The 57,671-nt window shown below is 49.3% G+C and carries 52 protein-coding genes (1 of these 52 running past the window's edge); 41 read left to right on the top strand and 11 right to left on the bottom strand.

The features are described from left to right. From HPT30_RS05950 to uxaC, 4 genes are all read left to right on the top strand, one after another. Positions 1 to 767, top strand: partial view of a family 43 glycosylhydrolase gene (locus HPT30_RS05950; protein ID WP_175370517.1) — the 3' portion only. Its footprint begins 562 nt before the window's first position; only the last 767 of its 1,329 coding nucleotides appear in the window; its start codon lies off the left edge, out of view; its stop codon occupies positions 765 to 767. Between the two features lie 213 nt (positions 768 to 980). Next, on the top strand, positions 981 to 1,694 hold the full coding sequence (locus HPT30_RS05945; RefSeq protein WP_175370516.1) for a GntR family transcriptional regulator: 714 nt from the start codon (positions 981 to 983) through the stop codon (positions 1,692 to 1,694). A 97-nt stretch (positions 1,695 to 1,791) separates the two neighbouring features. Continuing rightward, the gene (locus tag HPT30_RS05940) at positions 1,792 to 2,844 is read left to right on the top strand and encodes a mannonate dehydratase (RefSeq protein WP_175370515.1); all 1,053 of its coding nucleotides are present in this window, start codon (positions 1,792 to 1,794) and stop codon (positions 2,842 to 2,844) included. Between the two features lie 14 nt (positions 2,845 to 2,858). Further along, a complete protein-coding gene (gene uxaC, locus HPT30_RS05935) occupies positions 2,859 to 4,280 on the top strand; it encodes a glucuronate isomerase (RefSeq protein WP_175370514.1) in 1,422 nt (473 codons plus the stop codon). Positions 4,281 to 4,506: 226 nt separating this feature from the next. Here the strand turns inward: uxaC and HPT30_RS05930 are convergent, their stop codons facing one another. Together HPT30_RS05930 and HPT30_RS05925 are read right to left on the bottom strand one after the other, a co-directional pair. Next, entirely contained in the window at positions 4,507 to 4,788 is a 282-nt protein-coding gene (locus tag HPT30_RS05930; RefSeq protein WP_175370513.1) for a hypothetical protein, read from the bottom strand. A gap of 646 nt (positions 4,789 to 5,434) precedes the next feature. Next, positions 5,435 to 6,154: a YebC/PmpR family DNA-binding transcriptional regulator gene (locus tag HPT30_RS05925; RefSeq protein WP_175370512.1), complete on the bottom strand. Its 720-nt coding sequence runs from the start codon at positions 6,152 to 6,154 to the stop codon at positions 5,435 to 5,437. Positions 6,155 to 6,358: 204 nt separating this feature from the next. Between HPT30_RS05925 and HPT30_RS05920 the strand changes: the two genes are divergently transcribed. Then, positions 6,359 to 6,760: an RrF2 family transcriptional regulator gene (locus HPT30_RS05920; protein WP_175370511.1), complete on the top strand. Its 402-nt coding sequence runs from the start codon at positions 6,359 to 6,361 to the stop codon at positions 6,758 to 6,760. 95 nt (positions 6,761 to 6,855) lie between these two features. Here the strand turns inward: HPT30_RS05920 and fabV are convergent, their stop codons facing one another. Next, positions 6,856 to 8,046: an enoyl-ACP reductase FabV gene (fabV, locus tag HPT30_RS05915; protein WP_175370510.1), complete on the bottom strand. Its 1,191-nt coding sequence runs from the start codon at positions 8,044 to 8,046 to the stop codon at positions 6,856 to 6,858. Between the two features lie 167 nt (positions 8,047 to 8,213). Here fabV and HPT30_RS30675 point away from each other — a divergent pair, with 167 nt between their 5' ends. From HPT30_RS30675 to yajC, 8 genes are all read left to right on the top strand, one after another. After that, positions 8,214 to 8,978: a BofC C-terminal domain-containing protein gene (locus tag HPT30_RS30675; protein WP_175370509.1), complete on the top strand. Its 765-nt coding sequence runs from the start codon at positions 8,214 to 8,216 to the stop codon at positions 8,976 to 8,978. Between the two features lie 281 nt (positions 8,979 to 9,259). Continuing rightward, entirely contained in the window at positions 9,260 to 9,763 is a 504-nt protein-coding gene (gene ruvC, locus HPT30_RS05905) for a crossover junction endodeoxyribonuclease RuvC (protein ID WP_175370531.1), read from the top strand. Next, positions 9,760 to 10,377: a Holliday junction branch migration protein RuvA gene (gene ruvA, locus HPT30_RS05900; RefSeq protein ID WP_175370508.1), complete on the top strand. Its 618-nt coding sequence runs from the start codon at positions 9,760 to 9,762 to the stop codon at positions 10,375 to 10,377. The genes ruvC and ruvA overlap by 4 nt, the downstream gene beginning before the upstream one ends. Positions 10,378 to 10,422: 45 nt before the next feature. Continuing rightward, entirely contained in the window at positions 10,423 to 11,430 is a 1,008-nt protein-coding gene (ruvB, locus tag HPT30_RS05895; protein ID WP_175370507.1) for a Holliday junction branch migration DNA helicase RuvB, read from the top strand. A gap of 33 nt (positions 11,431 to 11,463) precedes the next feature. Further along, complete coding sequence (locus HPT30_RS05890; RefSeq protein ID WP_175370506.1) at positions 11,464 to 13,569, top strand: SpoIID/LytB domain-containing protein; 2,106 nt, start codon at positions 11,464 to 11,466, stop codon at positions 13,567 to 13,569. A gap of 9 nt (positions 13,570 to 13,578) precedes the next feature. Further along, complete coding sequence (gene queA / locus HPT30_RS05885; protein ID WP_175370505.1) at positions 13,579 to 14,607, top strand: tRNA preQ1(34) S-adenosylmethionine ribosyltransferase-isomerase QueA; 1,029 nt, start codon at positions 13,579 to 13,581, stop codon at positions 14,605 to 14,607. A 16-nt stretch (positions 14,608 to 14,623) separates the two neighbouring features. After that, on the top strand, positions 14,624 to 15,763 hold the full coding sequence (gene tgt / locus HPT30_RS05880) for a tRNA guanosine(34) transglycosylase Tgt (protein ID WP_175370530.1): 1,140 nt from the start codon (positions 14,624 to 14,626) through the stop codon (positions 15,761 to 15,763). A gap of 45 nt (positions 15,764 to 15,808) precedes the next feature. Then, entirely contained in the window at positions 15,809 to 16,123 is a 315-nt protein-coding gene (yajC, locus tag HPT30_RS05875) for a preprotein translocase subunit YajC (RefSeq protein WP_175370504.1), read from the top strand. Between the two features lie 83 nt (positions 16,124 to 16,206). Here yajC and HPT30_RS05870 read toward each other — a convergent pair whose 3' ends face one another. Beyond that, on the bottom strand, positions 16,207 to 17,046 hold the full coding sequence (locus HPT30_RS05870) for a phosphatase PAP2 family protein (RefSeq protein ID WP_246316947.1): 840 nt from the start codon (positions 17,044 to 17,046) through the stop codon (positions 16,207 to 16,209). Positions 17,047 to 17,142: 96 nt separating this feature from the next. After that, positions 17,143 to 17,535, bottom strand: coding sequence for a TIGR04086 family membrane protein (locus HPT30_RS05865; RefSeq protein ID WP_175370503.1), 393 nt, complete (start codon positions 17,533 to 17,535; stop codon positions 17,143 to 17,145). A 220-nt stretch (positions 17,536 to 17,755) separates the two neighbouring features. Here HPT30_RS05865 and HPT30_RS05860 point away from each other — a divergent pair, with 220 nt between their 5' ends. Next, positions 17,756 to 18,523 carry a YetF domain-containing protein gene (locus HPT30_RS05860; protein WP_175370502.1) on the top strand — a complete coding sequence of 256 codons (768 nt, stop codon included), beginning with the start codon at positions 17,756 to 17,758 and terminating at the stop codon, positions 18,521 to 18,523. 6 nt (positions 18,524 to 18,529) lie between these two features. Here HPT30_RS05860 and spoVB read toward each other — a convergent pair whose 3' ends face one another. Continuing rightward, the gene (spoVB, locus tag HPT30_RS05855) at positions 18,530 to 20,143 is read right to left on the bottom strand and encodes a stage V sporulation protein B (protein WP_175370501.1); all 1,614 of its coding nucleotides are present in this window, start codon (positions 20,141 to 20,143) and stop codon (positions 18,530 to 18,532) included. Between the two features lie 214 nt (positions 20,144 to 20,357). Here spoVB and HPT30_RS05850 point away from each other — a divergent pair, with 214 nt between their 5' ends. From HPT30_RS05850 to HPT30_RS05825, 6 genes are all read left to right on the top strand, one after another. After that, positions 20,358 to 20,609, top strand: coding sequence for a post-transcriptional regulator (locus tag HPT30_RS05850; RefSeq protein ID WP_312876302.1), 252 nt, complete (start codon positions 20,358 to 20,360; stop codon positions 20,607 to 20,609). 223 nt (positions 20,610 to 20,832) lie between these two features. Continuing rightward, positions 20,833 to 22,083, top strand: a complete 1,251-nt coding sequence (secD, locus tag HPT30_RS05845; protein ID WP_175370500.1) for a protein translocase subunit SecD — start codon at positions 20,833 to 20,835, stop codon at positions 22,081 to 22,083. Beyond that, the gene (gene secF, locus HPT30_RS05840) at positions 22,073 to 22,969 is read left to right on the top strand and encodes a protein translocase subunit SecF (protein ID WP_175370499.1); all 897 of its coding nucleotides are present in this window, start codon (positions 22,073 to 22,075) and stop codon (positions 22,967 to 22,969) included. The genes secD and secF overlap by 11 nt, the downstream gene beginning before the upstream one ends. Before the next feature lie 124 nt (positions 22,970 to 23,093). After that, positions 23,094 to 24,062, top strand: a complete 969-nt coding sequence (locus tag HPT30_RS05835; RefSeq protein WP_175370498.1) for a cation diffusion facilitator family transporter — start codon at positions 23,094 to 23,096, stop codon at positions 24,060 to 24,062. A 31-nt stretch (positions 24,063 to 24,093) separates the two neighbouring features. Continuing rightward, the gene (recJ, locus tag HPT30_RS05830) at positions 24,094 to 26,496 is read left to right on the top strand and encodes a single-stranded-DNA-specific exonuclease RecJ (RefSeq protein ID WP_175370497.1); all 2,403 of its coding nucleotides are present in this window, start codon (positions 24,094 to 24,096) and stop codon (positions 26,494 to 26,496) included. 211 nt (positions 26,497 to 26,707) lie between these two features. After that, a complete protein-coding gene (locus tag HPT30_RS05825; protein ID WP_066364443.1) occupies positions 26,708 to 27,226 on the top strand; it encodes an adenine phosphoribosyltransferase in 519 nt (172 codons plus the stop codon). Between the two features lie 107 nt (positions 27,227 to 27,333). Here HPT30_RS05825 and uraA read toward each other — a convergent pair whose 3' ends face one another. Continuing rightward, on the bottom strand, positions 27,334 to 28,638 hold the full coding sequence (gene uraA, locus HPT30_RS05820) for a uracil permease (protein ID WP_175370496.1): 1,305 nt from the start codon (positions 28,636 to 28,638) through the stop codon (positions 27,334 to 27,336). A 361-nt stretch (positions 28,639 to 28,999) separates the two neighbouring features. Between uraA and HPT30_RS05815 the strand changes: the two genes are divergently transcribed. The 15 genes from HPT30_RS05815 (at position 29,000) to HPT30_RS05745 (ending at position 48,898) form a co-directional block, all read left to right on the top strand. After that, positions 29,000 to 31,180: a RelA/SpoT family protein gene (locus HPT30_RS05815; protein WP_175370495.1), complete on the top strand. Its 2,181-nt coding sequence runs from the start codon at positions 29,000 to 29,002 to the stop codon at positions 31,178 to 31,180. A gap of 21 nt (positions 31,181 to 31,201) precedes the next feature. Continuing rightward, entirely contained in the window at positions 31,202 to 31,645 is a 444-nt protein-coding gene (dtd, locus tag HPT30_RS05810; RefSeq protein ID WP_175370494.1) for a D-aminoacyl-tRNA deacylase, read from the top strand. A 172-nt stretch (positions 31,646 to 31,817) separates the two neighbouring features. Next, positions 31,818 to 31,973, top strand: coding sequence for a hypothetical protein (locus tag HPT30_RS05805; RefSeq protein WP_175370493.1), 156 nt, complete (start codon positions 31,818 to 31,820; stop codon positions 31,971 to 31,973). Between the two features lie 185 nt (positions 31,974 to 32,158). Beyond that, positions 32,159 to 32,665, top strand: coding sequence for a type 1 glutamine amidotransferase domain-containing protein (locus tag HPT30_RS05800; protein WP_175370492.1), 507 nt, complete (start codon positions 32,159 to 32,161; stop codon positions 32,663 to 32,665). A 42-nt stretch (positions 32,666 to 32,707) separates the two neighbouring features. Then, complete coding sequence (locus HPT30_RS05795) at positions 32,708 to 33,142, top strand: hypothetical protein (RefSeq protein WP_175370491.1); 435 nt, start codon at positions 32,708 to 32,710, stop codon at positions 33,140 to 33,142. An 843-nt stretch (positions 33,143 to 33,985) separates the two neighbouring features. After that, entirely contained in the window at positions 33,986 to 35,239 is a 1,254-nt protein-coding gene (hisS, locus tag HPT30_RS05790) for a histidine--tRNA ligase (RefSeq protein WP_175370490.1), read from the top strand. 59 nt (positions 35,240 to 35,298) lie between these two features. Next, positions 35,299 to 37,083, top strand: a complete 1,785-nt coding sequence (aspS, locus tag HPT30_RS05785; RefSeq protein ID WP_175370489.1) for an aspartate--tRNA ligase — start codon at positions 35,299 to 35,301, stop codon at positions 37,081 to 37,083. Between the two features lie 66 nt (positions 37,084 to 37,149). Then, entirely contained in the window at positions 37,150 to 37,905 is a 756-nt protein-coding gene (locus tag HPT30_RS05780) for a tRNA threonylcarbamoyladenosine dehydratase (RefSeq protein ID WP_175370488.1), read from the top strand. 199 nt (positions 37,906 to 38,104) lie between these two features. Continuing rightward, a complete protein-coding gene (locus tag HPT30_RS05775) occupies positions 38,105 to 39,403 on the top strand; it encodes an NCS2 family permease (protein ID WP_175370487.1) in 1,299 nt (432 codons plus the stop codon). Between the two features lie 133 nt (positions 39,404 to 39,536). After that, positions 39,537 to 41,930 (top strand): HelD family protein, encoded by a 2,394-nt coding sequence (locus tag HPT30_RS05770; protein ID WP_246316946.1) that lies wholly within the window; start codon positions 39,537 to 39,539, stop codon positions 41,928 to 41,930. A gap of 1,139 nt (positions 41,931 to 43,069) precedes the next feature. Continuing rightward, the gene (locus HPT30_RS05765; RefSeq protein WP_175370486.1) at positions 43,070 to 44,632 is read left to right on the top strand and encodes a tetratricopeptide repeat protein; all 1,563 of its coding nucleotides are present in this window, start codon (positions 43,070 to 43,072) and stop codon (positions 44,630 to 44,632) included. Between the two features lie 456 nt (positions 44,633 to 45,088). Then, positions 45,089 to 45,370, top strand: coding sequence for a CD3324 family protein (locus HPT30_RS05760; protein ID WP_066364419.1), 282 nt, complete (start codon positions 45,089 to 45,091; stop codon positions 45,368 to 45,370). Between the two features lie 140 nt (positions 45,371 to 45,510). Then, positions 45,511 to 46,728, top strand: a complete 1,218-nt coding sequence (locus tag HPT30_RS05755) for a chromate transporter (RefSeq protein WP_312876301.1) — start codon at positions 45,511 to 45,513, stop codon at positions 46,726 to 46,728. Positions 46,729 to 46,963: 235 nt separating this feature from the next. Continuing rightward, complete coding sequence (locus HPT30_RS05750) at positions 46,964 to 48,280, top strand: replication-associated recombination protein A (protein WP_175370484.1); 1,317 nt, start codon at positions 46,964 to 46,966, stop codon at positions 48,278 to 48,280. A 90-nt stretch (positions 48,281 to 48,370) separates the two neighbouring features. Continuing rightward, positions 48,371 to 48,898 carry a GNAT family N-acetyltransferase gene (locus tag HPT30_RS05745; protein ID WP_175370483.1) on the top strand — a complete coding sequence of 176 codons (528 nt, stop codon included), beginning with the start codon at positions 48,371 to 48,373 and terminating at the stop codon, positions 48,896 to 48,898. Between the two features lie 235 nt (positions 48,899 to 49,133). Here HPT30_RS05745 and HPT30_RS05740 read toward each other — a convergent pair whose 3' ends face one another. Further along, positions 49,134 to 49,730: a TetR/AcrR family transcriptional regulator gene (locus tag HPT30_RS05740; RefSeq protein ID WP_175370482.1), complete on the bottom strand. Its 597-nt coding sequence runs from the start codon at positions 49,728 to 49,730 to the stop codon at positions 49,134 to 49,136. Positions 49,731 to 49,949: 219 nt separating this feature from the next. Here HPT30_RS05740 and HPT30_RS05735 point away from each other — a divergent pair, with 219 nt between their 5' ends. The 3 genes from HPT30_RS05735 (at position 49,950) to HPT30_RS05725 (ending at position 52,788) form a co-directional block, all read left to right on the top strand. After that, a complete protein-coding gene (locus HPT30_RS05735) occupies positions 49,950 to 51,449 on the top strand; it encodes a DHA2 family efflux MFS transporter permease subunit (RefSeq protein WP_175370481.1) in 1,500 nt (499 codons plus the stop codon). A 282-nt stretch (positions 51,450 to 51,731) separates the two neighbouring features. Next, the gene (locus tag HPT30_RS05730; RefSeq protein WP_175370480.1) at positions 51,732 to 52,295 is read left to right on the top strand and encodes a sigma-70 family RNA polymerase sigma factor; all 564 of its coding nucleotides are present in this window, start codon (positions 51,732 to 51,734) and stop codon (positions 52,293 to 52,295) included. Continuing rightward, complete coding sequence (locus HPT30_RS05725; RefSeq protein ID WP_175370479.1) at positions 52,285 to 52,788, top strand: DUF3600 domain-containing protein; 504 nt, start codon at positions 52,285 to 52,287, stop codon at positions 52,786 to 52,788. Before HPT30_RS05730 ends, HPT30_RS05725 begins: the two co-directional genes overlap by 11 nt. Before the next feature lie 150 nt (positions 52,789 to 52,938). Here the strand turns inward: HPT30_RS05725 and HPT30_RS05720 are convergent, their stop codons facing one another. Next, on the bottom strand, positions 52,939 to 53,796 hold the full coding sequence (locus HPT30_RS05720; protein ID WP_217622267.1) for a patatin-like phospholipase family protein: 858 nt from the start codon (positions 53,794 to 53,796) through the stop codon (positions 52,939 to 52,941). Between the two features lie 117 nt (positions 53,797 to 53,913). On the opposite strand from HPT30_RS05720, the gene HPT30_RS05715 reads away from it, so the two are divergent. Both HPT30_RS05715 and HPT30_RS05710 read left to right on the top strand, forming a co-directional pair. Next, positions 53,914 to 54,282, top strand: a complete 369-nt coding sequence (locus tag HPT30_RS05715; protein ID WP_175370478.1) for a MerR family transcriptional regulator — start codon at positions 53,914 to 53,916, stop codon at positions 54,280 to 54,282. A 230-nt stretch (positions 54,283 to 54,512) separates the two neighbouring features. Further along, the gene (locus HPT30_RS05710) at positions 54,513 to 54,725 is read left to right on the top strand and encodes a class I SAM-dependent methyltransferase (protein ID WP_175370477.1); all 213 of its coding nucleotides are present in this window, start codon (positions 54,513 to 54,515) and stop codon (positions 54,723 to 54,725) included. A gap of 59 nt (positions 54,726 to 54,784) precedes the next feature. On the opposite strand, the gene HPT30_RS05705 is transcribed toward HPT30_RS05710, so the two are convergent. Continuing rightward, positions 54,785 to 55,765 (bottom strand): aldo/keto reductase, encoded by a 981-nt coding sequence (locus HPT30_RS05705; protein WP_175370476.1) that lies wholly within the window; start codon positions 55,763 to 55,765, stop codon positions 54,785 to 54,787. Positions 55,766 to 55,878: 113 nt separating this feature from the next. Next, complete coding sequence (locus HPT30_RS05700) at positions 55,879 to 56,250, bottom strand: MerR family transcriptional regulator (protein ID WP_066364404.1); 372 nt, start codon at positions 56,248 to 56,250, stop codon at positions 55,879 to 55,881. 80 nt (positions 56,251 to 56,330) lie between these two features. Here HPT30_RS05700 and HPT30_RS05695 point away from each other — a divergent pair, with 80 nt between their 5' ends. Next, entirely contained in the window at positions 56,331 to 57,491 is a 1,161-nt protein-coding gene (locus tag HPT30_RS05695) for an MFS transporter (RefSeq protein WP_175370475.1), read from the top strand. The last annotated feature ends 180 nt before the right edge of the window (positions 57,492 to 57,671 follow it).

The raw sequence follows: 57,671 nt of genomic DNA, 5'->3' as shown, positions 1-57,671 counted from the left end.
TGAAGGAAATGGAAGGGTTAGAGGATTTTCATGAAGCGGCCTGGGTGTTTAAAAGAAACGGCCTCTATTACCTGACCTACGCAGACAATTTAGAAGATAACAATCGCATGAGATATGCGACCAGCGAGAGCCCGCTTGGACCGTGGACGTACAGGGGCATTTTCCTGGAGCCGACAGGCTGCTCTACAACCCATGGTTCGGTGGTGGAATTCAAAGGACAATGGTATCTGTTCTATCATAATCAGGCGATTTCCGGGCAAGGCAATTTGCGTAGCGTATGTATCGATTATTTGGATTTCAACGAAGATGGTTCCATCAAGACCGTTGTGCAGACTCTGGAAGGGGTATCATCCGTTGGTCCGGCCCCGGCGCACAATCCTCAGCAGAAGTCGTATCCGGCAGCGGAGAGTATGGTGTTCGGCGGTGCGCAAATTCGTAAGCTGGAATCAGGTCAGAGCGTGGTGACCGATCTGGAGCGGGAAGGCTCTTACGTGCTGTTCGAAAATGTGGATGGAGGCGAGGGCGGCAGATCATCCATCGAGCTACATTATGCTACTGGTGAACGTCTGGCCAAATTACAGCTGACTGTTAACGACAAGGACTATTCCTTGCTGAATGCCCTGTCTACAGGTGGGCCGCATGAATTCGGCGGGGTTTCTGATATCACCGTTTATTTGCAGCCGGGAGAAGCCAATACAATCAAACTTTCGGGCGGATATGGCGAAATCAGCCTTGAGGCTATTACCGTCAGCCCGTTGAAAGATTAAAGTTTGACGATATCAATATTTGCAGCAATCCCCGCAGGAGGTTCCTCCTGCGGGGATTTTTTTGGATATAAGCATGAGTCCGCTATGAGAACTGTTGGCTAGAATCTGCGAAGATTTGCTATAATGATGTACTGAGTCTTTTAGCCAGATCGGCTTAAGAGGATAAGAATACTGATTTGTGCAGGTTGATGCAGATGAAGGAGTGTCGTGCTGATGATGAACATATCCCCAAGATTAGCCGGAGAGAACAATAAAGATTATTCTTATAGAGTTATCCGTGAAAATATGATGTCGCTCACCCTGGCCCCGGGACAGGTCATCAGCGAAATTGATCTTGCCGATGCGCTGCAGATTTCCCGTACACCGGTCAGGGAAGTGCTGGCGAAGCTGAAAGAGGAGCATCTAATTGATGTAGTTCCGCAGGTTGGCACCTATGTGTCCAAAATCAAGGGCCATCTGATTGAAGAGGCTGCTTTTATGCGTTTTACGCTGGAAAAAGAGGTCCTGCTCCGCTCCTGTCAGTCGTTCCCGGCAGAGGCACTGCTGGAGCTTAAGAAGAATGTCGGGCTGCAGGAACTGCTGGTCGACAAGAAAGCCAGGGAGCTTGATTTTCATCAACTGGATACGGAATTTCATCAGATCATCTATCGGGGCAATCATTTGGAGAATGTGTGGAAATCCATCACCCGTCTGAGCACTCACTACAATCGTATCCGACTGCTCTCGGAAAGGGAGCATAGTTTCGAAGAGGCAGTAACGCAGCATCGCCAGATGATCGGGCTTATCGAACAAGGCCAGACCGAGCAGATTGAGCATGCCGTCAAACAGCATATCCTCGCGCCGATGAACCAATGGGAGGAATTGTACCGGGATGACAGCCGTTTTGCACACTATTTTGACGTGAGTTCAGGGATCTCTGTATGTTGAACTATTTTTAGCTGAAGGGCATTTATTATATTGCTCCACCTCATCTTGTATGCTAGTATACAAGTATTCGAATCCGTGCATAAGGAGGCCAATAAAAATGGAAATGTCGTTCCGCTGGTATGGGGAAGAGGACCCCGTCAAGCTGGAGTATATTGCTCAGATTCCGGGGATGAAGGGCATTGTCACCGCAATCTATGATGTGCCGGTAGGTGAAGTGTGGCCGATGGAGAAAATTACGGCTTTGAAGGAGAGAGTCGAGTCTGTAGGTCTGAAGATTTCGGTTATTGAAAGCGTTCCCGTACATGAGGACATTAAGCTGGGGCTCTCTACACGTGACCGTTATATTGAGAATTATAAAGAGACAATCCGCAATCTGGGCCGGGCGGGTATTCCTGTGATCTGCTATAACTTCATGCCGGTGTTCGACTGGACACGTTCGGATCTGTCCTTCGAGCTGCCGGACGGCTCTACCACTCTGATCTATGAGGAAGAAATCATCCGGAGAATGGACCCGAAGCTGGGTGAGCTGGCGTTGCCGGGCTGGGATACCTCTTACGGAGAAGGAGGACTCGGGAAGGTTCTGGATCAGTATGAAGAGATGAATGAAGAGAAGCTATGGGAGCATCTCGGCTATTTTATTGAAGGAATTCTGCCCGTGGCCGTAGAAAGTCAGGTTAAAATGGCCATTCACCCGGATGATCCGCCATGGTCCATCTTCGGTCTGCCGCGCATCATCACGAATAAGGCTAATCTTGAACGGTTCCTGAACCTGTACGATTCCCCGTACCACGGGCTGACTTTATGCTCGGGCTCGTTGGGCTGTGATCCGAACAATGATTTTGTCGACATGGTTAAGTATTTCGGCGGGGTCAGGAACCGGGTGCATTTTGCTCATCTGCGGAATATCAAGATTACGGGTGAGAAGTCCTTCCACGAGTCCGGGCATCTGTCTGAATGGGGATCACTGGATTTCTATGAGATTGTTAAAGCTTATGTCGAGTATGGTTTTGACGGGCCGTTCCGGTCGGACCATGGGCGTATGATCTGGGGAGAGACGGGAAGAGCAGGGTACGGATTATATGACCGGGCGCTGGGCGCCGTCTATATCAACGGCTTGGCCGAAGCGGTCAAGAAGTCGTTACATTCCTGAAAGGAGAGCAGACGATGACAACTTTCATTCATGAGGATTTTCTGCTGCAATCGGAGACGGCCCGAAGACTATACCATGAGTATGCGAAGGAACTGCCCATCATCGATTACCACTGCCATCTGGACCCCAAGGCGATTGCGGAGAATGCGCGTTTTGACAGTATTACGGACATTTGGCTGGGCGGGGATCATTATAAATGGCGAGCCTTAAGAACCTATGGTATCGATGAAAAATATATCACCGGGGATGCTTCTCCTGAAGAGAAATTCGCCAAATGGAGCGAGGTGCTGCCCTTTACCATCGGAAACCCGTTGTTTCACTGGTCGGCCCTGGAGCTAAAAACCTACTTTGGCGTGGACGATTTGTTGACGGCGGACAATTGGGAGGAGATCTACAGGAAGTGCAATGAGGTCATCGCTCAGCCTGACTTCACCACCCAAGAGCTGATTACCCGTTCCAATGTAAAATGGATCTGCACCACCGATGATCCGGCGGATGATTTACGCTATCACCGGCAGATTGCGGAGCAGAAGGATTTCAAAACCGCCGTTACGCCTACATTCCGGCCAGATAAAGCACTGCAAATCGGTTCTCCCGGCTTCTTGGATTATATAGGGGTGCTGGAGCAGGCAGTAGGGTATCCTATTCAGTCCTATGCGTTAATTGAACAAGCCTTACTGGAACGTATAGAGTATTTCAACGGGTTCGGCTGTATGATCTCCGATCATGGCTTTACCCACTTGCCGTATGCAGAGGCTTCGGCTGAGGCGTTAGAGTCTATTTTCTCCAAACGTCTGGAAGGTGAGTCTCTGAGCAGCCTGGAGTGTGACCAATATGCTACGTCGCTGTTTCTGGCGATGGGCCGGAAGTATGCACAGTTCGGCTGGGCGATGCAGCTGCACATTGGCGCGATTCGTAATCCTAATACCCGGATGTTCCGGCAATTAGGGCCTGACACCGGGTTTGATACGATCGGTGACAACAACTATGCCGATAATCTCTACAGATTGCTGGATGGATTGGAACAGAGTAATGAATTGCCGAAAACAATTCTGTATAACCTAAACCCGGTCCATAATGATGTGCTGGCTGCGATGATCGGGTCGTTCCAGCAAAGCGGTATCCGAGGCAAAATTCAGTTCGGCTCCGGTTGGTGGTACAACGACCAGAAGGACGGGATGACCAAACAGCTGACGGCTTTGTCCAATTTGGGCCAGCTTAGCTGCTTTATTGGTATGTTGACCGACTCGCGCTCCTTCCTCTCGTATACCCGTCATGAATACTTCCGCCGTATCCTGTGCAACATTCTGGGAGGCTGGGTCGAGAACGGCGAAGTGCCGAATGACATCCCGTTCCTGGGCCGTATCGTGGAGGATATTTGCTACAACAATGCCAATACCTACTTTGGGCTGGAGGGTCATGCTTTAAAGAAATAGATGATCGCTATTATTTATTATTTACGACCATAAGTGTAAAAAACAGGCTAAGGAACCGCCGTTCAGCGGTTTCTTAGCCTGTTTTGATGTAATAGTTGGCTAGAATTTCTGTTTTAATAGAAGCCGTTGTATAAGCGCGGCTGCTTTTTAACCGGCAGGCTTCAGGAAAGCTTTATAGAATCAGCTTAAAGGCTAAGTTTCCCTATTAATAAACAGAAACGTTGTTTTATTTATGCCGGCTGGATAACGCTAAATAAATTGAATACATCAATAAAGATACAATCAATATCGTATAGATAACCCTCACGATATCTAATTCATATATCGGATAATAATTGTCAATTGTTTGATGTTTATCTGTCGCTTGCAATTCCCATAAAGCAACAAACCTTTGATGGTCTATCTGATTTTTTGGACCCCAATGCGCCGTGACAGGTACTCTTAAAATTCCAACAATAAATAGAATGGCTGAGTAAATAGCTAGCATTGTAGATCTTAGTCTTTTCATAATATCACACCTCTTTTTATTTTAATAATAACCTATACTGATTATTAGGTAAAATATTCCATTAATGGTTACGTACAGTGACCTTTGAAAGTAATACTCCTGTTGCTGCTGGGCAATCTTGCAAATTCCAACTCTATACGACTCACCATAGAGTAGATTACAGTGTGAACACTTCAACATCAAGTACGCCTGGAACAGCATATGATCCAAACGGAACGTACATCAAAAAGACATTTTATTAATTAGCCTTTTCATACGAAGAAGTAATGCCCATCGGAGACCTGTGAGCGCTTTTGGGCTATAATTCAGTAAAAAAGGAAGCCTGCAGCTCAGCAGAGGCTTGTCCTACATCTAACTAGATTAGTGTTCATGACTCGGTGGAACGCTGCCGCCGCTTGATATCGTGACTGTTCCAGTGTAACTGCTATCCGCGCTCACTACTGCAGCATCAAACTGAGGTACTCGTCTTGCTGTTCAGGTCCAGACTGTTCTGGAGTTTCTCGAATAGGGAGCTGTCTTGCGGAACCCCTTATCATCCTTAAGTAAAAAAACATAAAAGGGCAACTATAGCATCAGGAATGCCATAGTTGCCCTTTTATTGTAAAGTATTTTGCCCGTAAGTAAATATTTAATGTAGAGTCCGGTTCTATTCCTCGGAATCCACGTTATGATACACTTGCTGAACATCATCGAGATCTTCCAGCGCGTCGATCATTTTGTTGAACTGGGCTTCTGACTCTGCCGGAATCTCCACATAGTTTTGGGCCAGCATGGTGATCTCAGCCACCGTGAATTCAGTAATGCCTGCATCCTTCAGCGCGGTTTGCACGGCATGGAATTGATCAGGCGCAGCGTACACGATTACAGCGTCTTCTTCTTCCAGAATATCACGCGCATCCACATCAGCTTCCATTAGCAGTTCCAGAACTTCCTCGGCGGTCTTACCGGTCAGACCGATAACCGCTGTCTCATCGAACATATAGTTTACGGAACCGGCTACCCCAAGGTTGCCACCGTTCTTGCTGAACGCTGCTCGCACTTCGGAAGCGGTACGGTTCACGTTATTGGTCAGTGCATCGACAATGACCATGGAGCCGTTCGGGCCAAAGCCCTCATAGCGAAGCTCGTCATAGTTCTCATCGGAGCCGCCTTTGGCTTTTTCAATGGCACGGTCAATTATGGCTTTGGGAACATTATAGGTTTTGGCACGCTCAAGGACGAACTTCAGGGCCTGATTGGATTCAGGGTCCGGCTCGCCTTGTTTGGCTACTACATAAATTTCGCGGCCAAATCTAGCATATATACGACTTGTATTGGCATCCTTGGATGCTTTTTTCTCTTTAATATTATTCCACTTACGTCCCATAGTTTTCGCTCTCTTTCAACATTGAATGTGCATCACTATCTTTTATTATATCTCTTTCAGGGGGGCATGATCAAATATTCTGGGCAGGTTCGGGGCAAAAAAATTCATTGAATAAGGACCTGACCTGGCAAAGAGGGCCCTATGTTGACCCCTTGCTGGTTCAGCGTTATTATAGATGAACAAAGTCTGTAATTGAGGTGTTATATGAAATACTCAAAAGCTACCAATTACGCGCTGCATACGATGCTATTTATGATGGCGGCTGGCACTGATAAACCAGTGGGCGTCCAACAGCTTGCTGAAAGACAAGGCGTGTCCCCTACGTATCTGTCCAAAATCTTGACTAAGCTGGTTAAGGGCGGTCTCATCGAATCCGCTTCCGGAGCCAACGGAGGTTATCGTCTTAAGCGTAAGAAGGAAGATATCTCATTCCTTGACGTGATTCATGCTATTGAAGGCACGGCTTCCTTGTTCGAATGCAGTCTTGACCATTCCTCGGAATGCCTGATTCAACAGGTGATGGTGGAGGGAGAACAGAAGATGGAGCAGCATTTGCAGAGTCAGAAGCTGTCCACGTTGGCTGAGAAAATAACTGTCGTTCTATAAAAAGCAAGTGCTGACAACGGTACGTTGCTGTAGACTTCCTCATCAAAAAGAGTCCAGCCTGATTATCCAGGCTGGACTCTTTATTTTCTAGCGGATTAATATGAATTTGGCAGCTCTACAGCAGGATCTGACTCAGCGTCATAGTCTACGCCTTCAGTCTGGAAACCGAACAGGTTAAAGAAATCCTCGCGGTAGCCTTCAAGATCAGCAAGTTCAGACACATTAGCAGTCTCAAGCTTGTTCCAACGGTCCATAACTTCCTTCTGCACATCTTCACGCATTTCCCAGTCATCAATACGGATCAGCGTGCTGCCGTCGGCAGTTGCCGGGCCTTCACCATACAAGCGGTCGGAGAACAGGCGATAGATCTGCTCGATGCAGTTCTCGTGAATTCCTTTTTCCTTCATTACTTTGTACAGTGCGGAAATGTAAAGCGGAACAACAGGAATAGCCGAACTGGATTGAGTGACCAGCGCCTTATTGACGGATACGAAGGCACGACCGCCTTTAGCTCCGAGCTGTTCGTTCAGCTTGATAGCCGTTTGCTCCAGGTCATTTTTAGCTTTGCCGATCGTTCCTTCACGGTAAATAGCGTGAGTAACCTCTGGCCCAATGTAAGAGTAGGCCACCGTTGTAGCGCCATCTGCCAGCACACCGGCTTTTGACAGCTCATCAATCCACATGCTCCAGTCCTCGCCGCCCATAACGGCAATTGTCTGACGAACTTCTTCCTCTGTAGCCGGCTCGATAGTTGTATCGGATACTTCGCCGGTATGGAAGTTCATAGTTTTGTTGCTGTATGCTGTGCCGATTGGCTTAATTACTGAGGAGAAGGTCTCTCCGGTAACCGGATGCGTGCGACGCGGGGAAGCCACACTATAAATAACCAGGTCTACGTTCTTAAATTCGTTTTTGATCAGCTCAATGGTTTTTTCCTTGATTCCATTGGAGAAAGCATCGCCGACAATGCTGAAGGACTTCAGCCCGAGCTGGTTAGCCTGCTCTTCAAATGCTGCTGAATTGTACCATCCTGCGGAGGCTGTACGCGAGCCTTCAGCCGGTCTGTCGAAGAAAACTCCGATCGTGTTAGCGCCTGCACCAAAAGCTGCGGCAATCCGCGAGGCCAAGCCATAACCGGTCGAAGCGCCGATTACAAGCACGTTGGCTGGGCCGGAGATTTTCTTCTGGGACTGTACATATTTAATTTGCTTCTCTATTTGTTTGGCGCATCCTTCGGGATGGGCTGTTGTGCATATAAAACCGCGTGTTTTTGGTTGGATAATCATCAAGGAATTCCCCTTTGTAAATAAATTTAAGCCTGCAATCAATCAGTAAGAGTATAGCAAACAATATTTAGTAATTCAAAGCATTTGCACAGCACGGCATTCCCAATCATGCATAAAGGCTTCCTTCGCAGGTCACAATAGGAAAAAACCAGAATGAAGGGATTAACGTGAATGCTTCTCGCTTGAAAAAACAGCTTTGGCGTAGATGGAGACGTTGGAAAAAAGCATTGTGGGTGGGAGCGGCCTGTGTCGCTATAACGATATTGGCGTGGCGCGGAATGCAGCTTCCCGGCGAAATGAGCGAACTGCTGGAGGAACCATCGGCTTCTGTAGCGGATTCTTTGGAGCGTCTGCGCGGTACGGTTGAGAACGGGGAACATTCCGGAGAGGAGCCGATAACGGCAGTTTTTCGGGAAGGAGATGGCGATGAAGAGGGCGACTACAGTCCGCGGCGACAGCAAGTTCTCCAAACGATACAGCAGAGTGGACTCAGCAGGACGGTTCATCTGAAGGTTAGCTATGTATCCGGTGAGGAGATTCAGAATCTACCCGGCCAGATGAACCCGGTTCAGCTTAAAGAACTGATCGCCAAGCATCCATCCTGGGAGGCCAGAATCAGTGCTGCCGGAGATCTTTGGCTGGAAAAGAGAATCGCTGACCTGTCACCAGCCGTCAAGAAAGAAGCCTACTTTGGCGTGGACGAGCATGGAAACTTAACGCTGTTCAAGGGTCCTCCAGGCCAGGATGAGGTTCTGAAGACTTTTTTTCAAATGGATATGGGTTCCATGAAATCCTCTTTGCCGGAGGACATCTGGAGGCAGCTGCAGGATGGAATTCGGGTGCAGGACATCGAAGAGTACAATAGTGTGCTGTCCACCTTCAGTGATTACGCGCGGGATAATTCGGAGCAGGTTATGCAAAATAAGGAATAAGTCAGAGCTTCTGCTCTGGCGGAGCTGTTAATAGGAAGTACTGGATTGAGGCCTGGGGTGATACCCGCAGGTCTTTTTTGCTGTTTTATTCCTGTCAAATTGTGCGGTAATCACCCCCTTGTATAGGGCCGAAAGACCCCTTTTCTGGGAGCAGGGAAACTTTCTCCTCACCGCGGAGTCTATTTTTGCTATAATGGTTAGAAGGAATACATATGTTCGCTTTAGTGCTGGAGCCGAGGGACGGAGCCCGGCTTCTTATTGACCATAGAGGAGAGAGAAGTGTGCGCATATTAGGAATTGACCCGGGGCTCGCGATTGTCGGCTTCGGCTTTGTGGATAAGGAAGGCCATAAGGTGACGCCTGTGCAATACGGCTGTATCCAGACAGAGGCGCATACGCCGGATGAAGAGCGGCTGCTGCATGTCTACGAGGGTATTACTCAGCTTATGGAGAAATACAAGCCAGATGCGGTGGCACTGGAGAAGCTGTTTTTCGCCCGCAACGTAACCACTGCATTGCCAGTCGCGCAGGCCCGTGGGGTTATGGTCCTGGCGGCCATTCAGCGTGGGCTCCCTATAGCGGAATATACGCCGATGCAGGTTAAGCAAGCGATCGTAGGCTATGGTAAGGCAGAGAAGCGCCAAGTACAGGAGATGGTGAAGATGTTCCTGAAGCTGACCGCGATTCCTAAGCCCGATGACGTGGCGGATGCGTTGGCGGTTGCTGTATGTCATGCCCACTCTTACAGTCTTAATTCCAAATTAAATGAGGTATTGCGAAAATGATAGATTTTTTGAGAGGTCCGGTTGTATACCTGGAATCCGAATATGTGGTGCTGGATGTGCAGGGGGTGGGATACCGCGTGTTCTGCCCGAATCCCTATGCTTTTGCCAAGACAGAGGGGCCTGTAACGATCTTTATTCATTATGTGACCCGTGAGGATGCAACCCTACTGTTCGGTTTCTCTACCCGTGAAGAGCAGCGGCTGTTCCGCAAGCTGATTGAGGTATCTGGTATTGGCCCGCGTGTGGCGCTTGGTATTCTGACAGGGGGTACCCCGGATCAGCTGATTTCAGCGATTTACCAGGAGAATATTACGTTCCTGACGAAGCTGCCAGGGATCGGGAAGAAGACGGCACAGCGCATGATCCTTGATCTGAAGGATAAGCTGGATGGACTTAGCATGGCTTCCATGCAGACCGGTCTCTTTGCGGTTCCGCAGGAAGAAGGCAGCGATGCCTTGCCGTGGGACGAGGCCAGAGACGGCTTGAAGGCACTTGGCTATACCGAGAGCGAGTTGGACCGTGTGTGGTTAGCCCTGAAGAAAGAGGGATCCGATACAGGAAGTGTCGATGTATTGATGAAAAAGGCGCTGAAGCTGCTGTACGTGGCGAAGTAAAGCCTGCCTGCGGGCATCTTTTAAAGAACTGGAAGTGATGAGAGAATGGACGACCGGATCATATCTGCCAATCTGATGATGGAAGAACAGGCTGTGGAGCTGAGCCTGCGCCCCCGTTATCTGGCTGAATATATTGGACAGGGCCAGGTTAAGGAGAACCTGAAGATCTATATTGAGGCGGCCAAGATGAGAAACGAGGCGCTGGACCACGTGCTGCTCTATGGCCCGCCGGGTCTTGGTAAGACGACATTGGCGAACATTATTGCTAACGAGTTGGGTGTGAACTTGCGGACAACCTCAGGACCAGCGATTGAACGGCCGGGAGATCTGGCCGCGCTGCTGACCAACCTGCAAGAGGGCGATGTGCTGTTCATTGATGAAATTCATCGCCTGCACCGCACGGTGGAGGAGGTTATGTATCCAGCTATGGAGGACTTTGCGCTGGATATTATGATCGGCAAAGGACCAAGTGCGCGTTCCGTGCGCCTGGACCTGCCTCCGTTCACGCTGATCGGCGCGACTACGCGGGCAGGACTATTGTCTGCGCCGCTGCGCGACCGCTTCGGCGTGGTCAGCCGGCTTGAATTCTATTCCATCGATGAGCTGAGCTTTATCGTCTCCCGCAATGCGGATCTGCTGGGTATTGAGATTCAGGGAGAAGCTGCTGAGGAAGTGGCCCTGCGGGCACGCGGAACACCGCGGATTGCCAACCGTCTGCTGAAGCGCGTCCGTGATTTTGCCCAGGTGCGCGGCGACGGAATTATTACACCTGACATTGCGGCTGAAGCCCTTCGTATGCTTCAGGTCGACCCGCGTGGACTGGACAGCATTGACCATAAGATGATTCACTCTATGATTACGAGTTTCCGCGGCGGTCCTGTTGGACTTGATACCATAGCCGCTACTATTGGAGAAGAAAGTCAGACCATAGAGGATGTATATGAGCCTTACCTGCTGCAGATTGGCTTTCTGCAACGGACGCCACGCGGCAGGATTGTCACGCCGGCTGCCTATCATCATTTGGGCATTCCGCTCCCTCCGGAGCAATCATGAGTTTTTAATTCCCTGTACGAAGGAGGATGCTGAATGAAGCATGGAAGAAGGAAATTCTCAGCGCTGAAGGTGCTGGGCCGGGGAATGCTGGTATCAGCACTAGCTGCGGGAAGCTTCCTGATCCCTGCCGGGAGCAGTGAGGCTGCACCCGGTGCAACAATTCGTGTAGCACTGTACGCCGATATCGGCAGCAAATATAAATCTACGGTGGCGGCGGCAACGCTACAGTCAGACCAAAGTTTTAATCTTGTGACCTCGCAAGGAGGCGGGGCACCGCTCGCGACTGTTCCGGCCAAGAGCAGTATTCGTGTCAGCCTGGACGGCTTTCGGGTGAAAGTGCTGGAAACCCCGTCTTGGCAGGCGGCAGCCGATGCGGCCAAGAAGCTGCAATCTACTTCTGACAAGCCTCAGCTGTTTGTGGTGACGAGAAATGGGTCCAGCCTGTATCAGCTGTACACCGGAGTATATGCCAGTGAAAATGCAGCGAAGGATGGATTGTCCAGAGTAACTAAAGCTGGATTGTCCATTCCGCCAGGGCAGACACCGGCAATGACAGGCACCAAGCATTTGTCTGCTGGTTCCTTTGCGACCCAGGACGAGGCTGATGCGGTGATTGTCAGTTTGGCAGCGGCGGGATTCGATGCCTGGCCGGTATTGTCATCGGCTCAAGACGGCAGCTCGCAGGTCGAGGTCTGGGTTGGAGAAGCTGTAAATGATACGAGTCTGGCGGCGTTGGCTGCTGCGGTGAATGTGGCGCTGCCACAGATTACGTTGTCCACCAGTGCAGTCTCAACAGCCGGTTTAATCGTGCGCAGTGATGCGGGCCTGGATCTTACCAATGCGGGACAAGTTCCCCACTATGTTGTGTACGGTAGCGGAGCCAAATTCCTTGCTGCTGGCAATGATGCTGGCATCCAGCTTGTAGAGCGCTCCAAACGTGTGTACCGGGGTAATCTGGAGCTTAGTGGATTGAACGGATCGCTCGCAGTGATTAATGAAGTGTCACTGGAGCAATATTTGTATGCTGTTGTTGGCGGAGAAGTCTCTTCAAGCTGGCCGGAAGAGGCTCTGAAGGCGCAGGCTGTTGCAGCCCGCAGCTATGCTCTGGCCCAAGGCAACAAATTTGATGTGGCCAATGTGGTGGACACCACACTGAGCCAGGTATACAACGGAATAGGGGCCGAGGCACCAGCCATCACCAAAGCGGTAGATGCAACAGCTGGTGAAGTGTTGAAGAGCGGCGCGCAGATTGTAGAAGCCCTATTCTCCTCCAACAGCGGCGGTGTAACGGCTGATCCTTCCGAGGTGTGGGGGAACGGCAGTGATGTGTTTGTCAGTGTGCCGAGCAAGGAAGACGTTGCATCCGTAGCGTCCAAACAGTGGTATTATGTTCTGCTGCCTAATGGAACCGCTGGCTATGCCCGGGAAGACAATATCAAATTAACGGGAAGCAAAACGGCAGCTGGACTTGATTTGGCTACAGCGACCACGAAGGACGTGAATATTCGTCCCCTGCCGATCATCCAAAGTGATGCTAATCCGGTGGGTAAGCTGAACCCGGGAGACAATGCTGTGGTGCTGGACAAGGTGTATGAATCCGGCAGCTACTCATGGGTGAAGGGTCCTTATTCTTCGGCTGATTTGTTGAAGAGCCTGCAAGGCAAGACAAGCAATGCGCTTCCTTCGTCAATCATCAGTCTTCAGGTAACTCAGCGCGGTCCTTCCGGAAGAGCTACTGAGGTGAAGGCTAATGGCGAGATTCTGAAGGTGAAATATCCGGATCTGTTCCGTTCGGCATTCAACGGATTGCCTAGCACATTGTTTGATATTGTGCCAACCGGCAGTTATACTGTACTAGGCGCTGACGGCTCAGTCTCTACCGTTGGTAGTGGAAGCAATGCTGGTGTTCTCTCCGCAAATGGAAAAGTAACGTCTTCCGCCACCGGTACGGTGGTTATGGGCGGCGATGCCAAAGCTAGAGTAGTTACTGGCGGGTCTGGCTTCCTGTTCATCGGCCAAGGCTTTGGCCACGGTATGGGCATGTCCCAGTGGGGCGTGAAGGGGATGGCTGACAGCGGGTATGATTACAAGCAAATATTGCAACACTATTATCGTAACGTTACTATAGTTAAGGAATGAAGACGCACAATGAATGTAGAAGATTATGATTTTAATCTGCCTGAAGAGCTGATTGCCCAGACTCCGCTGCTTGACCGTAGTGCCTCGCGGCTGCTGCTGGTCAACAGGGAGACAGGTGAGACAGATCACCGGCATTTTAGCGATATGCTCGAATATTTGCAGCCGGGAGATACACTGGTTCTGAATGATACCAGAGTCATTCCGGCCCGTCTGTTTGGTGTTAAGGAAGACACCGGGGCAAAGGCAGAAGTGCTTCTGCTGAAGAACCTCGGAGAGGATCGCTGGGAAGCATTGGTGAAGCCCGGCAAGAAACTGAAGAGCGGGGCAGTTATCGTATTCAGCGATGAACTGCGGGCAGTAGTGGAAGATGAGTCTGATATGGGCGGACGGACACTCCGCTTCATTTATAAAGGGATCTTTCAGGAGATTCTCGACAGGCTGGGAATGATGCCGCTTCCACCGTATATCAAGGAGACACTGGATGACCGTGAGCGGTATCAGACAGTGTATGCCAAGCATGAAGGTTCAGCGGCTGCGCCAACGGCAGGTCTGCATTTTACCACCAGCCTGCTGGAGCAGATTGCAGCCAAAGGTGTATCCATTGCCTACATTACGCTGCATGTTGGTCTGGGCACGTTCCGTCCGATGTCTGTAGAGAAGGTCGAGGAGCATGTCATGCATGCCGAGTATTTCGTCATGTCGCAGGAGACAGCAGATACACTGAATGCTGCCCGGGAGCGCGGGGGACGAATTATAGCTGTAGGTACGACCTCTTGCCGTACACTGGAGACAGTCGGGCGGCAGTGTCAGGGGGGACCGCTAACAGCATGCAGCGGATGGACAGATATTTTCATTTATCCAGGTTATCAATTCAATGTCGTTAATGCACTAATCACGAACTTTCACCTCCCTAAATCAACACTGGTGATGCTTGTCAGCGCATTGGCAGGTCGTGAGCATATTCTGGCCGCCTATGAAGAGGCGATTGCCGAGAGATACCGGTTTTTCAGTTTTGGAGACGCGATGTTTATTTATTAAGTAAGAGGATGGGTTAATCATGGCAGCAATTACGTATGAGCACATCAAAACGTGCAAGCAATCCGGCGCAAGACTCGGAAGAGTCCACACGCCTCATGGTGTCATTGAGACACCAACATTTATGCCTGTAGGCACCCAAGCTACAGTAAAGACAATGAGTCCAGAAGAGTTGAAGCAGATGGATGCTCAAATTATTTTGAGCAATACCTACCATCTGTTCCTGCGCCCGGGCCACGATATTATTCGTGAAGCTGGTGGTCTGCACAAGTTCATGAACTGGGATCGCCCGATTCTGACCGACAGCGGCGGGTTTCAGGTCTTCTCGTTAAGCGACATGCGCAAAATCACCGAGGAAGGCGTACAATTCCGTTCCCATTTGAATGGAGACAAGAAATTCCTCTCCCCTGAGGTGGCGATGGAAATTCAGAATGCGCTTGGTTCGGACATTATGATGGCCTTCGATGAATGCCCGCCGTTCCCGGCGGAATATGATTATGTTAAAAAATCGCTCGAGCGGACTACCCGCTGGGCAGAACGTTGCCTCAAAAGCCATGCCCGTCCTCAGGACCAAGGGCTGTTCGCCATCGTACAGGGAGGCATGTATGAAGATCTGCGTCGCCAGAGCGCCGCTGATTTGACTTCCATGGATTTCCCGGGGTATGCTATTGGGGGGCTCAGCGTCGGAGAGTCCAAGCAGCTAATGTATGAAGTGCTGGATTACACAGTTCCGCTGCTGCCGCAAGGGAAACCCCGCTATTTGATGGGTGTGGGTTCGCCGGATGCGCTCTTGGAAGGTGCGATCCGGGGTGTGGACATGTTCGACTGTGTTCTGCCAACCCGTATTGCCCGCAACGGAACAACGATGACCAGCCAAGGAAGACTCGTTGTACGCAACGCTCAGTATGCCCGTGACTTTGGGCCGCTGGATCCCGAGTGTAACTGTTACACCTGCCAGAATTATTCCCGCGCTTATTTGCGCCATTTGATTAAGGCAGACGAAACGTTCGGATTGCGGTTAACGACATACCATAACTTGCACTTCCTGTTGGAACTGATGCGTAAAGTGCGTGAAGCCATCAGAGAAGATCGGCTGCTTGATTTTCGCGATGAGTTTTTTGCACAATACGGCTTAAACGATAATCTTAAAGGCTTCTAGAAACGGAATTGTGCGTTTGCCAGTCATTTGAAAGGGGGGAGAATTATGTTTGAGTTAGCGGGAGGTACAGCCCAGTCCGGAGGAAGCATTCTGGGTCTGGTAGGACCTTTTGTACTGATGTTCGTAGTCTTCTATTTCCTTCTGATCCGTCCTCAGCAGAAGAAAACTAAAGCTCGCAATACAATGCTGAAAGCGCTGAAAAAAGGGGATAAGGTTGTTACAATCGGTGGTCTTCACGGAACGATTGTAGAAATCTCCGACGACATCGCGGTTCTCAAGGTCAATGATGTGACTAAGCTTACATTTGACCGTGGTTCCGTCAGCCATGCGGTTGCGACCGATACGGAATCGAAAGAGTAGGAAGATTCATATAAAAGCGGCATTTCTTCTCGGTAGAGAGGAAATGCCGCTTTTTGCTATGCTCATATGAACTTGTTGGAGTGTTAACGCATAGGGTTGGCACGGCTGCGGAAAGTTAGTCTTTCCGAACTGGTTCGCAGCGTTAGCTTAGCGAGTTGAACGCCGACTGTAGCGGATAATATCGCAAGTACGGTACCGCCGAGCATATCGGTTAGCCAATGAATACCTAGATAGAAGATTCCGAATACAATGACAACGGCAGACAGGGTGGTGATTGCCATCCAGCGGCGGTTGCCCGAACGGTAAGCCAACAATGCCATCGTAACAGAGATGGAAGTATGAAGACTCGGGAAGCAGTTGTCGAGCCCTGAAAGCGGTCTGTATTCCTGCTCAAATCTGGGGAACACATCCAGCATGACGAATCTAACGCCTGCCGGAGCATATGACCACACCTCATTCACCGGGAAGAACAGGTAGAACGGAATAGCGATGGCATAGTTCAAAATAATAGCGTAGCAGGTAGCATAGAGCATCACACGGTTATTGTCGAGCAGGTAGACGCCCAGAGAAGCCGCTAACACCGCCTGCAACATAAAGATATAGAAGAAGACGATTATAGGTGTCAGCCAGGGGCTATAGAACAAATGCTGCACGCTCTGGACAAAATGTCCCTCCAGTCCAAATATAAATGGAGTGAAATCCGAAGTGATATTCAGCTTCTTCTCAATCTGCAGCTCGTATTTATTGAGGGCCAGTACCCCGAATAAACCTACAAAAAGCAGTAAAAATTTATAAGAGCCTAATAGTTCTCTTCCGATCTCAATTAATGCGGTGAATGGATTGCGGCGTGAGCCGATCCAGACAAGTGCAATAACAAGAACAACAGTGTATAACACGATATGGTCCATGGATTGGTAAAGCAAAGCAATCGAAGCCTCCTTGATCCCTTTTGAAGTCAGTGAACACAGTTTAACATATTTTAAGGGGAGCAGTTCCGATTTTTTTAAAAATCCTTAAATTTATGCTTTTTGTAAATTAACCCCAAACATTCCACCAAGCGCGCCGATTGCTGCAGCTGCCAAAGTCCAGAGCAAATCCGTTCCTGAAGGCGCACTGTCAAGCGCTAGAAAACCGATGATTAGCACGATAATACCGTAGAAGAGCCCGGTCAAGCTCCCTTTATACCAACCCTTGCTGCTGGCTCTGCGGCCTGCTGTGAGCCCACCAAAAGCGATGGCTACTGCATGTACAATGTAGGTGTACAGAGAGAGGTCCTTTTCTTCCAGCCCGCTACCCCAAAGCAGAAGCGAAAGGACAAACGCGCCCACCAGCATCCAGAGGAACGATCGGCTGAGGCCTGACAATACAGGATTGGCTATTCTCCATGAGAACAGGCGCCGGATTACATGCATGGTACAACCTCCTAAGCATTTTTATGATGGCAATACAAGCTACTACTCATTGTATGGGCAGGCTTGCCCCGTTAGTACAAGAATGAGACTGTCGTTACTTTTACCATTAATTAATAAGCCAGCTTCCGAATGTTCCCTGACCCGAGCGGTCAGAATAGGGTATACATTAATGACCTGCGGGGACGTTCACTGCGGGTAAACGCGGAAGGAGAGAAGCAATATGTTCCAGCAGATCACATACCACATTCTCATGACCGTGCTGATGTATTTCTTCATTTTTCTGTGCTTGCGGATAATGGGGAAAAGAGAAATCGGAAAGCTGTCGGTGTTTGATTTGACGATTTCGATCATGATTGCCGAGATTGCAGTGTTTGTTATAGATGATATTAAACGACCGGTGTATGAAGGGATTGTGCCTATGGCCACACTCGTCCTGATTCAGGTGCTAGTGGCCCAGCTTGGCCTGAAAAGCCGCAAGCTGCGTTTGTTTATGGATGGTAAGCCGAGCATCCTGATTTCCGATGGCAAATTACACCGTGGCGAGATGCGCAAACAGAGGTACAACATTGATGACTTGCTGCTGCAATTGCGCGGCCAGAATATTGATAATCCTGCCGACGTAGAATTTGCCATTCTGGAAGCCAGCGGCCAGCTTACGATTATTGAGAAGAACAAGAACGGCTCCTCATCGTCCCAATCATCCAGCAGTTCGGAAGAACAGGGCAGTGAAGCCGGAGACAGTTCAGGCGGAAGCACAAACAACTCCAAGACTGTGAAGCTTCCCAAGGATAAAATCAGGTATGAAGGACTTCCGATTCCACTAATTATGGATGGAAAGGTACAGGATATGAACCTGGAGATGATTGGGAAAACAAGATTTTGGCTGAGACAGCAGATTCGCCAAAAGGGAGTATCGGACTTTCGCGATGTCTTCCTGTGCTCGGTGGATCACCAGGGCAAAATCTATGTCTCCCGGCTCTACCACTGATGCTCTTTAGCGCCAGCGCTTGATAAAGGGCAGGCGATCCATATCGCGCACTGAGACGAGTCCCGATAACAGGCAGATACCGAGGTAGATCAAGAGGCCAACAGTAGCGGCAAAAATAAACTGGATCCACTGTGCTCCGGCAACAGGAATAGAGGTATACGCAAACTGGGCACCGGCCCCCATAATGATCATAGCTACCGCAATTTTGAACAAATCCCTAATGCGCAGGGATAAGGATATTAGCGAGACGACACTGTACCCGTGCAGTAGTGTTACAAGAATGCTATTGGCAATAATTGCGATAATAGCCCCATAGATCCCATACTGTGGCTGTGAGGCCAGCAGCAGAATTAACAGGATTTTGACCACAGCTCCGATCAGGGTGTTAACGAGTGCTCTCCCCGGCCGGTCCATGGCCTGAAGTGCTGCTTGAAGGGGTGCCTGTACATACAGGAATACAGCAAACGGTGCAATTAGGCGCAGCATGGGGGCGGTATCCGCGTTCCCGTACAGCAGACTGCAGAGCGGAACGGCCAGGATGTACATAAGAACAGCAAAAGGGGCACCCGTGACAAGGGCAAGCCTAAGCGCCTGATGCATCCGTTTATGGATCATGGATAAGTCTCTGCGGGCAGCGGCTTCTGACAAAGAAGGAACTAACGATACCGCCAGGGATGAAGTTAGCGCTCCCGGCAGCAGTAGCAGCGGAATAACCATCCCTTGCAGTGCGCCATATTGTGCAGTGGCAACGGCTGTAGCGATCCCGGCAAGAGCAAGGCTGCGGGCTGTGATGATTGATTCCAGCAAATAGGATACGGAGCCCACGAGCCGCCCGGCGGTCACCGGAATGGAAATACCAAGCAGTCGCTTCAGCAAGGAGCCCGTAGGTTGTGCTTCTGAAGGTGCTTTCTCAGGGACAGTTACATCAGTAGAGTCTTCCGGCTGCGGTTCAGGTTCAGGTCTGTCTTTTCTGACAATGAAATAATATTGCCACAGTAAAGCGAGCATACCGGCAATTTCGCCGACGGTGACCCCGATCATAGCTCCTGCCGCCGCAAAAGCGATTCCCTTGGGCAGCAACAGCCAGGAAAACCAGAGCATAGCAAAAATCCGGATCACGGACTCCAGCACGGAGGAAAGCGCGGAAGGAATCATATTCTGCCGGCCCTGAAAGTACCCGCGATAGACTGCAGATACAGCAATGATGCACAGCATCGGAATCATGGCAATGAATGTATAGAAGACCCGGTTGTCTGTCAGCAGAACGTTGGAAACCCATGAAGCGCTGGCCAAGGCAACCATTGTGAAAAATATACCCAGCGCCAGACTGAGCGCAAGTGCTGTCCGCAGTATCTGCTTTGATTTGTCTGGACGGTTCTGGCCCTCGGCTTCGGCCACCATTTTGGCGACCGCTAGCGGCAGCCCCCCTGTAATCACGGTAACGAGCAGAATGAAGAACGGATAGCCAAGCTGGTAGAGACCCACACCCTCAGCCCCGATCACGCGCGGAAGGACAATCCGGGGAATGAAGCCAAGCATGCGGTTGATAATTCCTGCAGCCAGCAGAATTAACGTGCCTTGTATAAAGCTTTGTTTGTTTAAGGAGCTTAGTTTCTTCAAAGAACATTCCTTCTTCCCGGCATGAAATGGGACGCTGGTGGCGACTCACCTTGTAAGCACTTGAATGGGCTTGTTCTATGGATATGCTGAACCCCTATGCCGGCATGACAAGCATTGTGATACATAACTTTTTGAAGGAAGAAGGAAAGGCAGGGGAGAAGGTCGAATAGATAGGATGAACATGCGTATACGAGCGACCTGGAGGTGTCAACACGTGGAATCGGGGCAATGGATTTATGACGAGCTTAGTGAGGAAATCGAAGCCATGTGCTGCAGCAAAGCGGAGGAATTCCGACTCCTTGGCTACGAATATGTAACTGGCAAAGATATCTGGGAGTGTGTCAGCCGTAATTACGCAAAGGAAGGACAGCCGCCGCTTTACAAGCTAGTCAATGATATATATTCCTTAAAAGCCAATAGTTATATGAATTATTTGACTGTTGCAGCGTATAGGGGAATGGTTTGATGCAAGGAAACATTTTTCTTTGCAAACAACTTCACAAAGCGGTAAAGTTATGAAGTGATTTAATTTCACATTTCCTACTGAAAAACGGATGGCTTGCCAAATGGGGAGAGCCCGCCGTTTCTTTGTGTGAATATAGCCTTGCCCATTCTTACATGAATTGACGGTCATTTGGCGCGTGGCTATAATAGGAATATTGAGTTATGAAAGGGGAACTAGCAAGAGCATGAAGAGACTTATGAGCTTTATCGTTACCGTGCTCGTTTTAACAGGCGTCATGGTATTCACTACCCCTGGTCTGTTGGACAAGGTCCGTCTGGGTCTTGATCTGAAGGGCGGCTTCGAGATCCTGTATCACGCTGAGCCGATGGAGGCCGGAGGGGCACTGACCCGGGCTTCACTGCAAAAAACTGCAGAGAGTCTGGAGAAACGGGCCAATGCGCTCGGAACTAGTGAGCCAGAGGTTACCACGGAAGGAACGGACCGTATTCGTTTGAAAATTGCGGGTGTGACCAATGAGGCTGAAGTCCGCAAGAAGATGAAAGAACCTGCCGTCTTGACTTTCCGCAGTGCTGCCGAAGGTGATCCTGCCGGAAAGTACAGCAAGATTGAACTGGTGGGCAGTGACTTTGTGGAAGGTGCTGCAGAGGTCGGCCGTGACAGCCTGAACCAGCCGATCATCAGCATCAAAGTGAAGGACAAGGCTAAGTTCACTGAGATTACGAAGCGACTCTTGGGCAAGAACCTTGCCATCTATCTGGATGAGAATCTGCTATCTGATCCTGTAGTCAGAGCTGAATTGACTGACGGCAGTGCTTCAATCTCCGGCAGTTATACGCTCCAAGAAGCGCGTGAATTGGCTGATACGATTAACCTCGGTGCTCTTCCGCTGAAGCTGACGGAGAAATATTCCCAAAGCGTAGGCGCCACACTGGGTAAACAGTCTCTTGAGCAAACGATCAAAGCCGGTCTTGTCGGTTCCCTGATAATTCTTATTTTCATGATTGGCATGTACCGCTTGCCAGGTCTTCTGGCCAGCTTCGCGCTGATCCTTCATACATGGCTTCTAATTCTTGTCTTCGTTTGGGCTGACTTTACCCTCACCCTTCCCGGTATCGCCGCGTTTATTCTCGGTATAGGGATGGCAGTTGATGCGAATATCATTACCAATGAGCGGATCAGAGAAGAAATTTACAACGGGAAAAGCATTATGTCTGCTGTAAAAGCAGGTAGTAAATCTTCATTCCGTACTGTAATGGATGCCAATATCACCACTATTATCGTTGCGGCTGTAATGTTCGCTTACGGAACAGGTGCTGTTAAAGGGTTTGCACTGGTTCTGATTGTGGAAATCGTGCTCAGTATTGCCACGAACCTTTACTTCTCCCGCTGGTTGCTCAATCTGCTTGTCAAAGCCGGTAAGCTGAGCAAACCAAAGCAATTCGGGGTTAAGGAGAGTGAAATCCGTGCACTTTAAGAGAGAGTTTGATTTCGTACATCTAAGTAAATATTTCTATATCTTCTCCATAGCGTTGACTGTGGCCGGTTTGATCTTCCTGGCAACTTTTGGATTGAATTACAGTGTTGATTTCAAGGCAGGTTCCAATGTGGATATCTCCCTGTCCAAGAATCTTACGCAAGAACAAGTTGAAGCGGCAATCAAGGACCTGGGTGTCACTCATGAACCGAGTATCTCTCTTGGTCAGGAACGGGTCAATATCCGTTATGATAAAGAGCTGACTGAGGATCAAAGTGAAGCGTTGAAGGCTGGAATTACCAAGCTGGATGACAAGGCTTCCTTCGAAATCAACACCGTGGATACGGAAATGGCAAAAGAATTGGCACGCAATGCCATTTATGCAGTACTTATTTCCTGTCTCGGGATTATCATTTATGTAAGTATCCGTTTTGAATGGCGTTTTGCCTTGGCTGCGATTGTCTCGCTGCTGCATGACGCATTCATGGTTGTGGCAGTCTTCTCCATCTTCCGTCTGGAAGTGGATTTGACCTTTATTGTCGCGGTGCTTACGATCATCGGTTATTCCATCAATGATACGATCGTAATCTTTGACCGTATCCGTGAGAATCTGCGCTTCGGCAAGCAGAAAACTTATGAGGACATGAAAGCTCTTGTGAACAAGAGTGTTACTCAGACGCTCATGCGTTCCCTGTATACAGCATTTACGGTATTTGTCGCGGCATTCTTCCTGTTGATTATGGGCGGAGAATCCATTAAGATGTTCTCGCTTGCCATGGTTGTCGGGTTGCTCTTCGGAGCTTACTCCTCCATCTTTATTGCGAGCCCACTCTGGCTGCTTCTCAAAAAGCGTCAGAAGCCGAAAGTGGCCAACAAAACGGCTTAAAGCTAAAACCTGACTGTAAAGAAAGCCGCGTCAAAGGCGACGCGGCTTTCGAAATCTTCGGAGCTGCACGCCATGCGCTTTTTATGCATCATGAGATGATATGCAGCAGCAAGGAGGGCCTCGCATGAATGACAAACAATCAACGCAGAATGAGACGGTCGCCTGGACCGGAATCGTCAGCGATGTCGCTCTGGCCATAGCCAAGGGAAGTGTGGGTTACATCTCAGGCAGCAAGGCATTAATGGGGGATGCTTTATACACTGGAGCTGACGCCGCAGCCAAGCTGGCAAATACTCTTCCATGGCGTTCTGGACAGAAAAAGAACAGCAAAGCTTCCTCCCGATTCAAGGCTGGTGCCCGGCAGGGAAGCAAGGAGCCAATCTTGGCTATATCCTGTTCTGTGCTCATTTTAATGGGCGGGTTACAGGTTGTTTTTTCCTCAATTCGTGATCTGACTTATGGACATTTAACTACACCCGGGTATTACGCACTTGTAACAGTTCTATTATCTATTCTGGTGAAAGAAATTGTGTTCCAGTATCAATATCGTCATTTCAAGAAGCTGGGCGATGGTAGCCATGCTGCTTATGCCGACAGCCATCGTTTCAGTCTGTATACTTCAATCACTGTTCTGATCGGGATTACACTTGCGATGGCTGGCAGCTACTCTGGCTGGCATCCGCTGTTGTATATGGACCCTATTGCGGCGCTGTTGACGGGATTTCTGATTTTGCGTAAAGGATATAGCCTGATTGCCAGTTCGGTCTATGGAAAAAACATTCAGGAGCTTCCCTCGGAAGATGCGGCCAGCTTTATTGATACCGTACAGCGAGTGCATGGGGTAATCCGTGTGGAGCATCTGAAAGCGATGGAACAGGGGCGTTATGTGAACCTGGAGGTCCAAATCAGTGTTAACCCGCGCATTACAGTGCTAGAAGCCCAAGAAATTGCGGAATGTGCCAGAAAGCTGTTGCTGCAACGTTTTGTTCACGTGGGCGAGGTGCGTATGGATGTCGTACCGTATGATCCGGGTTATCCTTACAAGAGCAATCATGAGCTGGTGGATGATGATCTGCCCACCCTGCTTCAATAGTTTGCCAAGGTAAGAGAAAGGTGAGTTATCCGTGCTTCATTCTAAAACAAGATGGCATTCTCCGGCAGCCGATCCCGATGCAGTAAGGGAACTGGCCCGGAGCCTTTCTATTTCTCCGCTTTTGTCGTCACTGTTGGTTACCAGAGGCAAGGCAACGCCTGAAGAGGCGCTGGTATTTATGGACGGTGGCGGGCAGGAGCAGCACGACCCGTTTTTACTTAAGGGGATGACTGAAGCGGTTCCGAGAATTAGAAAGGCATTGCAAGAAAATGAACATATTCTGGTCTATGGTGATTATGATGCCGATGGTGTGTCCAGCACAGCGCTGATGATTCATCTGCTGCGTTATCTTGGCGCTTCCTATGACATTTATATCCCGCATCGTTCAAACGAAGGCTATGGTTTACATAATCATGCCCTGGATTGGGCGCTGCAACAGGGAGTCTCCCTGATTATTACTGTAGATACAGGTATCAGTGCGTATCACCAGATTGCTTATGCCAAGGAACTGGGCATGGATGTGATCGTAACGGATCACCATGAGCCGCCGGCACTTCTGCCAGAGGCTTATGCTTTGATTAATCCCAAGCTGCCTGATTGCCCTTATCCCTTCAAAGGTTTGGCAGGTGTAGGTGTTGCACTTAAGCTGGCACAGGCACTCCTTGGTGGGGACATACCGGAGGCATGGACCGAAATCGCTGCCATAGGTACTGTGGCGGATCTTATGCCTTTACTGGGGGAGAATCGGGAGATTGTACGCAGGGGGATCCTCTCCATGCGTAATTCCCGTTTCCCTGGCATTCGCGCGCTACTTGAGGTTAGCGGGGTAACTATGAATACAGTAGGCGCGGTGAATATTGCTTTTGGCATGGCGCCGCGTATCAACGCCAGCGGCCGTCTTGATCACGCCGGACGAGCTGTCTCGCTGTTGACCACAGAGCATGCAGAAGAAGCGCGTGAGCTGGCGGATGAGCTGGACCTGCTGAATAAGGAGCGTCAGCTGGTTGTGGAGAGAATCGTGGTTGAAGCCACAGCCAAGCTGGAGGAAAGAATCGCAGCTGAAGGGCTTCCAGATGTGATCGTCTTGGCTTCGGAAGGCTGGAATGTAGGTGTGGTAGGCATCGTTGCCTCCAAGCTGCTGGAACGCTACTACCGGCCGGTAATCATTCTGGATATCCATCCCGAGACGGGGATGTGCAAGGGCTCAGCCCGCTCGATCCCTGGATTCGATATTTATGCGGCCTTATCTTCCTGCTCCAGCTTGATGGATCATTTCGGGGGGCATCCTTCGGCTGCCGGTATGAGCCTTCATCGCGATGGCCTTGGTGCCTTCGCTGATGCACTGAACGACTATGCTTCAGGTGTACTGACACCGGAGCATTTTGTGGCGGTGACATCAGCAGATAGTGAAGCAACGATCGCCGATCTGTCGCTTCAAGCGGCGGATGAGCTGGAACGGCTAGCGCCGTTCGGCATGAGTAACCCGTTGCCGAAGTTTATTCTACGTGGTGCTGTGGTCAAAGAGACACGGACCATGGGCGCCGAAGGCAAGCATCTCAAAATTGTTCTGCAGCAAGGCAAGCATATTATTGAGGCGGTTGCTTTTGGCAAAGGTGCGCTAGGCGCACTGCTGCCAGGTGGCACTAAAGTGGATGTGTTAGCCGAATTGTCTGTGAACGAGTGGAATGGCTCCCGTAAGCCACAGCTGATGCTGCAGGATCTGGCGGTCCACGAAACTCAGCTGTTCGATCTGCGCGGAGCTGCCGATGCGGTTCGGCAAGCGCGTGAGATCAGCGAGCGCCTGACGCCCTATGCGGGAACGGATCCGTATCGGGCTGTAGTCGTGTCTCGTAAGGAGCGAGCCCTTGTGCCAGATGAGTTGAAGGGCATGTCTCTTTGGACATACGATGAGAACGGCGGAATTTCCGCACATGACGATGAGCAGAATAAGCTGGAAGAGGAACGTGTTTCTGTCCTCTGTCTGCTGGATCTGCCGGAGTCGCCGGAACAGCTGGACGCGGTACTTCAGACTTTTCCGCTTATCGATAATGTGGCGCTGCTTCATTCGATCCGAGAGAGACGTGAACGTCTGCAGGTTCCGACCCGTGATCATTTTAAGGCCTTATATAAGCTGCTTGCTTCCGTCGCTGCTGCGGCAACCCCAGAGCATGAGGTACTGCTGCGTCTGAGCCGGCAGACCCCGCTGAGCGTACGTATGCTGAGTATGATGCTGGATGTGTTCGAGGAGCTTGATTTTATCGAACGCCACCAAGGGCTGATCACTTTTGTAACGCAGCCTGCTGCCAAGAGCCTTACAGCTTCGCAGCATTTTATCCGTTTGGGACAGGTAGCGCAGATGGAAGAGTATTTCATGGACGGCAGCCTGTCAGAGTTGCAGGACTTTATGCAATCCCGCCGGCAAGGTGTGTCCTGAGATTATAGAGATGCTTCCGAAGAAATTTTGTTCGACGTTAAATCAACGCAGCTATGCTCACAAAACTAAGCGTATGCTTACGAAGCCAGTTTTGTCGAAGTAAAATCACCGCAGCCTATGCTATACAAAACTAAGCTTATGCTTCCGAAGCGATTTTGTTCGAAGTAATTCACCGAAGTATATGCTCACAAAATTTTAGGAGATGATAATCTTGAACTTCAAAGAAATTATTCGCGTGATTCCGGATTTCCCACAACCGGGAATCAGCTTTAAGGATATTACAACACTGCTTAACAATGGCGAGGCTTACCGCCAGGCGATCGATGAACTGAAAGCCCTTGTAGCCCACCTGAAAATTGATATTATTGCCGGACCTGAAGCTCGCGGCTTCGTTGTGGGCGCACCACTGGCGTATGCACTTGGTGTAGGTTTTGTGCCGATCCGCAAGAGCGGTAAGCTTCCTTATGAGACTATTGAAGTTGGATATGACCTGGAATACGGTAAGGATAAGCTGGCTGTGCACACCGATGCTATCAAGCCAGGGCAAAATGTACTGATTGCCGACGATCTGCTGGCAACCGGTGGTACGATTGCTACTTCGGTTAGCTTGATCGAACAGCTTGGAGGCAAAGTCGTCGGGGCAGCGTTCCTGATCGAGCTAGTTGAACTGGCCGGACGCAACAAGCTGACTGATATCGAAGTCATCTCCTTGCTGAACTATGAGGACTAAGAGATAAACGAAATAGCGTTTCCCGGGAAATAAAAAGCGGACTGCTGTCGATAGATGACAGCAGTCCGCTTTTTTATAAGTGATTTTACCCGCGTATTACCCGCGTATTAATGAGCAGATTTTTCGTTATCTTTCTCATTGCTAAGTCCAAGTACTTCAATGAGCTTGAACAACAGGGAAAGGACCATACCAACGATGGTAGCTAGCGCCATTCCCTTCAGATGAACATTACCGATCGTAAGGGTTGTACCACTGATGCCTACAACAAGAACGAGGGTTGCGAGAATCATGTTAGTTGCTTTGGAGAAGTCGACCTTTTGCTCTACGAAGATACGTAGGCCCGATGCTGCAATAACACCGAACAGCAGCAGGGAGACACCACCCATTACCGGAAGAGGGATATTGGCAATAACGGATGAGAAGGTGCCTGAGAACGAGAGCAGAATGGCGATGATGGCGGCACCGCCGATGACAAATACGCTGTAAACTTTGGTCAAAGCCATAACTCCGATATTTTCACCATAAGTAGTATTAGGAGTGGAACCGACAAATCCGGAGATAATGGTAGATATCCCGTTTCCGAACAGTGAGCGATCTAGACCAGGGTCCTTGGCAAGGTCTTTGCCGACGATATTGCTTGTAACCAGCAAGTGTCCGATATGCTCGACAATAACGACGAGGGATACAGGGATAATGGTTAGAATAACGTCCCAGTCGAACGAAGGTGTAGTAATGGTTGGTCTGGCAAAGAAATGAGCGTTGCTAATAGCTGCTGTATCTACTTTGCCCATCCAATATGCCAAACCGTAACCTGTCACGATCCCGATCAGAATATGAATGATTTTTGGGAAACCGCGGAAGAGAACGGCTCCAATCACAGTAACGCCGAGGGTTACCATGGAGAGAGTGATAGCACTGGTGTCTGGTGTCCAATCAGTTGCGCCTTCAGGAGCGATCAGTCCTGCCATACGCGCCGCTACCGGGACGAGTTCAAGTCCAATGGTGGCGACGATTGCACCCATAACAGCCGGAGGGAAGACCACGTCAATCCAGCCGGTTCCGGCAAAACGGATAATCAGCGCGACAAGGATGAAAATCACGCCGGTGACGATAAATGCGCCAAGTGCAAGCGAATATCCACGTTGATGATCATCCTGATGTTGTGCCAGCACGGCCAGAACAGGTGAAATAAAAGCGAAGCTGGAGCCAAGATAAGCAGGGATTTTACCGCGGCAGATTAAAATGTACATGAGTGTGCCGATACCGTTCATCAGCAGAATCATACCGGGATCTACCCCGAACAGGTTGGGCACCAGCACCGTGCTGCCGAACATGGCGAACAAATGCTGAAGACTCAGAAGGAAGCCCGGCCCCCAGGGAAGCCTTTCGTTAACTTGAATTTCGCGTTGCAATGGTGGTCACTCCTCTTTCTTTTTCATAATATAAATCATTACTTGGCAAACCGCCTTTACTAGATTAAATAGAACTTGACATTTTTACAACAACAATTTCACAAGTGACATCAATTTGTACGTTATTGTGACTTCTCTTGACACTAATGCCATGCGATGGCAAGTGTTGACGTAATCCCTCGTAAGCGTCATAATTATAGACAACTTTCAACTCTTAGAGGTTGTTCACAGAAAGCGGTATACCGATCAAGAAACCTGCAGACGATGCACATTTTTGCAGGTTTGTTTATTTTATCGACTACATCATCGAGAGACTCCTGGCAGGAGTTTTTCTTATAGAAAGGAAACGGATACGACGAGAATGGGCATTGAGCGATTAATTGACAAAGCTGGCGCATATATAAAAGAAAAAGATCTGCTCCGCATTACGGAAGCATATGAATTTGCTGATCAGGCCCACCATGGGCAAGTCCGCAAATCGGGGGAGCCGTATATCCTGCATCCGCTTGCCGTCGCAGATATTGTCGTCAATATGCAGATGGATGTAATCTCCATTATTGCTGCGCTTCTGCATGATGTTGTGGAAGATACGACAGTGTCCCTCGACCAGATCCGTGCGAAATTTGGCGACACCTGCGCCATGCTTGTTGATGGTCTGACCAAGCTGGAACGCATCCGCTTCCGCTCGAAGGAAGAGCAGCAGAACGAGAATTACCGCAAAATGTTCATTGCAATGGCGCAGGATATCCGGGTCATTGTCATCAAGCTGGCGGACCGTCTGCACAATATGCGGACACTGAAATATCAGTCAGAGGAAAGCCAGCGCAGGATCTCCTATGAGACACTGGAGATTTTTTGTCCTATTGCAGATCGATTGGGGATTTCGGCAATCAAGTGGGAGATGGAGGATATTGCCCTCCGGTATTTGAATCCTCAGCAGTATTACCGTATTGCCAATCTGATGCACAAGAAGCGGGCAGAACGCGAGCAGTTCATCGAGAGCGTCATCGGCCGCATTCAGTCCAAGCTGGACGAGATGGGCATCGAAGGTGACCTGTCCGGACGCCCGAAGCATATCTACAGCGTTTATAATAAAATGAGCACGAAGAACAAGCAGTTTAACGAAATCTATGATCTGCTGGCTATTCGTATCATTGTCGATAACATTAAAGACTGTTATGCCACACTTGGCATTATTCATACGCTTTGGAAGCCGATGCCTGGCCGTTTCAAGGATTATATTGCTATGCCCAAAGCGAACATGTACCAATCGCTTCACACCACGGTGGTTGGGCCGGGCGGGGAGCCTACAGAGGTTCAGATCCGTACCTGGGAGATGCACCGTACCGCGGAATTCGGTATCGCAGCGCACTGGGCGTATAAGGAAGGCACCGGCAACAACGGCAATCCCGAGAACCGGATGCCATTCTTCCGGGAGATCCTTGAGCTTCAACATGAGGCTAAGGATGCGGAAGAATTCGTTGAATCGCTGAAAATGGACTTTTTCTCGGACCTCGTCTTCGTATTTACTCCCAAAGGCGAGGTTATTGAACTGCCTGCCGGCTCTGTTCCACTTGATTTTGCCTTCCGTATTCACACGGAGGTCGGTAACCGGACCATTGGCGCCAAGGTGAACGGAAGAATTGTGCCGCTTGATCATAAGCTGAAGACCGGGGACATTGTGGAGATCCTGACCTCGAAGCATTCGTATGGTCCGAGTCGTGACTGGCTGAAGATTGCCCAGTCCTCCCATGCCCGGAGCAAGATCAAGCAGTGGTTCAAGAAGGAGAAGCGTGAGGAGAATGTCGAGAAGGGCCGTGAAGCGATTGAACGTGAGCTGAAGCGTTTGAACGTTGAAGTGTCTGAATATATCTCTGACGATAAGCTGCTTGAGGCTGCGAAGAAATTCGCCTTCAACGATATTGAGGATATGCTCTCTGCTGTAGGTTTCGGCGGCATTACGGCCGCGCAGATCGCTTCCAAGCTGACCGAGAAGCTACGCAAGGAGCAGGAAGAGACTGCTAATCATCTGGAGCTGACCTCTGAGATGAAGGAGATCAAATCCTCGGGCGAGAAGCGGAATCAGCCGACGAATGGCGTGCGTGTCAAAGGCATTGATAACTTGCTTGTACGTTTTGCCCGATGTTGTAATCCTGTGCCAGGCGATGACATTATTGGGTATGTGACTCGCGGCCGCGGGGTATCAGTTCACCGCCAAGACTGTCCGAATATTCCGGGCGACGGTGAGGGCGAAGAAGCGGCACGGGTGATTGAGGTAGACTGGGAAGGCAGCGTCGAGGCCAATTATAGCGTCGATATTGAGATTACAGGCCATGATCGTAACGGGCTGCTCAATGAAGTACTGCAGGCTGTCGCAGAGAGCAAGACCAACATCTCGGCGGTGACCGGACGATCCGACAAGAACAAGATGGCCATGGTTCATATGACAGTCTTGATCCGCAATACTGAACATTTGCAATCGGTAGTGGATCGGGTCAAACGTGTCAAGGATGTCTACACGGTCCACCGGATCATGCAATAAGGCAAGGAGCTGAAAGCTGCAATGAGAGTAGTAGTACAGCGCTGCAAGGAAGCTAAGGTAACGGTTAATGGCGAAGTGACCGGCGCGATTGGTGAAGGCTTGATGTTACTGGTCGGCGTGACCCATGGTGATACAGAGAAGGATGCGGCGTATCTGGCGGAGAAGATCGCGGGACTGCGGATTTTTGAGGATGAAGCAGGGAAAATGAACTTCAGCGTCACTGACACTGGCGGTGCGATTCTGTCTGTATCGCAGTTTACGCTCTACGGGGACTGCCGTAAGGGCAGACGCCCCAATTTCATGGCCGCCGCTGCGCCGGCTGAGGCCGAGCAGTTATATGATTATTTTAACCGTGAGCTGGTTGCCCGCGGTCTGCAGGTTGGAACCGGGGTGTTCGGGGCGATGATGGATGTGTCGCTCGTCAACTGGGGGCCTGTCACGTTAATCCTCGATAGCCGGGGTTAAATCAAGCGCTACAATTTTGTTTCATTTAAGACGAATAAAATATCGGCGGATGTCGCATCACCGTTCCTTTGGGAGCCGTGTGCGGCATCTTTTTTTGTACGGATAGGGCATTGTTCGTATGGTTAGACTAGAAGCGGATGGATATTACGGCAAGTTGCAAGGAGCTACGGCAATGAGACAATCTCAAAAGGCATGGGTATGGAGAAGCAACCCGACATTGGCGACAGGAAGCCCTGCTGAAGCAGGCGCAATTGTAAAAGGAGCTGAGGCTCCCGCCGAGATTCAGGTATTGAAGGGAAGAAGCCGTGACCTGCTGCCGCGTACCTGAGACGGGTAGTAAGTCGGCTTTTTCTATGAGGCTATAGAGGCGCACGAAGGGGATAATAACAGGTTCATTCTGTAAGACAGTGTTAGAAAACATATTGACCGGGTAATAGTAGAAGAGCGAGAATCTTTCAAGCGCAATCGTTCCGTTCAGCTGCACAAGAACAAACAGAAGGGAGAAGTTGTCTCATGAGTAAAGTTGCATTTCTATTGGCGAGTGATTTTGAAGATTCCGAAATGAAGGTTCCTTACGATGAAGTGATAAAAGCAGGACATCAGGCGGAGATCATAGGTCTGAAGGAAAATGAGACACTGGTGGGTAAGCAGGGCAAGGTCTCGTATGCAGCCGACAAGGCGATCTCAAAAGTCCGCGCAGGCGACTATGACGCTGTGGTTATTCCCGGCGGATCATCGCCAGAGAACCTGCGGCTAAGTCCGGAAGTGCTTCAATTTGTAAAAGAGACCAACAGCGCAGGCAAGCCTATTGCCGCCATCTGTCATGGCCCTCAGATTCTGATCAGCGCTGAGCTACTCAAAGGACGTACGGTAACCTCCTATCCTCCACTGAAGGATGATGTTGTCAATGCGGGAGCGGAATTCAAAGATGAAGAGGTAGTCGTAGACCGCAATTATATCACTTCACGTACACCGAAAGACGAGCCGGCATTCGTGCGTGAGCTGCTGAAAGTGCTATAGATTACAGACTGACTTGAACATATATTCAAGGAGGGACTAACAATGACTAGAAGAATTCAGGCGTATTTTAAGACAGAAGATGATGCGCTAGGAGCCAAAACAGCACTTATCGCCTATAACGTGGAAGGGCTGGAGATATGGCCGCTCAATGATCGGCTGGGACAGGACCGCCGTTTTCTGCTACCGGTGATTCCACTTGGGAATTCCGCCTTGGCAGCCGGTGGATTCAGTACATCGGGTACCTCTGGGTCACCGGGTGCCGGAGCTGCACTGGTCGCTAGTACTGGAATTCCAGAGTCCGTGGACGATGTTGAAAGCCGCGGGATTGAGGGAAGCACCGGAGAGGAAGCTGAGCTTAGCGACGAAGAGCTTGGGGAACTCCGCTATATCATGGAGCTGAAGGTGGATGAGGATCGATATAACGAAGTCATTCAAATTCTGCGTGGCAAGCAAGCTTATGTGGAGCGGTTTGATTAACGGCTGTTTCTAGGGTGTTGAGGAATATAGCGTCGGATGGCCTTTATGGGCTATCCGGCGCTTTTGAATTGGACTATTAATCGGTACGATTGAAAATAGGACCCTCAAGGGTTGCCGTCACGTCAGGCTAAAGCTATGATAAAGGAGACGGGTATGTCCCTGAAAATTAAGCGCTTTCTTTTCTGTAATGTACTCGTAACATTTCATACATGATTCCTTAATATAGCGTGTTTATAATAAAGACATGACCCCCTTTTTAATAATATATGATGATGGACCCGCAGCAACCGGCTGTGGGTCATTTTTTTTGTAACAGGAGAAATTTGCCGATTAAGCTCACTTTCCGTCCTCATTCATCTTAAAATTTTTAATTTCCTTTCTTGACTTTAGCGCAGTGGTTCAGTAGAATCTAACAATAACAGTTATATTATAGTGCTTTGATGACGGGAATAAGTAATTCGGGCCTCCACAACCCCAGAGAGGAATCCCCTGACGAGTCGGTATTGTCCATACCAAGGACGATTAAGTCGCTACGTCTGGCTGCAAGGATTCTGTTGATGAGCGAATGAATGACCTCCCCGAGAACGCACGGCGAACATCGGCAGGATTTGACAACTGCTGCAATCAGTAGCCGTTTGCGCGTAGGCGGGCGTTAACCGCTTGAAGCGGATGTGGTGAGAGTAATCTCCTGCTCCGGAATGTGGGTGGTACCACGGGTGAATTATTGGTTATGATAATCCCTCGTCCCTGTTTGTGATAAACAGGGCGAGGGATTTTTTGTTATGCTGCGCATTAACGCAGAAATTAAGGCTATAAGGGGTATTTTTTCAGGAGGGATAGGCAGTGGCTAAAGAAAGATTCGAGAAACCCACAGGCACACAGGATGTGCTGCCAGGCGCGGTGGAGAAATGGCAGTTTGTAGAGGCGAAGGCCAGAGAGCTGTGCCACCGTTTTAACTACCGGGAGATCCGTACACCTATGTTCGAGCATACCGGATTGTTTGAAAGAGGCGTAGGCGAAACTACGGACATTGTAGAAGGCGAGATGTATACGTTCAAGGACAAGGGCGACCGGGATCTGGCGCTTCGTCCAGAAGGGACAGCAGGCGTTGTACGTGCTTATGTTCAGAACAAGCTGTATGGCGAGCCGGATGTCAGCAAGCTGTATTATATCGGGCCGATGTTCCGTTATGAACGTCCACAAGCGGGAAGATACCGTCAGTTCCACCAGTTTGGTGTTGAAGCCTTCGGAGCGGTAGATCCGGCGATTGATGCTGAGGTCATTTCCTTGGGTTACGAGTTCTATAAGGAATTGGGTCTGAAGGATGTGCGGGTGGAGATCAACTCTGTGGGTAACGCGCCAAGCCGTGCGGCCTATCGGGAGGAGCTTCTGAATTTCCTGAGACCGATGAAAGACAACCTCTGCAGTGATTGCCAGCGTCGTATGGAGCGCAATCCATTGCGTGTACTGGACTGCAAGGTAGACCAGGATAAATTCACTGATGCACCGTCCATTTTGAATAGTCTGGATGAAGAGTGCACCGTGCATTTTGCAAAGGTTAAGCAGCACCTGGATACCATGGGCGTTGACTATTCCATCAATACGCGTCTTGTGCGCGGACTCGATTATTACACGCATACTGCGTTTGAATATAAAGCAGCCGGCATCGGTTCCATCGATACAGTCGGCGGCGGCGGGCGCTACAACGGGCTCGTGGAACAAATCGGCGGGCCGGATCAACCGGGTATCGGTTTTGGGATCGGTCTGGAGCGTATTCTGCTCATTCTGGAACACCAGAAGGTAGAGCTGGAATCTTCCAAGCCGCTGGATGTCTATTTCGTAGCGCTGAGTGAAGAAGCTGATCTCGAGATTACGAAGCAGCTGTATCTTCTGCGTAGCAAGGGCTACTCTGCCGAACGAGATTATCTGGGCCGGAAAATGAAGGCGCAAATGAAGTCGGCAGACCGCATGGCAGCCAGATACACCGCGATCTTGGGCGAAGACGAGCTGAAGGCCGGTGTGATCGCCTTGAAGTCGATGGACACAGGAGAACAGCGTAACGTCAAGCTTGATGAACTTGCTCAGTCCATCGTATAGTCTGAGGCAACAGCGATAGTACAAGCGATATTTCAATCATGAAAGGATATGATCAAATCATGCAAAGAAGTCATCATTGTGGACAATTAACGCAGGACCATATTGGACAAACCGTTACCCTTAACGGTTGGGTACAGACCCGCCGCGACCTTGGGGGCGTACTTTTCATTGATCTCCGTGACCGCAGCGGAATTGTACAAGTTGTTTTCAATCCCGACTATTCGGGCGAAGCGCTGCAAATCGCTGACAAAGTACGCAGTGAATACGTTGTGGCTGTTAAAGGTAAAGTGGTTAAGCGCGATGAAGAAACCGTGAATAAGAATCTGCCTACCGGTGAGATTGAAGTGCAAATTACGGATATTGAAGTGCTGAACGCAGCGAAGACACCTCCGTTCTTTATCGAAGATGGTGTGGAAGTGGACGAATCACTGCGTCTGAAATACCGTTACCTCGACCTGCGTCGTCCTGAGATGCAAAAGACGCTGCTGTTGCGCTCCAAAGCATCCAAAATATTCCGTGACTTCCTGGACAGCGAAGGATTTATCGATGTAGAAACACCGATTCTAACTAAAAGCTCACCGGAAGGCGCGCGTGACTATCTTGTACCGAGCCGGGTGCATGAAGGGGAATTCTTCGGTCTGCCGCAATCCCCGCAAATCTACAAACAGCTGCTGATGGTGGGCGGTATAGAGCGCTACTATCAAATCGCCCGTTGTTTCCGCGATGAGGATCTGCGTGCTGACCGTCAGCCGGAATTCACCCAGGTCGACATTGAGACCTCCTTCCTGTCCCAGGATGATCTGCTGGGCATGATGGAGAAGCTTTTACAGCGTCTCTTCAAGGAAACTGTTGGTGCAGATCTCGCACTTCCGTTCCAACGGTTGACATATGCTGATGCTATTGGTAAATACGGCTCCGACAAGCCAGACCTGCGCTTTGGTCTGGAACTGATCGAGATGAATGATATCGTAGCTACCAGCGGCGTGAAGGTATTCGCGTCCGTTATCGAAAAAGGCGGAGAAGTGAAGTGCCTTAACGCTAAGGGCTGTGGTACTTGGACTCGTAAAGAAATCGACGATCTTGGACCGTATGCTGCGCGTTACGGCGCGAAAGGGTTGGCATGGATTCAAGTGAAGGATGGCGAATTCAAGGGGCCAATCGTTAAGTTCTTCTCCGAAGAAGAGATTGCTGCTGTTAAGGAACGTACTGGCGCTGAGGAAGGTGACTTGCTGCTCTTCTCCGCAGATAACAAAAAAGTGGTTGCAGATGTTCTTGGTGCGCTGCGTCTCAAAATCGGACGCCAGCTCGGCCTGATCGACGACAACGTCTTCAAATTCGCTTGGGTAACAGACTTCCCGCTGCTGGGTTATGATGAAGATCAAAAACGTTATGTTGCTGAGCACCATCCGTTCACACGTCCGCGTGAAGAGGATCTGCACCTGTTCGAGACTGATCCGGGTGCCATTCGTGCCCAAGCCTACGATATCGTGCTGAACGGCTACGAAGTCGGTGGCGGCTCGATGCGGATCTACAAACGTGAAGTGCAAGAGCAAATGTTCAAAGCGCTCGGCTTCTCTGAGGAAGTTGCTTACGAAAAATTCGGTTACCTGCTCGACGCGTTTGAATACGGTACGCCTCCGCACGGCGGAATTGCCTTCGGCCTTGACCGTCTCGTGATGCTGCTCGCTGGACGCACCAACCTGCGGGAAACGATCGCATTCCCGAAAACTGCAAGTGCAACCGATCTGCTAATGGATGCTCCATCCCCAGTGGAAGGCTCGCAATTGGAAGATTTGCACATCAAGCTGGCGCTGAAACCGAAGAAGGAAAAAGACAAAGAATAATCATACTATTCATTCACTGCGAAGCGCATCCTGCGCTTCGTAGTGCTAGTTAAGGAGGCTTAAAATATGTTGCACCAGTTCTCGCGTACAGAACTTGCCATCGGGCCGGAAGGCCTGGATATTATGAAAAACAGCACAGTAGCAGTGCTAGGTATCGGTGGTGTCGGCGGTATAGCGGCAGAGGCGCTGGCCCGTAGCGGGGTTGGGCGGATTATCCTGATTGATAAGGACGTGGTGGATATCACCAATGTGAACCGCCAGATCCACGCACTCACTACCACTGTAGGCCAGAAGAAAGCCGAGCTGATGGTGGACCGCATCAAGCTGATCAACCCGGACTGTGATGCTATTGCGCTGAATATGTTCTATACGGAAGAAACGTATGAAGAATTGTTTAAATATAAGCTGGATTATGTAATTGATGCTTCGGATACGATCATATACAAAGTCCACCTGATCAAAGAATGTCTGGCCCGGGGAATTCCGATGATCTCAAGTATGGGCGCAGCCAACAAGATGGATCCTACCCGGTTCCAGGTTGCTGACATCTCCAAGACTACCTATGACCCTATCGCCCGGATTATCCGTCAGAAGCTGCGTAAAGAGGGCATCAAAAAGGGTGTTAAGGTTGTATTCTCTACAGAGACTCCGGTGAAGCCGCGTCAGGATGTTACGGATAAAATCGTTCCAGAGAACGCGCCGGACAGACGTAAAGCGAAGCAGCCACCTGCCAGTAACTCGTTCGTGCCGCCTGTAGCCGGTCTTATTATGGTCAGCGTAACCGTGAAGGATCTGCTGGAGGCCGGAGGCGTCAGCTTTTAATTTCCTTACTTACCAGGAAGCTGCAACTAGGCCGAAAGATTTCTGTGAATAAAGGGTAGACTAAATATTATCAAAGTAAATGGACAAAAGGGCGTACAGCCGGTTTCTGGCTGCTGACGCCCTTTTGTCAGGGCTTGAGGACTTTTTTGGCAAAGCATAGAGATGGACCTGACTTGACATTAGCGGAGGTTTATAAATAATGAAATCGAATTTTTGGCGAAATAGCGTAGGTTTACTGCCTGAACATGACTGGAAACGGGAATGGGCCGCCGGTATTCTCTCCTATTTTGCTTCAGTATATATTGTAATGGTCAACGCGGCCATTCTGCACGATGCGGGCATGCCGCTGCGGGCAGGGATGGTAGCTACATTGCTGACGGCCATTACAGGCTGCCTCTTGATGGCTTTTGCCGGCAAGACGCCGATCATAGTGGTGCCGGGGATGGGGATCAACGCCTTTTTCACGTACACGCTTGTGCATTCCATGAAGCTGGATTGGCGGGAGGCGCTGGCTGTAGTTGTCGTTACCGGCATATTGTTTGCGATCGTGGCGTTCACCTCGCTGTATCGTATCTTGAGCGAAGCGATTCCGCACAATCTGCAGCATGCCATCACAGTCGGCATCGGTTTGTTCCTGACCTTTATCGGGCTGCAGAAGAGCGGGATTGTTATCGCCCATCAGACGACCTTCGTGGCCATCGGCCACTTCAGTGACCCGGCAGTAATCACGTCATGTATTACTCTGCTGCTCGCACTGGTGCTGTTCATCCGTGGTACGAGCGGCGGTCTGCTGATCAGTATGGCGGTAGGCACCGGACTTGCTTATCTGCTGGGTGCCACCAAAGGACCGGAGAATGTGGAATCCGGACATGTTTTCAGCGGATACAGTAATGTATTCTTCGGGATGCAATGGACTGGCCTGCTCAGTCTGGTCTTCTGGATTGCGATTTTCCTGTTGCTGCTGATTGTAGTCTTTGAAAATATCGGTCTGATCGCCTCCCAGACTCAGCTGGCAAACCGTCCAGAACGTTTTAAAAGCAGCCTGCGCGCGCTTTCCATTGCCAATATTGCGGCAGGCATCTTCGGCAGTAGTCCGGTGGTGGCCGCTGCAGAATCCAATGCCGGAATTGCGGCAGGCGGCCGCTCCGGTCTGACCTCCCTGGTCACGGGTATTCTGTTCGGTGCAACCTTCCTGTTCATTCCATTGTTGGCTTATGTGCCGGATAGCGCGATTGCCCCGATCCTGATGGTCATTGGTGGATTGATGGTGCAGAGTGTACGTGAGATGGACTTTAGTGACATGACAGAGCTGTTCCCGGCGTTCCTGGTTATGGTCATGATTCCGTTCACCTACAGTATTGTCGACGGGATGGCGTTTGGCTTCATTACCTACCCGATCCTAAAGCTCTCAATGGGCAAAGGCAAGGATGTCCCGCCAGCCTTGTATGCTATAGCAGCCCTATTTGTAGCGAATTTTATCCTGCACGCGCTGCTATAATCCCCAATTATTTTATCCAGCTTGAAACATATGGATTTCGGGCTTTGGTTGTGCTACAATGAGAATCCTTTTTGTATGTAGAAGAGGAATAAGGCAACCATGGCTCGATAATACTTTTAGGAGGTAACTGAAATTGGAAGACAATCTTCAAAGTGCCTATCAAGAGGAAGAAGACAGGCTGGACAAAACACTTGTAGAAATTGATGCTGTGCTGGAGAAGCTCCGCAATACGCCGGTATATACTGGACATGATTACACGGAGCAGGCTCTAGAGGCCTCCAGAGAGCAGAGACGCAGGGATTTGACCAAGCTAAGGCAGGAGCCTTATTTCGGACGGCTTGATTTTCAGGGTACAGATGAGAACGAACGCAAGGCGCTTTACATTGGCAAAATCGGTGCAGACCGCGAACAGGTAAGCGACCGTCCGCTAGTCATTGACTGGCGCGCACCGGTAGCAAGCCTGTTCTATTCGTTTACCGGCGGGACGGAGCCAGCTTCCTATGAAGCGCCAGACGGATTGGTAGAAGGGCTGGTCTACCTCAAGCGTAACGTGGTGATCCGCAAGCAGATTCTGGAACGGGTGGCGGATACCTTTAACCGGGAGAGTGATGGTCCCGCGGTGTCGGACGAATTCCTCGTCTACCGTCTTGGCGAGAACAAGGATAACCGTCTGCGGGATATCGTGTCCACAATTCAGGAAGAGCAGGACAAGATCATCCGGGCAGCGAAGAATACCGCACTGATTATTCAGGGCGTGGCGGGAAGTGGGAAGACGACGGTAGCCCTGCACCGTCTGGCCTTCTTGCTCTATCAATACAAGGATCAGGTCTCGGCGGAGAAAATGATTATTTTCGCCCCGAACCGTATGTTCCTTGATTACATCTCCGATGTGCTTCCAGAGCTTGGCGTGGGCAACATTGCGCAGAACACGTTCCCTGACTGGGCGGCAGAGGTACTGGGGCTGGAGCTGCCGCAGCAGGATGCGACGCAGACGCTGAACCGCTGGTTCGAGACTTCCGGCGGCATGCCGGAAATCACGGAAGAGACGCCAGGCCGCTTCAAAGGTTCCACTGCGCTGATGGGCCTTATCGAGGACTCCATCAAGCTGCTGGAAGCAGACGCTGTCCCGGAAGGAGATTTCATCCCTTGGGAAGGTACGGTACTGCGCCGCTCCATGATTCTGCGCTGGCATAATGAGGAGTACGCACCGTACCCTCCGGCGAAGCGCAAGGAGCGGGTGATGGCACGGATCCATCGCTGGATTGAGATGGAGCTGAAGAAGAGCCCGTCTGCAGCAGCTATGAAGGAACGCAAGAAGAAGGGCGCTCAGCGGGAAAAAGCGTACAGCGCTAAATGGTCCAAGTACGATCCTCTGACCATCTACAAGCAGATCTTCCGGGCGGCAAAGACCCCGGAGAGTTGGCCTGCAGAACCACCCGAGATCATTCCGGCTGGTGTTCTTAAGGAAACGGCAAAGGAACTGAAGAAGGGTATTATTCGGGAAGAGGATTTGCCGCCTCTGCTGTATATTCATTATCTTCTGAACGGCAACGAAGGCATCAGCCGCTTCGACCATGTCGTGATTGATGAGGCGCAGGACTTCTCGCCGTTCCAGATCGCGATTCTGGATCTGTACGTGCGCGGTCACTCCTTCACAATCCTGGGCGATCTGTCGCAGGGCATACATGCCTACAAGGGTGTACATGGCTGGGAAGAGATGCAGAAGCTCTTCGATCCCGAGCATACGGCCTACCATGCGCTTACGCGCAGTTATCGTTCAACGATGGAGATCATCGAGTTCGCGAACGGCATCCTGTCTGCAGGCGTGAACAGCCCGCTGCTGGCCGTGCCGGTCTTCCGTAGCGGTAACCCGGTGCGGCTCATTGCCTATGGCGAAGCAGGCCGTCCTGAGGTGCAGAGTTCTGAAGTAGGAGTCCCTGATGCAGGCAGGCCTGGGATAGACGGCTCTGACGTAGGTGCCTCTGACGTGGGCAGATCTGAGGCAGGTGCCACTGATGCGGGCAGATCTAAAGCAGACGGTTCTGAGGTACGTGACTCAGAAGCAGGAGTCCCTGATGCAGGCAACTTGTTGAAGACAAATGAGCTGCACCTGGATCCACGCGTCCAGGACCTGAGAGCCGCGCTGGCTGCGCTGTCTGGCCGGGAGTATCGCACGGTCGCTGTGCTGACACGTAGTTTGCGGGAAGCTACGGAGCTGTATGCGGCGCTCGCAGCGTATTTTAGCGACATCCATCTCATCGACGGCAGCATGACAGCATATCAAGGCGGGCTATCCATACTCCCGGTGTACCTGTCCAAGGGACTGGAGTTCGACGCTGTTATCCTGGCAGATGCTGACCGCAGTCATTATGGGGACGCGGCTTGGGATGCGAAGCTGATGTATGTCGGCTGCACACGCGCGCTGCATGAGCTGTGGCTGCTGCATGACGGGGAACTTCCTGCCTACGTGCAGGCACCAGAAGGTGAGGTTCTGATCGGCTGGCCGACGGAGACGGCGCCGCATTAAGATATCTGGGGAACTACCGGGGGCTACCCGGCTAGTTCCTTTTTGTATATACGACGATTGATAGAAAGTAATAAAAAGCGAGTAGGAGTGGGAGGGGAAAGGTTTAGATCTGTGGGAGCGAAGCGCTTGTCTGAAAAGCTTTTGGCGGGAAAGCTCTTAGCAGAAAAGTTAGTAGCAAAGCACTGAGTAGAAGAGCTCACAGCCAAGATATGAGCAAGAGAACCCACGCCAAGCTCTTAAAAGGAGAGTTCGCTGCAAAGCACTGAGTAAGGGAGCTCGCTGCAAAGCACTGAGTAAGGGAGCTCGCGGCAAAGCTCTGAGTAGAAGAGTTCGCAGCCAAGCTCGCAGTTGGAAAGCTCACAGCCAAGCACTCAGCTGGAGAGCTAGCATTCTTGGCCGCTTTATGGAGTGAAGTTAAAAATCAAACAGAAGAGAAGGGGGATTTTAGTGAAGCGAGAGTTTTCGAACACAAATCCTATTGCTTCCTCACTTTCTCCTTCTCTTTAACCGCAAAACAAGGTCGGTCTCCCCAACTAAGAGCATTTTTGTACCTTAAATTTATTGGATGAAGGAAAATAAGGGAAATAGAGGCATTTTAGTATCTTATTTTCGATAAAATTAGCTTTAAAGGGGTATTATGGAATAATTAAGGTACAGAATTGCCTTTAATTAACTCTAACTCTTAAATACAGATTATTTAAGGTGCAAAAATGCCGTTAAATTACAGATCAGGAAGCCTAATTATAAACTCTCTTTTTCTTGGTTGTTTTTGTTGTTTTATTGCGCCCCACTTGGAAGCGCGATACAGAGGAAATCTGGAGACAACATTGACCGGAAGTCTACAGCTTCCACCGTAGGAAATACAGAGCCTTACGTGCAGAGCCTTACGTGCAGAGCCTTACGTGCAGAGTCTAAGTGCAGAGTCTAAGTGCAGAGCCCTAAGTGCAGAGCCTAAGTTAAGATTTTAGTTCAGATCTTAGATTGAGATCTTAAGCTGAGATCTTAAATGCAGACCTTACATCCGTCTTATCTATAAATAAAACTAAAATCCTAAAAGAACCGGTTGACATGCCGGCCGGGATCATCAATTCTTAGAAGTAGACATAAGTGGAATATGATAGAGAGCAGGTAACACATCAATGACAACCAATGGACAACAGTTCTACCGCTTCAGTGAAGCCCCGATCTGGGAGCTGCAGCGTGCTTATTTTGAAGAAAAGGGTATGAAAGCTTGGGAAGACGATGAAGTGCCACAGTATATTACGAGCAATCCTATGATTGCGGAAGCTTACGCAGAGATGATTTTCGGATTTCTTCAGGATCGGGCCGCACAAGGGCATGTGTCGGAGCCGGTTACCATTCTGGAGCTTGGAGCGGGCGCTGGGCGGCTGGCCTTCCATATCGTTCGGCAATTACGCGAAATTAGGGATTACGCAGGGCTTACCTTGCCTCCCGTTCGTTATGTTATGAGTGATTTGGCTGCCAAAAACGTCGCCTCCTGGCAGCGGCATCCTGGCCTGCTGTCGTTGGTAGATGAGGGGCTGCTGGATTTTGCCCGTTTTGATGCCGTCAATGATACGGAGCTGCATCTGACTCAGAGTAAAGTGGTCATCCGTCCTGGGGATTTGGAGCAGCCACTATTGGTGATCGCCAACTACTTTTTTTGCAGTATCCCGCAAGAGCTGCTTTACGTGGATGAAGGGAAAATTTTCGAGTGCGAGGTGGCACTGAAATTTCCAGAGGAAGTGGAAGGGCTTAGCCAATCTGAGCTGCTCAAAAAAGTGGTTCCCGAGTTCCAATACCGCCGTGCAGCCGGCTATGAAGAGGATACGCACCCTTATCAAGGGGTTATACAAATATATCAGGACAAGCTGGAGGACTCACATATTCTGTTCCCGGCAGCAGGACTTAAGTGTATGGAGCGTCTGAATGCCTTGTCTCAGGCTGGTTTTCTTCTGATCACGGCAGATAAAGGCGATCACCGGCTGGAGAACTGGGAGTTCGCACCGCCCCCTGAACTGATTCACCACGGATGTTTCTCTCTGACAGCCAACTATCATGCGATCCAGCATGCTTTTGAGCAAAAAGGGGCCGTGTCGCTGTTCACACAACATCACTATAAAGACATCAATGCCGGCTGTATTCTCATGCTTCAGGAGCCGGCTAGTTATGTACAGACCCGTCTAGCCTATCGGCGGTTCATCGACCGCTTTGGGCCAGATGATTTTTATTGTCTGAAGGGCTCCGTAGATCAGCATCTGGGTGAAATGGAGCTTCGTCAGCTCTTGGCCTTCTGGCGGCTTGGCGGCTATGATGCCGAGTTGTTCATTCACAGCGCCGAGCACATCTCGGCCCTGCTCCAGGATTGCGGTGACGAGGAACTGCTCGACTTGCAAAGAGGGATTCAGATTATGTGGGCCAATCATTATGCGATGGAAGCCAGCTATGATCTGGCCTTGGACTGCGGACTGATACTGTTCGAGATGGATCAATTTGCGGAAGCACGGGAGTTCCTGGAACTTTCGCTAGCAGCCAATCTGGACGAGCCTGTCGTGCCTGTCCTGTACAGTCTCGCCATCTGTAACTACGAGCTTGGGGATGAGGCGGCCACCCTGGATTATACGACCAGAGCGCTGGAATTGGAGCCTGAATATGAAGAAGCTTTGGAATTGTTGAACGCACTGAAACAGGGAGTGGAATGATCTTCGGGTGGAGGGTATTTTTGGTGGAGAATGTTTTAAACTGTTCTTGCACTTGTAACTCCACCGGGGCTATGGCTTAATAATAAGTGTCCGGCCGGGCAAGATTACTTCTGGAAGGAGGCTGATTAACGATGATTTCAGTATACGAGGTGGTTTCCGTTTAACGACGGAGATCGCAATACAAGGGGAGGCCGCAAGGCCTCCTTATTTAAAAAACATAACGAATAAAAAACATAATGTATTTTAAAGACATAGGCTCCAGGTTTGTAAACACTAACATAAAAACGATTACAAGATTGTTGCATCTGAATATAGACGCCTAACGGCTGGTTTAATATAATGAAATTACGGTATTTACCAAATTTGAGAATAAGAAAGGAGAGCGTGACATGATTATCTTTAACAAGAAGTTGATCGGAACTCAAGGAACACATCTGTTGAAGGAGGAAACGAAACGTGAGTTATGTAAATGGGAGGGATGTTCTTCCCCCTAGGCTTTTAGAGGAGCTTCAGGGATACATCCAGGGAGAGTTGCTCTACATCCCCAAGAAATCGGAACAACGTGTCAGATGGGGCGAGAACAGTGGTTCAAGACAGGAGATCGCGAACCGTAACGAAGAGATTTTTTGTTCTCACCGCAGTGGATGCTCTGTATCAGAGCTTCAGAAAAGATATCATCTATCGGAAGAAAGTATCCGTAAAATTATATCAAAAATGCGGCTGGCGCTGAACCGCTAGACCGTACTTTGAACAAAGAGCATGGCTCCCGTCCCGGTGACGAGGTCATGCTCTTTATTATGTATTTCTCCTGATATGGTATGATAGGGGAAGCATGTGTCGATCTGCCGAGTCATCGGCAAAGGAGGACTAGAAGCACCGTGAATAATGAAAAAGTTGTGATCGAACATGAAGCTGTAAGCAGATGGCGCACTCTTTTGGAAGTCCTGACTGTATCAACAAAGCTAGGTCTTACTTCATTCGGAGGACCCATTGCACATCTTGGTTATTTTCACGATGAATACATACGCCGGCGGAAATGGATGGACGAACGAAGCTATGCGGATCTGGTCGCACTATGCCAGTTTTTACCCGGTCCGGCCAGCAGTCAAGTCGGGATTGGAATTGGCTTAATTCGTGCCGGTGTACTAGGTGGCTTAACTGCTTGGTTAGGTTTTACGCTGCCTTCGGTCCTGATGCTGCTCCTGTTCGCTTTTCTACTCCAAGGCTTTGACATTGGCAGCGCGGGCTGGATTCACGGTCTTAAGATTGTCGCAGTCGCTATCGTCGCACAGGCCATCCTTGGGATGGGGCAGAAGCTGGCTTCTGACCGCAATAGGGCAACAATCGCGATCGGGGCTGCATCCGTTGCTCTTTTGTGGCAGAATGTCTTTACCCAGGTCCTGATTATTATTATTGCAGGCATCATTGGTATGATGTTGTATAGAAAAACCGCAGTTTTGGAAACTACGACACTATCCGTACCTATTAGCCGAAGGGTAGCCGTCCTCTGTTTGGCGCTTTTCTTGGGACTCTTGATTCTGTTGCCGGTGCTGCGACAGTTTGTGATAGCGGATGGACTCTCCCTATTCGACAGTTTTTATCGGTCAGGGGCGCTAGTTTTTGGTGGTGGGCATGTTGTCCTTCCGCTGCTTGAAAAAGAACTTGTGCCGACAGGATGGATCAGCCAAGCGGATTATTTGGCTGGATATGGTGCAGCGCAGGCCGTACCTGGTCCTCTGTTTACCTTTGCCAGTTACTTGGGAGCGATGATTAACGGAATTAGTGGTGCTTTAATTGCCACAATCGCTATATTTCTTCCTGCCTTTCTGTTAATTACAGGCTGTCTGCCGTTCTGGAATGCTTTGCGTAAAAGCTCTGGCATTCAAGGCGCATTCGCTGGGATTAATGCTGCAGTAGTCGGAATTTTGCTGGCAGCGCTGTATAATCCGCTTTGGACAACAGCCGTTTTAGCCCCTGTGGATGTTGCGTTAGCGTTGATTCTGTTTTTGATGCTTGTGTTCTGGAAGTTGCCACCTTGGATCATTGTGACTGCAGGAGCAGTGGGTGGTACGTTGATTACATTTCAACCTTTATAGATTGAACTTGAAAATTTGAGTTAAGGGAAAAGTGGCGGAGGGAATTTTGGAACTGTAGGAGCGTTAGTGACCGCCTTTGTCTGCGGATTTCTACCGCGAACAGCGGTATTAAATCAAGAAACCTGCAGACAACAGCGGCCGGAAGTCCAAACATTCGCTGGAGTCACGATTAATCCCAAAACAGAAAAATCACTAGTTCAATCTATATATAGAATATCGCAAGGAAGTGGAGATTATGGATTTGTTTTCTTTTGAAGAGAGCAGAGGGGACGGACGGCTGCTGGCTGACCGCATGCGTCCGGAGAATCTGGATGAATATATCGGGCAGGAGCATATCATAGGCCGGGGCAAATTGCTGCGCCGGGCGATTGAGGCAGATCAGGTCTCGTCGATTCTGCTCTATGGGCCGCCGGGCTGCGGCAAGACGACGCTAGCTCATATTATTTCCCACCACACGCAGGGCGAGTTCGTGCGGTTGAATGCCGTTGAGGCTTCCGTCAAGGATGTGCGGGAAGTGATCGAGCGAGCGCAGAGCAACAAATCCCTGTACGGGACGAAGACGATCCTCTTCCTGGACGAGGTGCATCGCTTCAACAGCTCGCGCCAGGATGCCCTGCTGCCCGCGGTGGAGAAGGGCACGATTATTTTCATCGGGGCGACGACAGAGAACCCGTTCCATTATGTGAACGGGGCGCTTATGAGCCGGTCCACGCTGTTCCAGTTGGAGCCGCTGACGCGGGAGCACAGTCTCACGGCGATGAAGCGGGCCCTGGACGATAAGGAACGGGGCCTGGGGTTCATGGACCTCCGAGTAGACGAGGAGGCCCTGCAGCATATCGCCACGATGGCGAACGGCGACATCCGGCGGGCACTGAATGCACTGGAGTTAGCTGCGCTCACGACAGCGCCTGAGAGCGACGGCAGCGTGCACATCACGCTGGAGGTCGCAGAGGAGTCGATCCGCCGCCCGATCGTCAAGGCGGATGAATCGACGCAGTATGATGTGCTGTCGGCTTTTCACAAGAGCATCCGCGGCTCCAGTGACGCCGCGCTGTTCTGGTTCCTCTATGCCGTCGAGAAGCTCGGAATGGACCCGATGACCTTCATCCGGCGTCTGATCGCGGCCAGTAGCGAGGACATCGGCCTTGCGAATCCGCAGGCGATGGTGCAGGCAGTTAGCGCCCTGGAGGCTTATCGCAACAACGGATGGCCGGAAGCGAAGCTGAACATTGCTCAGGCGATTTTGTTCGCGGTAGAGAGTCCAAAATCCAATGCCGTATACACGGCCATCTCCAAGGCAATGTCCAGCATTGAGGAACTGAAATCGGCAGAGGTGCCACTGCACCTGCGGGACACGCATTACAAAGGCGCAGCGGCTTTGGGCCACGCTGGATACCAGTACCCGCATGATTTTCCGGGTCATTATGTGAAGCAAGATTACCTGCCCAAGGCGATTGCCCGCAGGGTGTTCTATCAGGCCACCGAGCAGGGCAATGAGGCGAAGATTCGTCACAATCAGGCGCTGCGGCGGGAGCGCGGTAGACCTGAATAGGGCTTTTCTTAACCCTGAGCAGGATAGTTTTCCAACGGATGGGGCTTCATTTTTAATGCTAATGCTTACATTGAGCTTAGGAGGGAAACTATGGTTACACTCGTGCAAATGAAACTTGAGGATGCTAATAGAATCCGTGATATAGATCGCTCAGAAACCATAGAACTAACCTATCGATATCGGGAGGGGGTTCTTGAAGAATTAAAGACACCTCACGAATGCCCTAACTGGATGGAAGACCACTATCAGGAGATTATTTCACGATATGAATATGAGCTTACCCATGGTGGGGTGGCATTTGGAGCATTCGACGGGAGTAAGTTGGTGGGGTTCGGAGTCCTGGCTCATAAGCCGCGGGGAAAAGATCATAATCAACTTCAAATCGACCTGATGTACGTTACCCGGGAATACCGAAGACAGGGTATTGGTCGCCAAATTTTCGCCCAATTAAGTAAAGCTGCCATCACAAAAGGAGCGGAATACTTATATATATCCTCCACAGAAACTGAATCTGCAGTGAAGTTCTATTCGAGCTTTGGTTCTTCTATCGCGTCAGAAGTCGATGAGGAACTCTTCATGAAAGAACCTGAGGACATTCACATGCTGACAAAGCTGTGAGCCGAAAGGGTGGCTGGCATCAGCTTGTCGTAGCTGGCGGAGGACGTGATTCCACGTGCGGGTTCGGCCGAAGAAATCACCAAGGTTGCCTTGTAATTGGATTGGTTTCAGACGATTCCAGCTTCGTGAACGGAACGGGCTTTACTGCGGATATCGGCCGAACTTCTATTTGCTTGTTAAAAGACTCAAGAGCCCAGGTGCTCTTGTGTCTTATTTTTTTAATATGAAGATGTTTCTATGAACTGGTCGTATTTTGATGTAAACGGAACAGCAGAGAAAGCTGATTGGCGAGAAAATTCGGTGTGTAGGGCATATCATTGCGAAGCCAGAAGACAATTGTACCGATGAATGCGGAAGAGCCATACCAGATTGCAATATCTTTAGGAACGCTCACAACCGAACCGGATAAGGAAGCGTCTCGATTCTCTGCTCTGCTGGAGATGACATCAACCATCAGCTGCATTAGGCGATCGGAGAAGATCGGTATGCGTTTTGAAGCGAGCAGCACCTTGTAAAAGTTTGAATTCTCCGCGATATGTTCAAGCACACTGCCCAATACGAACCTCTCAAAGTCAACACGGGATTGACGCTGAACATCTTCAAAGATAGCAACAATTGCATTAATCATGTCATCTGCCATCTTCTCCATCATATCCGGAATATCCCGGTAATGAAGATAGAAGGTAACACGATTGATGGTGGCGCGTTCCGCAATACGATTCACGGTTATTTTCTCAAGATCAATCTCCTGCAGCAAATCGATAAATGCATTTCGAATCAATTGTCGCGTGCGTAGTACACGCGGGTCCGTACGAGGTGATTTTGTTGACATGCGCTTTCATTTCCTTTCCCTGTAAATAATTTGTACGACAAAAATATACGATTTGTAAATGATATTCTGAATAAACGACAGATCCTGTTCAGCTGTAAACTAACATACATTTTTTTGAAAAGTGTTGCTTGTGAATTGTAAGAGGGGTGGCTATAATTCTTTACGTTGAGTTTATTATACTACACAGTGTCTATTAGTTTCGCGCTGAATTTGAAGGGAATGAGAAAACTGAGCAATAATTTATCTTTAGCCAGCAGCTCCATTAAGAAAGGTCCGCTATTGTTTGTCATGATTCTGGGGGCGTTCATCGCTGTTTTGAACCAGACGATTATGAGCGTCGCGACACCGGAGCTGATGATCGACTTTAATATTGGGGCATCTACGGCCCAATGGCTGACAACCGGATACATGTTGGTTAACGGGGTTCTTATTCCTATCACCGCATATCTCATGCAACGGTTTACGACCCGTGAGCTGTTTCAGACTGCGATGGTTATTTTCCTCGGTGGAACTATTGTTTCGGCGATAGCACCTAACTTCGATATTTTGCTGCTTGGCCGTCTGATTCAAGCTGCTGGCGCTGGAATTATCATGCCGTTGCTAATGACTGTCATTCTGACTGTATTTCCTCCTGACAAACGAGGAGCCGCGATGGGGATGGTCGGTTTCGCTATTATTTTTGCTCCTGCTATCGGTCCTACACTCGCCGGTTATATCATGGAGCATTATTCCTGGCGTACGATGTTCTATGGAATGATTCCGCTTGCTGTAATCGTTATTGCGATCGCCTTTATTTATCTGAAAAATGTGGCTGAACGAAAATATCCGAAGCTTGACGTTTTGAGCATCATTCTCTCAACTATCGGCTTCGGTACCGTTCTTTATGGCTTCAGCAGTGCTGGAAGCAAGGGCTGGTCAAGCGCGGAAGTGGTCCTATCTATTGTTGTAGGTGTAATCTCCTTGATTTTGTTTACCTGGAGACAGCTGGTCTCCAAGTGCCCGCTTCTCGATCTCAGAGCGTTCAAATACGGCATGTTCTCCTTGACAACCATTATTAATATTGCGGTTACAATGGTTATGTATGCGGATATGATGCTGCTTCCGCTGTATTTGCAGTCTGCACGTGGATATACAGCCCTGGAATCTGGGCTGCTGATGCTCCCTGGCGCGCTTCTCATGGGAATTATGATGCCGATAACAGGCAAGCTGTTCGATCGGTTTGGAGCGAAGTGGCTGTCCATTATCGGTATGGTTATTACGATCGGAACAACAATCGGGTTCATTAATCTGACCGATTCCACTAGTTATACGTATTTACTTCTAATGTCCACAGGACGACGCTTCGGGATGGCTATGTTTCTGATGCCAATTACAACAGCGGGCCTGAACCAACTGCCTGCAAGACTGAATGAGCATGGAACAGCCATCTCCAATACCATTAAGCAAGTGGCTGGTGCGATAGGTACTTCTTTACTTGTTACGGTTATGACGAGCAGAACCAAGACTCATTTACAAGATATGATGGCAACAGGCGGCTCAGGTTCGAAGGAGCATATGCTAATGGAGGCGACTATTCAGGGGATTAATGATGCTTACCTTGTCATTATTGGAATCGGAATTGTCGGTTTGTTGCTTTCTTTCTTCATTAAACGCACAGGGCAGGCTGAGAAAGAAAAAACAGGAATCGCCCTGAATGCAAAACCAGTTAGTGAAGTATAGGGAAGCTGGGAAGGTTCTTCTAAGTGTTACTTCTGATGCAATAATAAAATGGCCACTGTCTCATGACAGTGGCCATTGCTTTTTAAACGGGCGATCGAACATGCAAAGCTTATTTTGCAGCAATGAAGCAGTTGAAGTTCCCTGAAATTGTTTGTGAATTTTATACATGTGGGAAATTAAGAATACAGCTGACGGGTATTGTCAAAAAAGTTTATTCTTGTACTGAACCTTTTTCCCCATGAGAGCGAATTAAGAGTTGTAACACGTCAGGGAGGGGCCCCTATGAATGATAAAGAGTTACTTCCGTGGCTTGAAAAAGCAACGCTTGGCGACGAGTCGGCCTTTCAGCTAGTCTATCAGGCGACTCATCAAGACGTCTATCGGACGGTTGCTTTTCTTGTCTACAACAAACAGGACATTGAGGATATCGTTAATGAAATTTACATGCGCATGTGGCGGTCGTTTCATACGTATGACCCGAAGCGGCCGTTCCGGTATTGGCTGCACGGGATCACTGTACGCCAGGTCCAGGATTGGAAAAGAAAGGCTTGGCGGCGAATTCGTCTTTTTGAACGAAACCGTCAGATGACTTGCGAACAGTTCGAGTGGACGGACAAAGCTGTCTTGCAGTCCGAAATGAAGTATGAAATGTTCTGCCTTGTCCGCCAATTGTCGTACAAACTACGTGTGGTCGTTATCCTGCGTTATTTTCACGACTATGCTCTGGAAGAAATCGCAGATATGCTGCAGATCCCTGTTGGCACAGTGAAATCCAGGCATCATTTGGCATTGAAAGAACTCCGGAAACGTTTCGAAATGACGGGAGGAGACGCGTATGTCCATTGACAAGGAATTGCGTGAAGAACTACGCCAGGCAGCAGATTCGATGCACTGCCCTCCCGATTTGTATGGACGTGTCCGACAGTCCTATCAACACTATGTAAACGAGAAGAGAGGTAGATCTCCCATGAAAAAACGCATGTTGGTTGGCATTGTCGCAGTAGCAATCCTGATTCCATCTGCCGTATTTGCTGCTTCCTATCTGGCCGATGATATTTTCGGTTCTTCTGCGACCATTGAACAGCACGGTGGTTCACAAGAAGATTATCAAGAGATTGAAGGCATGCTTCAGGCAGCAAAAGGCAAGCTCACGGAAGACGAATTCAAGGAGTATATGGAGCTAACCAAGCAGTTAATGCAATTAAAGCTGAAGATCACCAATGAAAATGGGGTCAAACATGAGGAGAAGTTGACTGAAGAAGAGCAGCGGCAGTTTGAGCAGCTAGCCTCCAGGTTAGCCCCGTACTTCGATAAGATAAACGGAACCGTCAAACCGTAAGAAAATGAAGCAGGGTCTCATCCGATCTGGATGGGCCCCTTTTTTCTCGTACCAAGGGTAGTACTTGTGAAGCTGTAACCAGGAGCTCATGATGATTACAAGATGCCAGAGCCCGTTCCCTCTCAGGTAGAAGTACTTATCTCCTCTCTGTCATTCCCACATAGCCCGAACTGCTTCGGCAATGGAGCGGCCTTGTTCCCGACCGGCGGTTGCCGTTATGCCGCAGTGCGTCGAATCGTAGGGGTTGAGGCCTATGGCCGCAACACTGTGTTCATCTGGGATTATGAGATAAACGTCTGCATTTGTATGCAAGCCTTCCGCCTCTTCCACGGCTCCCGGAATGGAACCATAACCTTTTGGCATCGGGGCGAGAATGATAATCCGTTGGTGGCCTTCCGCCAGCCGCGCATTGGTTGTGGACACCATGCCCCCGTCAGTCCAGTTGCGCTCACCGATGGAGACGAGCGGCCAAATTCCTGGAACGGCCCCGCTTGCCGACACGGCATCGGGTAGAGAAATTTCCGACTTATGATCGAAAGTATGAAGATGCCCGGTATTGGCATCGATGGCTGTTACTTGCAATTGTTGTGGCCATTCTTTGGTCACAAGGCGGCTCTCGACTAAGGCGCGCCGCTGTTCAGGCGACACGGAGGGGGGATTGTTTTTGGCGATAAGACCGAATTCTGCTCCGACTTTTCGCGGATCGCTTCCTCCGGTGACGAAAGCCTTGTACCACGCTTGCATCAATTCTTTGGACGCGGAGACCGGTATCTCGTTCGGGTTCGGTTCCAACTGGTCCGCAAACAGTTTGTTTACGTCATACCCACTGGCCAGGGCTGCTCCGACAAAAGAGCCGGCAGACGTTCCCATGATCGTCTCAGCTTGATACAGGTCGACCCCAGACTCCAGCAATCCCGTTAAGACCCCAACCTCCCACGCTATGCCGGTCACACCACCGCCGCCCAAGACGACGGCTCGGGTCATCGATTGGTTGTTCTGACTGTTCATGCCCATTCCTCCCTGTTTGGTTAATCGTTGTAGCAACGTGTTTGACAAGGTTCCATTCGGCCTCTAGAGTATAAACTATAAAGTATACTTTAAGGTCAAGTGTATCGGGAGGTTAGGATGAAAATTCATGTGCTGGCCCAAAAGACTGAATTAACGCCGCCGACCATTCGTTATTATGAGAAGGAAGGCTTGCTTAATATGCGCCACGTTGTGCGCGGAGATAATAACTATCGGGATTATACCGAAGCAGCGGTCGAACACCTTCAATTGATAAAACGTGTGCAGGCTGTGGGATTTACGCTTAAGCAAATCAAAGCCGTTATGGAGGAAAAAGAGGGGAGTAAACTTGAGATCTCCCGGTCCATTGAATTGTTACGCGAGAAGATGTTGGAAATGGACTTCAGGAAAATTGAATTGGAGCAAGCCCAGGCACTTCTTGCCCGTATGCTAGCCAATAAGCTGGCGTTGTTGAAGGAGAAGCAATAAAGAGACTGGGAGTAACGAAAAAGAAATGCTTCTAGTCTCTATACGTGGATTGGCGCAACCTTCTTCATTCACTCGTGGTCGCTAACTTCTCCTTCGTAACGTCTATTGTAAAGTAGAGGGTAGCAAAACCGACGAGCCTACCATTTTCTTCTGCCATGAATTGAATGCCAAATTGTTTGTCAAAAAGGGTTCGAATCAATTGATGAATTTTATCGATAGGGGGACTTGAATTGAATGATTCTGTTCTAAAGTTCTATGATGAGATTGCAGAAGACTATCATCTTATATTTGTTGATTGGAATCAAGCAATTTCGCAGCAAGGTGAGGTTCTCGACAAAATCATCCAATCCAAGTTGGCTATTTCTCCCCCGCATCACATTTCACTTTTGGACTGTTCGTGCGGCATAGGTACACAAGCAATTGGGTTGGCGAAATACGGGTAAAACGAGGGGGATACCCTCGTTTTTCCAAGCAACACATGTGGATCGCCATACTACATATTTTACCGGTCTAATAACGTCATGGAACTTGCAGGATAGCGTTCACCAACCGCCGCACCTACTGGAACTGCTTTATCTATAAAATCCTTAATATCTTTCGGTAGCTCAATATCAATTGCCGCTATATTTTCTTCTACATAAGAACTCTTTTTAGTCCCCGGGATTGGAACCAAGTCTTCTCCGTTAGAGAGTAGCCATGCCAAAGCAAGCTGTGATGGGCTAATATGCAGCTGATTTGATATTTCTTCTAAACGTTGAACCAATGAAAGGTTGTGTTTGAAGTTCTCACCCTGAAATCTTGGTGTGTTCCTTCTGTAATCATGTTCTACCAACGTATTAACAGATTTGATCTTTCCGGTTAAAAATCCACGTCCCAAAGGACTATAGGGCACAACTGCAATTTGAAGTTCACGGCAAAGAGGCAGTATTTCTTTCTCTATATCTCTGCTCCATAATGAATACTCCGTTTGTAATGCTGCGATTGGATGCACTTTTTGCGCTCTCTTAATCGTCTGAGAAGAAGCTTCAGAAAGTCCGATATGTCTAATTTTCCCTTCCTGAATCAGTTCCGTTAACGCGCCTATTGTTTCTTCAATGGGAACACTAGGGTCTACTCGATGCAGATAATACAGATCGATATAGTCGGTTCCTAAACGCTTCAAGCTGGCCTCACAGGCTGCTTTAACATACTTGGGACTCCCGTTAATGCCGACAACAGCCCCGCTATCATTCCTTACAAAACCAAACTTGGTAGCAATGTTAATCGTATGCCGAATATTCTTGAACGCACGGCCGAGTAATGCTTCATTCTTTCCTTGTCCATATTGATCAGCAGTATCAAAAAAGTTAACACCACGGGATACAGCAAAATGAAGAGTCTCGATCGATTCCACTTCATTTTGATTTCCATAATACTCAGACATCCCCATACATCCCATTCCTAACGCTGAGACACGTAAAGATCCAATCGCTCGATATTTCATTGTTCTCCTCCTCTTTTTTTGCTATGTAAAACAGTATATCGATTAGAGTGCACTATAACGCAAGTGTAAAAAAAGAGACCTTTTTTAAAAGGGTCTCTTTACATATGTTCTCGTCAGGCTTGTTCCGCCAACTTTTTATAATGATTAATTTTTTCATTTATTTTGATTAAGTTATCCCCTAGTTCCTTCATTTGTTTAATAACATTCGCCTGATGGACTTCTAATAACTCCTTTCGTTCAATAACAGTAGAGTTTCCTTGGCGTCTTAGGTCTGAAAACTCCTTAATCTGACTGATTGGCATGTCTGTGTCACGCAACTTAATAACAAATTCAATACAAGAAATATCCTCCATAGAATATACTCTGTATCCCTTAGCATCTCTTTCAATCCCGCTTAACAGGCCAATGTTCTCATAGTAACGAAGCGTATAGGTGCTTAATCCTGTGAGCGCAGCGATATCTTGAATAGATAATTTTTTTTCCATGCCTGAATAATATCACACTTGCTTTAGAGTGCGCTATAAGGAGTATGCTTGGGCCTACATTCATTTTAGGAGGCAGTTACATGAATTTAGGGATTTTTATATTGGCCTTTGCAACCTTTGTTGCGGGTACAGTGGAATTAGTAATCGCAGGCATATTAAATATGATTGCTGAAGATTTACAGGTTTCAGTGGGGACTGTCGGACAGCTGGTATCCATTTTCTCACTCGTTTTTGCCTTTGGCGCTCCAATACTCATTGCTTTAACTTCCAGAGTAGATAGACGTAAATTATTATGCATCGCTATGACTACTTTCTTGGGAGGTAATGTTTTATCTATATTCAGCCCTAACTATACGACCCTACTAATTGCTAGAATTATTCTTGCCGCCAGTTGCTCGATTGTAGTGGTTGTTTCTGTGACGATGGCTGCTAAAACGGTTGCTGTTGAATTAAGAGGGCGTGCGATAGGAATAATTTTTATGGGTTTAAGCGCTTCGCTAGTGTTAGGTGTACCTTTAGGTACAATTGTTGGTGAACATTTTGGCTGGAGAATGACATTTGTATTAGTGTCGATGCTCAGTGTGATTTGTATTGCTGCAATTATGAAATTTCTACCTAAGGTTCCAGCACAACCAACGATTCCGTTACTCCAACAGATCGCCACTTTAAAAAGCAAAAAAATTGCATCTATCCAGCTCATATCTGTTTTGGAATTGACAGGCCACTTCACAGTGTACACGTATTTCACCCCGTTCCTTCAAACTACAATGGGGTTATCTACAAATATGATTAGCACGGTTTTACTGATTTTTGGCGCAGCGGGAATCGTTGGCGGTTGGATAGGTGGATGGGCATCTGATAGATTTGGAGGGGTCCGAGCGATCTTAGTATTTCTAGTTTTATTAGCAACGTCTTTGTTCTTATTACCTTATGCTACAGGATCGATTACAAGCTTATTGATAGTTGTCATCCTGTACGGTGCGATGGTTTGGGCACTTAGTCCTGCTGTCCAGAGTTATCTTGCGCGGTCTGCTCCAGATTCTGCGGACATTCAATTAGGTCTAAACACTTCATTTTTACATCTTGGGGTGGCTTTGGGCTCTGGATTGGGAGGTTTCCTTGTCGATTATTACCCTGTTACGACCAATACTTGGGTAGCTGGTATTATGGTTGTTCTAGCTCTTTTTTCTGCAATTTATTCATTAATGAAGAAGCGCAGCACGGCAACTTCTTTGAACTAGATGTTTTATAAAAAAATGGCGACCAAACGGAATTCTCCGTGGTCGCCATTTTATTTTAGGTACGCCCAGCATGGGCGTCATCTCTAGGGTGAAAGTCCCGAGCGGGGGCTGGCAAGCGCCTACCGTTAGCCAAAGGCAAGGGTGTCCACCGTGAGGTGGAATCTGAAGGAAGCCGGAGGC

Source organism: Paenibacillus agri (assembly GCF_013359945.1).
GTDB lineage: Bacteria > Bacillota > Bacilli > Paenibacillales > Paenibacillaceae > Paenibacillus_AQ > Paenibacillus_AQ agri.
The sequence above is the reverse complement of the archived record's forward strand: the minus strand, read 5'-3'. Positions and strand labels throughout refer to the sequence as shown.

Coding starts and splice junctions, on each gene's coding strand:
- HPT30_RS05945 (WP_175370516.1), top strand. CDS start 981: ATGATGAACATATCCCCAAGATTAGCCGGAGAGAACAATAAAGATTAT.
- HPT30_RS05940 (WP_175370515.1), top strand. CDS start 1,792: ATGGAAATGTCGTTCCGCTGGTATGGGGAAGAGGACCCCGTCAAGCTG.
- uxaC (WP_175370514.1), top strand. CDS start 2,859: ATGACAACTTTCATTCATGAGGATTTTCTGCTGCAATCGGAGACGGCC.
- HPT30_RS05930 (WP_175370513.1), bottom strand. CDS start 4,788: ATGAAAAGACTAAGATCTACAATGCTAGCTATTTACTCAGCCATTCTA.
- HPT30_RS05925 (WP_175370512.1), bottom strand. CDS start 6,154: ATGGGACGTAAGTGGAATAATATTAAAGAGAAAAAAGCATCCAAGGAT.
- HPT30_RS05920 (WP_175370511.1), top strand. CDS start 6,359: ATGAAATACTCAAAAGCTACCAATTACGCGCTGCATACGATGCTATTT.
- fabV (WP_175370510.1), bottom strand. CDS start 8,046: ATGATTATCCAACCAAAAACACGCGGTTTTATATGCACAACAGCCCAT.
- ruvA (WP_175370508.1), top strand. CDS start 9,760: ATGATAGATTTTTTGAGAGGTCCGGTTGTATACCTGGAATCCGAATAT.
- ruvB (WP_175370507.1), top strand. CDS start 10,423: ATGGACGACCGGATCATATCTGCCAATCTGATGATGGAAGAACAGGCT.
- HPT30_RS05890 (WP_175370506.1), top strand. CDS start 11,464: ATGAAGCATGGAAGAAGGAAATTCTCAGCGCTGAAGGTGCTGGGCCGG.
- queA (WP_175370505.1), top strand. CDS start 13,579: ATGAATGTAGAAGATTATGATTTTAATCTGCCTGAAGAGCTGATTGCC.
- yajC (WP_175370504.1), top strand. CDS start 15,809: ATGTTTGAGTTAGCGGGAGGTACAGCCCAGTCCGGAGGAAGCATTCTG.
- HPT30_RS05865 (WP_175370503.1), bottom strand. CDS start 17,535: ATGCATGTAATCCGGCGCCTGTTCTCATGGAGAATAGCCAATCCTGTA.
- HPT30_RS05860 (WP_175370502.1), top strand. CDS start 17,756: ATGTTCCAGCAGATCACATACCACATTCTCATGACCGTGCTGATGTAT.
- secD (WP_175370500.1), top strand. CDS start 20,833: ATGAAGAGACTTATGAGCTTTATCGTTACCGTGCTCGTTTTAACAGGC.
- HPT30_RS05835 (WP_175370498.1), top strand. CDS start 23,094: ATGAATGACAAACAATCAACGCAGAATGAGACGGTCGCCTGGACCGGA.
- HPT30_RS05815 (WP_175370495.1), top strand. CDS start 29,000: ATGGGCATTGAGCGATTAATTGACAAAGCTGGCGCATATATAAAAGAA.
- dtd (WP_175370494.1), top strand. CDS start 31,202: ATGAGAGTAGTAGTACAGCGCTGCAAGGAAGCTAAGGTAACGGTTAAT.
- HPT30_RS05805 (WP_175370493.1), top strand. CDS start 31,818: ATGAGACAATCTCAAAAGGCATGGGTATGGAGAAGCAACCCGACATTG.
- HPT30_RS05800 (WP_175370492.1), top strand. CDS start 32,159: ATGAGTAAAGTTGCATTTCTATTGGCGAGTGATTTTGAAGATTCCGAA.
- HPT30_RS05795 (WP_175370491.1), top strand. CDS start 32,708: ATGACTAGAAGAATTCAGGCGTATTTTAAGACAGAAGATGATGCGCTA.
- aspS (WP_175370489.1), top strand. CDS start 35,299: ATGCAAAGAAGTCATCATTGTGGACAATTAACGCAGGACCATATTGGA.
- HPT30_RS05780 (WP_175370488.1), top strand. CDS start 37,150: ATGTTGCACCAGTTCTCGCGTACAGAACTTGCCATCGGGCCGGAAGGC.
- HPT30_RS05775 (WP_175370487.1), top strand. CDS start 38,105: ATGAAATCGAATTTTTGGCGAAATAGCGTAGGTTTACTGCCTGAACAT.
- HPT30_RS05765 (WP_175370486.1), top strand. CDS start 43,070: ATGACAACCAATGGACAACAGTTCTACCGCTTCAGTGAAGCCCCGATC.
- HPT30_RS05750 (WP_175370484.1), top strand. CDS start 46,964: ATGGATTTGTTTTCTTTTGAAGAGAGCAGAGGGGACGGACGGCTGCTG.
- HPT30_RS05745 (WP_175370483.1), top strand. CDS start 48,371: ATGGTTACACTCGTGCAAATGAAACTTGAGGATGCTAATAGAATCCGT.
- HPT30_RS05740 (WP_175370482.1), bottom strand. CDS start 49,730: ATGTCAACAAAATCACCTCGTACGGACCCGCGTGTACTACGCACGCGA.
- HPT30_RS05735 (WP_175370481.1), top strand. CDS start 49,950: ATGAGAAAACTGAGCAATAATTTATCTTTAGCCAGCAGCTCCATTAAG.
- HPT30_RS05730 (WP_175370480.1), top strand. CDS start 51,732: ATGAATGATAAAGAGTTACTTCCGTGGCTTGAAAAAGCAACGCTTGGC.
- HPT30_RS05725 (WP_175370479.1), top strand. CDS start 52,285: ATGTCCATTGACAAGGAATTGCGTGAAGAACTACGCCAGGCAGCAGAT.
- HPT30_RS05720 (WP_217622267.1), bottom strand. CDS start 53,796: ATGAACAGTCAGAACAACCAATCGATGACCCGAGCCGTCGTCTTGGGC.
- HPT30_RS05715 (WP_175370478.1), top strand. CDS start 53,914: ATGAAAATTCATGTGCTGGCCCAAAAGACTGAATTAACGCCGCCGACC.
- HPT30_RS05705 (WP_175370476.1), bottom strand. CDS start 55,765: ATGAAATATCGAGCGATTGGATCTTTACGTGTCTCAGCGTTAGGAATG.
- HPT30_RS05700 (WP_066364404.1), bottom strand. CDS start 56,250: ATGGAAAAAAAATTATCTATTCAAGATATCGCTGCGCTCACAGGATTA.
- HPT30_RS05695 (WP_175370475.1), top strand. CDS start 56,331: ATGAATTTAGGGATTTTTATATTGGCCTTTGCAACCTTTGTTGCGGGT.